A 56,012-nucleotide genomic window follows, 5' to 3' on the forward strand; every position below is an offset into this window, starting at 1 on the left:
CGTTGTGCACCGGGACCACGACACTCAGCATGATCAGCCTCGAAACACGGTCTCGACCACCCGCTGTGCGGCGTGGCCGTCGTCGAGCGTGGCGAACCTACGACGGAACTCCGCCCGGGCCTTCGTGGCCGCGTCGTTCTCGAACGCGCCCGTGCCGAGCACCTCGCACAGGTCGTCGAGCGTCTGCGCGACCGCGCCCGGCGGCTCGGCGACGATGTCGAAGTAGACGCCCCGGATCATCCGGTACGCCTCCCAGTCCGGCGCATAGATGACGATGGGCCGGTCCAGCACGGCGTAGTCGAACATCACCGAGGAGTAGTCGGTGACCAACACGTCCGCCGCCAGGTAGAGGTCCTCCACCGACGGATGGGCGGAGACGTCGCGTACGCCGGACAGGTCGACCGGATCCGGCGCGGCGCCGCGGCGGTCGTGGAAGTAGTGGCTGCGCATCAGCAGCACCGCGTCCGGCCCGGCGGCCGCCCGCACCTTCTCCGGGTCGAACGGCGGGTGATAGCCGGGCAGGTGCTCCCGGTGCGTCGCCGCGTAGAGCACGACCCGCTGGCCGGGCTCGATGCCCAGCTCGGCCCGGACCCGGGCGACCTCCTCGGGGGTCGCCAGCGCCAGCCGGTCGTTGCGCGGGTAGCCGGTCTCCAAGGTGCGGTAGCGGCACGGGTAGGCCCGCTCCCACATCTGCGTGGTGAACGCGTTCGCGGTGATGCTGTAGTCCCACCGGTCGGCCCGGCGCATCTGGCCGGCGAAGTCCGGGTCCTGCACGCCGCCCGGGTAGTCGCGCTGGTCGAGCCCCATCACCTTGAGCGGGGTGCCGTGGTGGGTCATCACGTGCGTGGTGCCCTCGCGCTTGACCACGTAGTTCGGCCAGTTGACGTTGTTGACCAGGTACGTCGCCTGGGCCAGCGCCCGGAAGTACGCCCGTGTGCCGGCGATCACGTAGGGCACGCCGGGCGGCAGGGTGCCGACCTTGTCGCGGCGGACCACCCAGACGCCGCGTACGCCGGGGACAAGCTCCTTGGCCTTCTCGTAGATCGCGGCCGGGTTGCAGGCCATGCCGCGGTACCAGTAGGCCGCGAACAGGGCCAGGTTCGGATCGCGCGGGCGGCGCAGCTCGGCGTGGTAGTAGGCGCGCAGCGCGGCCGCCCGACCGAGCCGGGCCGCCCGCTTGCCCCGCCGGCCAGCCCGCACCGCGACGGCACTGCTCGCCTTGGCGTCCTGCGCCCGGCGGAAGCCGAACCGCAGGGCCTGGAACGTGCGCTGCCGGTTGCCGGCCACCAGCCGGTGCTTGACGCCCTCCATGCCGCCCGGCACCGGGTAGCCGCCGGGTGGGAGGAAGCGGTGGTAGTGCGCGGTCATCTCGTCGAAGAACCGGCCGCGCAGCTCCTCGGGCAGCCGGTCGTCGTTGCCCCGGACGATCAGGAAGTGCCAGATCATCCGGCGGAACAGCAGCGCGCGCAGCTTGGCCGCGCCGGGGCGGCTGTCGTCGAACGTGTCGAAGACCTCGGCCCAGTTGGGGAAGATCGCGAAGTGGCCCTCGCCGACCGTCCGCGTGGCCGCGCCGATCCGCCGCTGCCGATAGTGGACCCCGACCCGGTCGAGCAGCGTGATCTTGTCGGCGGCGAGCAGGACGCGGTACGTGAACGGGACGTCCTCGTACCAACCGGTCTTGAACTCGAACCCGGTGGCCAGCAGCAGCGAGCGCCTGATGATCTTGTTCCACGGGGTGTGCAGGATTTCGATCGCCTTCGGCCACTCCCGCAGCGCGAAGACCTCCGGCGCCCCGGCGAAGCGGTTGACCGAGGCGTCGACCGTGCCGTCCCAGTGCGAGCGGACGTGGTCGACCACGACGACGTCCGGGTCGACGTGCGCGATCCGGGCGGCGACCGCGGCCACGATGCCGTCGGCCAGCCAGTCGTCGCTGTCGACGAACCAGACGTAGTCGCCGGTGGCCGCCGCCAGACCGCGGTTGCGGGCCGGACCCTGACCGCTGTTGCGCTCCATGGTCAGCAGGACCACCCGCGGGTCGCGGGCCGCGTACTCGGTCAGGATCTCGGTGCTGCCGTCCGTCGACCGGTCGTCGATCGCGATCAGCTCGATCGGGACAGACTCGTCCGCGAGGATCGATTCGAGACACTGCCGCAGATATGGCCGGACGTTGAAGACCGGAACGATGAAGCTGATCAAAGGGCTGCGGCCGCCGCCCGATTCCGCCACCAGATCACACTGCCCAACAAGAAGGTAAACATCAGGTAAGCAGCGATCGTAACCGTCGTCGCGGCAGCCTGCCCGAAAGCACAGCCGAGCGCGAGCACCAGGATGCGTCCGTCCCAGCCCAGGCCCCACCGGTGCAGCCAGCCCCCGGCCTCCCGCTTCTCCAGCCGGGCGGTCAGGTCGTAGTGCCAGAGCGCGAGCGCGAAGAGCAGCAGGAAAGTGCCCCAGGCGGGCACGTCGTAGGACACGCCCACGGCGATCACGAAGAGGTACTCGGCGGCTCTGAGGGCGGCCGGCACGAGGAAGTCCAGCGGGCGTGCGTGGGCCGCGCCGGCCGTCAGCCCGGCGACCAGGAGGATGGCGACCGCGGCGCTGAGGGTCAGGGCGCCCGCGCCGGCACCCGCGTAGGCGAAAGTCAGGAACAGCGCTGCGACGAGGGTGGCGGCAACGGCACCCGCCAGCGGGCCGCCGACGCCGGCCCGCCCGAGCAGTGTGGCGATCGGCCCGTCGTCGCGCTGCTCGCCGGCCGGGACGCCGGCGAACGCCGAGACCCGCATGCCACGCGCGCGCAGCGTGCGCAGCCCGAGCGTGTAGGCGAACGCGACCACGATGCCGGCCAGCACGCCGATCAGGGCGATCCGCGGCCCGAAGAGCGCCGCGAGCAACGCCATCACGGCCCACCGCTCACCGATCGGGAAAGCGGCCGTGCGCTTGAGCCAGTAGGCGACCGAGCCGGTGTCGGAGCGCACCCGGGCCGAGACGGCACCGAGCCGCCCGGCGACACCCCCACCGGCGGCCGGGGTCGCGGTCGCCGACCGAGCCGCGACGTCGTGCAGGGTGCCGTACCACGTGTCGGTCATGTGCCGGACGGTCTGCAGGCCGATCGCGGTGATCGCCAGCGGCCAGGCACCCTCCAGGCCGGCGGCCTCGGCGCCGACCGCGAGACCGGCATAGACCAGGTACTCCTTGCCCCGGTCGGCGATCGTGTCGAGCCAGCCGCCGAACACGCTGAAGTTGCGGGTGTATCGGGCGAGCTGGCCGTCGACGCAGTCCAGCACGAAGCCGAGGTAGAGCAGGATGCCGCCGAGCACCCAGGCGAGCCTGCCGCCACCGAACGCGAACAGCGCCGCGGCGGCCGCGACCACCACGATCGACACCGCGGTGACCTGGCTCGGGCTCAGCCGCATCCGGGCCGCCAGCCTGGTCACGCGCGGCGACCACGGGCTCACGAAGTAGGTCGTGAAGAAGTCGTCCTGCTCCTTGACCGCGAGCCGCAGCTCGGCCTGGTCGGAGTCGACCTCGGCCACTGCGGCCAGCGCGGCGGGGATCTCCGCGGGGTCGCTGACCCGGCGGGCCACCAACAGCCGCACGCGCTGCGCGGTCACGGTGGCTCCCGCCGCCAGCAGGTCCGCGACGGTGGCGCCGTTGGCCAATGCGGGCAGGTCCGCCACGCCCACGCGGACCAGCCCGCCGGAGACACCGGTGGGCTCACCCGGCACGAGCTGGCCACGCTCCTCGCGGACCGGGTCACCCGGGCCGTCGGGCAGCACGAGAGCGACGCTGCCGGCACCCGGCGCGGTGGCCACGTGCCGGATCACCGCGTCGTGGGCGACCAGGTCACCGGAGCAGATCAACACCGGCTCCGCGAGGCCGGTCGGGAGCGTGCCCCTGACCTCGCGGGCGCCGGCGGCGTGGAGTTGGGCGGTGAGCCGATCCATCAGCGCCGGGTCGGAGCCCGGCAACAGGACGGCTACCGTCACGAACGGACCGCCACGTTGTTGTAGGAGTCGAGGGCGTCCTGGACCGTGCCGTCGGTGACCAGCTTGCCCTTGTCGAAGTAGAGCCCCCGGTTGCAGAACCGGGTCAGGTCGGCCTCGTTGTGTGACACCAGCACCAGCGACCGGCCCTCGGCCAGCAGCCGCTCGATGGTGGCGTAGCACTTCTTGCGGAACTCCGCGTCGCCGACCGCCATCACCTCGTCGACCAGCAGGATCGGGTGCGACAGCCGGGCGATCACCGAGAAGCCGAGCCGCACCTTCATGCCCGACGAGTAGTGCCGGACGGGAGTGTCGATCGCCGAGCTCACCTGGTCGCCGGCGAAGTCGACGATCTCGTCGAAGTTTTTCTTGAGGAAGTTGCTGGACAGCCCGTGCAGCGAGCCGACCAGGTGCACGTTCTCCCGGCCGGTGAGGTCGTTGGAGAAGCCGGCGGACAGCTCGAGCAGCGGGGCGACCCGGCCGCGCACGGTGATCTTGCCCTCGTCGGGGATCAGCACGCCGGCGATCAACCGCAGCAGCGTGCTCTTGCCCGTGCCGTTGCGGCCGATGACGCCGAGCGCGTCACCCGCGTTGACGGTGAAGTTGACGTCGCGCAGCGGCCAGAACTCGCCCGGGTTCGGCGAGCGGTTGCTGCGGTGGATGAACATCTCGCGGATGCGCATCTGCCTGCGACGGTTGCGGACGAACCGGACGCCGAGCCCCTCGGCCTCGATGATCGGGGTGGCCACTTACAGCTCCTTGAGGACGGCGGGTTCGAGGCGGCGGAACACCCACCAGCCGCCGACGAGCAGGACGAGGCTGATGCCGACGGTGACGCCGAGCAGCTGGGCGCTCGGGAACATCTCGGGGTACCAGACCGCGTGGTAGAGCTGCATGATGCCGACCAGCGGGTTCAGCTCGTACACCGTCTTGACCCAGTCGGGCATGTCCGCGTTCTGCACCAACGCCAGCGGGTAGATGATCGGCGTGGCGTAGAAGAGGAAGCGCAGGCCGAGGCGCATGAGCTTCTCGACGTCGCGGAGCAGCACGTTGAGCGAGGAGAGCAGCAGCGCGAGACCGGTCAGGAAGACGGTCTGCAGCACGATAGCCAGCGGCAACGCGAGCAGCTGCCAGTCGAAGTGCAGCTCGCCGAAGACGATTGCGAGCACGATCAGGATCGGCACACCGGCGACGAACTCGGCGAACCGGCCGAGCACCCGGCCGATCGGGAAGACCTGGCGGGCGACCTTCATCGTCGTGATCAACCGGGCCTGGCCGGTCAGCGCGCTGGTCGCCTCACCCATCGCCGCGTTGGCCCAGGACCACGCGAAGATGCCGGTGATCAGAAACAGGGGGTACGAGTTGTTCGCGTCACCGAGGTGCCGGTCAGCGCCCGTGCCGTAGAGAACACCGAAGACGAACCAGTAGATCGCGGCGACGCCGAGCGGCTCGATCAGTGACCATAAGTAACCAAGGATGGACTGCTGGTATTTCACCGAGAGGTCCCGGCGAACCAGCAGCCCCAAGGCGTTGCGGTTTTCCCACAACGTCGTCACGCTCGATGTCACAGCCGCCTCCACCTGCGTTTCTCTTGCGACGGGCAACCCATCCGCGTCAGCTCATGGTCTGTGCGAGGGCTGCCCTGGCGGCGCTCGCGTCGCGGCGGCTGGGGGGCGCCGACGCGGCCCGCTGACGCGCCATAGGTTAGCAGTCGGTTAAACATCGAGATAAGCCCAGCGGCACCCCTTGGCGCCCAAGGTCAACATTCGATGACATTGACCGCCAACCCACCTCGCGCGGTCTCCTTGTACTTCACCTTCATATCGGCGCCGGTTTCCCGCATGGTCTTGATGACCTTGTCCAGCGAGACGTGGTGCACCCCGTCTCCGCGCAGCGCAAGCCGGGCCGCGGTGATCGCCTTGATGCTCGCCACGGCGTTGCGCTCGATGCACGGAATCTGCACCAGGCCGCCGACCGGGTCGCAGGTCAGACCCAGGTTGTGTTCCATGCCGATCTCGGCGGCGTTCTCCACCTGCTCCGGCGTGCCCCCGAGCGCCTCGGCCAGGCCGGCGGCGGCCATCGAGCAGGCCGAGCCGACCTCGCCCTGGCAGCCGACCTCGGCACCGGAGATCGAGGCATTCTCCTTGAAGAGCACGCCGATCGCGGCGGCGGCGAGCAGGAAGCGGACCACCCCGTCGGCGGTCGCCTCCGGCACGAACCGGGTGTAATAGTGCAAAACCGCCGGGATGATGCCGGCGGCGCCGTTGGTGGGCGCGGTCACCACCCGTCCGCCGGCCGCGTTCTCCTCGTTGACGGCGAGGGCGAACAGGGTCACCCAGTCCATCACCCGCAGCGGGTCGCCGGCGATCTCCGAGCGCAGCTTTCGGTTGAGCTCGGCGGCCCGGCGGCGGACCTTGAGCCCGCCGGGCAGCGTCCCGTCGCGTTCGCAGCCGCGCTCGACGCACTCGCGCATGACCCGCCAGATGTCCAGCAGGCCGGCCCGGACCTCGGCCTCGGAGCGCCAGGACAGCTCGTTGGCCAGCATCACGTCGGAGATCGAACCCTTGGCCTGCGCGGTACGCGTGAGCAGCTCGGCGCCGGTCGTGAACGGATAGCGGACCGCCGTGGTGTCGGGCTTGATCCGGTCGGCCCCGGCCGCCTCCTCGTCGACCACGAACCCGCCGCCGACGGAGTAGTAGGTGCGCTCGCGCACAGTGGCCCCGGCCCCGTCGTACGCCCCGAAGGTCATGCCGTTCGGGTGGTAGGGCAGCGACCGGCGGCGGTGCAGGACCACGTCCTCGGCCGGGTCGAAGTCGATCTCGTGCTGGCCGAGGAGCGCCAGCCGGCGGCTCTCCCTGGTGCGGGTGACCAGCTTGGGCACCTCGTCGGTGTCGACCTCCTCGGGCTTCTCGCCGGCCAGCCCGAGCACCACGGCCCGGTCGCTGCCGTGCCCGTGGCCGGTGGCGCCGAGCGAGCCGAACAGCTCGGCCCGGACGCGGGCCGTGTCGTCCAGGACGCCATCCGCTGCGAGCCCGGCGACGAAGGTGCGCGCGGCCCGCATCGGGCCGACCGTATGCGAGCTGGACGGTCCGATACCGACCGTGAAGAGGTCGAAAGCGCTGATCACCGGGGGTGCTCCATTCTGCCGGCCGCCGCGCGCGAGCATACGCGCGCAATCGGGGTACTCCCTACGGGAAGCGGGTGCCCCGAATCCATCTCGGGACCGAGGGCGGCCTGGCTGTCCGTTTCTAGCGTTGATATCAGGACCGAGTGAAGGGAAAGGGACTTACCGATGAGCACCAGACTCGTCCGCCCCCGTGACGACCGATGGATCGCGGGTGTCTGCAGCGGCCTCGCACGCCGCTTCGGGATGCGGCCCAACACGATGCGCCTGCTCTTCGTGCTCTCGTGCCTGCTGCCGGGACCGCAGGTGCTGGTGTACATCGTGCTGTGGGTCCTGATGCCCGACGAGAGCCGCTATACCGCCCGCGCCTGAGAGAAAAGGGGCCTCTGTCATCGACAGAGGCCCCTTTCGCGGAGCTACGGCGCGGTGTAGGTGATGGTGATCGTCTCGTAGCCGAGGGAGCGGAGCATGCCCTCGAGCATCGCCTTGGTGTTGGCCTGGGCGCGCTCCTGCAGCCCGCTGTCCACGGCCGCCGCCTTGATCTTCTCCTCGGCGAGCGTGTAGACCTCCTGCTGCTGGTTCGGGTCCCGTTTGATCAGGTCACCGAGCCGGTTGGCGAGGCCGCGCTCCTCCGCGAAGATGTAGCTGGCCTCGGTGTCGAGGTTGACCTCGGCGAGCTGCGGCGCGGGGAGCTTGACCTCGACCGACTTGCCGTCGGCCGACTCCACGATCGCGCCGTCGGCGAGCTTGCCGAAGTCGACGTAGGCCTCGACCGAGCCCACACCGACGAACAGGGTGCGCTCGTTGAGCAGGAACTCCGGGATGTTGTCGCGGCTGGTCTGCTTGTCGACGATGACCTGGAAGTTGCCTTCGGCCGCGACGTAGCGGCTCAGGTCCTGGATCGACTTGAGCAGCGGCGGCTGGCTGCGGTCGGTGGTCTCCTGGGCGAACGGGTTGCGCCAGCTCGGCAACAGGTCGGCCGCCTTGAGCGCGAAGCCGCCGGCCACGAGCACGACGACGATCGCGGCCAACCAGATGAGGCCGCGCCCGCGTGGTCGCGGTTGCTCCTGGTCGGTCCAGGCCGGATCGTCCGCATGCCGTTCGTCGGTACGCGGGTTCACGTCGGGATATTCGCGGGTGGGCTCGATATTGGCCATTTGTCCACCTCACCGTCCTTCTGCGAACAGTTTCCCCGATGCGCGCCACCCCTAAACGAAGGCCGACACCCCCGTGAGCTTCTGGCCGACGACCAGCTGGTGCACCTCGCTCGTGCCCTCGTAGGTCAACACGCTCTCCAGGTTGTTCGCGTGCCGCATGACCGGGTATTCCGCGCTGATCCCGTTGGCACCGAGGATCGTGCGGCACTGCCGGGCGATGGCGATCGCCTCGCGCACGTTGTTGAGCTTCCCGACGCTGACCTGCTCGGGCCGCAGTCGGCCGGAGTCGGCCAGCGCGCCCAGGTGCAGCGCGAGCAGGTAGCCCTTCTGGAGCTCGAGCGCCATGTCGGCGAGCTTGGCCTGGGTGAGCTGGAAGCCGGCGATCGGACGACCGAACTGCTCCCTGGTGCACGCGTAGTCGATCGCCGTCTCCAGGCACTCCCGGGCGGCGCCGAGCGCACCGAAGACGATGCCGAACCGCGCCTCGGTCAGGCACGACAGCGGCGCCTTGAGTCCCTCGGCGGCGGGCAGCCGAGCCGCGTCGGGCAGGCGGACATCGTCGAGGACGATCTCTCCGGTCGACGAGGCCCGCAGCGACATCTTGTGCTTGATCTCGCGGGCCGTCACGCCCGGCGTGTCCATCGGCACGGCGAACCCGCGGATGCCGTCGTCGGTGCGCGCCCAGATCACCGCGACATCGGCGACCGGCGCGTTGGTGATCCACATCTTGCCGCCGTTGAGCACCCAGTCGTCGCCGTCGCGGCGGGCGCGGGTGGCCATGCCGGCCGGGTCGGAGCCGTGGTCGGGCTCGGTCAGCCCGAAGCAGCCGATGGCCTCGCCGGCCGCCATCGGCGGGAGCCAGCGTTGCTTCTGCTCTTCCGACCCGTACCGGTGGATCGCGAACATCGCCAACGAGCCCTGGACGGAGACCAGTGAGCGCACGCCCGAGTCGCCGGCCTCCAGCTCCAGGCAGGCCAGGCCGTACGCGGTGGCGCTGGCCCCGGCGCAGCCGTAGCCGGTCAGGTGCATGCCGAGCAGGCCGAGCTTGCCGAACTCCGCCGCGAGCTCGCGGACCGGGACGCGGCCCTCCTCGTACCAGGTGGCGACGTGGGGCCGCACCCGTTCGTCGATGACCTGGCGCACCACGGCGCGCATGTCACGGTCGTCGGAAGAGAGGTTGCCGTCGAGGTCGAGCAGTTCCAGCGGGGCGACGCGGTCCATGTCGCTCACCTTATTCGGTGGGCAGCACCAGCACCCGGGCGTGGATCTGGTTGCGCTGCTGGAGCGCGGCCCGCAGGGCTCGGTGCAGGCCGTCTTCGAGGTAGAGGCCGCCCTGCCACTGCACGACGTGCGGGAACAGGTCGCCGTAGAACGTCGAGTCCTCGGCCAGCAGCTTGTCGAGGGCCAGCTCGCGCTTGGTGGTGATGAGCTGGTCGAGCCGCAGCGGCCGCGGCGGGATCTCGGACCACTGCTTGAGCGTCAAGTTGTGGTCCGGGTAGGGGCGGCCGTCACGCACCGACTTGAAGATCACGCGCCGCTCCTCTCTTGGCTAGGTGGCTCACCGCCAGCTGGCTCAGCCTATCGACTGTGACCATCGCCCGCGATGCACCACCTGATCAACTGGACGCCGGCCCCTTCTCAGTGACGGCGACAGCCGATCGGGTGCCCGATAGCCGATCGTCAAGGCCCCGATCGGGGTGAACTCCGCCGGCACCCCGAACGCCTCTCGGTAGTGGTCGACGCGCTCCCCCGGAATGCCGAAGAAGCACGCGCCCAGCCCCTCGTCGACGGCCGTGAGCAGCATCAGCAGCGACGCCATGCCGGTGTCGATGTCCCAGTACGGCACCGGCCAGCGGCCCGGGTCGCGGTCGGTCCAGCCCTTGTCGGGCTCCGCGTAGCGGTCGAGGTAGGCGGACCGGTTGGAGTGCGGCACCACGATCAGCGGCGCCCGGCGCATGCCCGCGAGCCAGCCGTTGGGCTTTTGCGCCGAGGGCGTGGCCGCCGACCAGAACGCGTCGCGGCCGGCCGCGTCGTCGAGGACCAGGAAGCCCCAGCCCTGCGAGAAACCGGCCGAGGGCGCGTGGGTGGCGTGGCGCAACAGGCGCTCCACCACCGCCGCCGGCACCGGGCGGTCGGGGTCGTAGTCGCGGACCATCCGCCGTTTGCGGACGACCTCGCCGAACTCCATCACTAGCCTCCCCCCTGGCCGGCTTCGCAACCTATCGGGCGCCTGGGCTATCCGTCCAGCGAGACCCGCACACCCCAGGTGGCTGACCAGGAGGCACCCGGCTCGATCACGATCACGTCGTGGCCCGAACGGAAGGCGTCCGGCGGGCAGGTCTGCGGCTCGATCGCCACCGCCCGGCGCTGCCGGTCGCCGTGGAGCGTGTCGGAGGTGAAGACGACCCACCACTTGAACGCCTCGCCGGCCCAGACCGAGAGCGTGCGGGTGCCGTCCGAGATGCGGACCGACGAGGTGCCGTCGGCGTCCCGGTCGACGTCGCCGAACGCGTTGTCCAGCACCTGCGCGCCGATCCGCCGGGGCACGGTGAAGTCGTGGTCGCCGCCGGCCACCTTGGCCGCGCCGATCGGCAGCAGGCGGGCGTCGAACAGCACCCGGCTGCGGGCCGGGATGGTCAGCATGAGGTCGTCGAGGGCGGTGCCGGGCAGCCGGAAGTACGGGTGGGCGGCGAGCCCGAACGGTGCCGCCTCGGCGCCGACGTTGGTCGCCTCGTGGTCGACCCGCAGCCCGTCGGCCCCCACCGTGTAACGCGTGCGCAGGGTGAGCTGCCAGGGGTAGCCGACCTGGGCAGGCAGGTCGCACTCGATCAGCACGCTCGCGTCGGTCCGCTCCACCAGCCGCCAGCGCTGCCAGGAGACCAGACCGTGGATCGCGTTGTGCTTGGCCGGCTCGGTGAGCGGGAGCTGGTGCGTCGCACCGCCGAAGGTGTAGCGGCCGTCCCGGATCCGGCTCGGCCACGGCGCCAGCACGTGGCCGGAGCTGCCGGGCGGGAGCTCGTCGGTCGCGTAGCCGTCGAGGTAGTCGACCCCGTCGACGCGGTAGGCGCGCAGCCCACCGCCGACCTCCACCACGACGGCCTCGTGGCCATCGGCGGCGATCGTCCACTGTGTTCCGGAAAGGGGCGCGACGGTGCGGTTGCTCATGGGCCGGACGATATCGGTTCCGGCGCGGCGGCGGGCCGGGGGTCCGGCTCGACCTGCGGGTCCGGGTGGCGGTAGCGGGTCAACGCCGGGAAGACGAGCGCGAGAGCGATGGCCAGGCCGGCCGCGGCGAACCCGCCCACGCTGAACGCGGCACCGGCGCCCCAGAGCGCGGCGGTGCCGCCGGCGCGCAGGTCGCCCAGGCGCGGACCACCGGCGACCACGACGGTCATCACGCCCTGGAGCCGGCCGCGCATCTGGTCCGGCGCGTAGACCAGCAGGATCGAGTGCCGGAACACGGCGCTGACCAGGTCCGCGGCGCCGGCCAGGGCGAGCACCACCACCATTAGCCAAAGGCTGTGCGCGAAGCCGGCGAGACCGACCAGCACGCCCCAGGCGACCACCGCGCCGACCAGCGCCAGCCCCTGCCGGCGTACCCGGCCGATCCACCCCGAGGTCAAGCCGCCGAGGACGGATCCGATGGCGATCGCGCTGAAGAGGAAGCCCACCGCGGCCCCGCCGCCGAACCGCTCGTCCGCCATCTCCGGGAACAGCGCCCGGGGCATGGCGATGGTCATCGCGATGATGTCGATGGCGAAAGAGAGCAGCAGCACGGGCGCGCCGGCCAGGTAGCGGAACCCCTCGACGACGCTGCGCAGCCCGGCCTTGGCGGCCTTCTCGGCCGGCGGGATCGGGGGCAGGCGCAGCGTCGACCACAGGCCGATGGTGAACAGCAGCGCATCCGCCCCGTACGCGATGGGCAGTGCGATGTGCTGGTCCCAGGTCGCGAGGATCACACCCACGGTCAGGGGGCCGAGCACGACCGCGGCCTCGCCCGTGGTGAAGGAGAGCGTGTTCGCCGCCGGCACGAGGTTGGCCGGCACCAGGCGCGGGATGATCGCGCTGCGGGTCGGGTTGGTCACCGCGAACGCGCACGACTGCACGGCGGTGAACACCAGCAGCAGCCAGGGGCTGCGCCAGTCGGCCAGCGACTGGACGAAGAAGCCGAGGGTGCCCAGCCACATCACCAGGGAGCCGATGACCAGCAGGCGGCGGCGGTCCATCGCGTCGGCCAGGGCACCACCCCAGAGCCCGAAGACCAGCAGAGGCACGAGGGCCGCGACGCCCAGCAGGCCGACCCAGAACGAGTCGCGGGTCAGCGCGAACATCTCGACCGGCACGGCCACCGCGGTGAACTGGTAGCCGTAGTTGGAGAAGGCGGTGCCGATCCACATCCGCCGGTAGCTGGGGGTGGCGAGGGGCCTTAGGTCGATGGCCCAGCGTTTCCGGCTCACGGTGCGAGGCGTTCGATGATCCACTCTCCTTGTTCGGCCCGACGGTAACGCAGCCGGTCGTGCAACCGCCCGGCGCGGCCTTGCCAGAACTCGACCGTCTCGGGCACGACCCGCAGGCCACCCCAGTGCGGCGGGGCCGGGATCGAGGACTCCGCCGGGAAGCGTCGCGCGGTCGCCGCGTAGCGCTCGTCCAGCGCGGCGCGGTCGGGCAGCACCCGGGACTGCGGGCTGGCCCAGGCCGCGATCTGCGAGGGCCGGGGCCGTTCGGCGAAGTAGGTCTCGGTCTCGACCCGGTCGACCTCCGCGACCGTGCCGCGTACGCCGACCTGCCGCATGATCGGGTGCCAGGGGAAGAGCAGCGCGGCGTGCGGGTTGGCCCGCAGCTCACCGCCCTTGCGGGACTCGTAGTTGGTGTAGAACACGAACCCGCGCTCATCGACGCCCTTCAGCAGCACGGTCCGTGAGCTGGGCCAGCCGGCGGTGTCGGCGGTCGAGAGCACCATGGCGTTCGGCTCGGGCAGGCCGGCCTCCTGGGCGTCGGCGAACCACCGGCCGAACTGTTCCGGCCAGCTTGGCGCCAGGTCGGCGACGTCCAGCCCGTGGTCTGTCGCGTAGTCCCGGCGCAGGTTGGCCAAGTCGGGTGTGTCTCCGGTCACGTCCTCATCCTCGTGCACGCGTTAAGCGGTGATATGCGATGTTTGGCGGGACTCCGACTCGCTCGCTGTGCTCGCGTATTCGGAGACCCAGCAGGCAAGATGACACGAATACGAAACCTGAGTCGTGGCTAAGGCGCCGATTGTTGCGAGGCGCATAGGCGGGAGGGCGAAATGTCCGACTTCAAACCGGGGTTGGAGGGCGTCGTCGCCTTCGAGACCACGATCGCCGAGCCCGACAAAGAAGGTGGCGCGCTGCGCTACCGCGGGGTTGACATCGAGGACCTGATCGGTCAGGTCAGCTTCGGCAACGTGTGGGCGCTGCTCGTCGACGGCCGCTTCGGCCCCGGGCTGCCGCCCGCCGAGCCTTTCCCGGTGCCGGTCCACTCCGGTGACATCCGGGTCGACGTGCAGTCGGCCGTGGCGATGCTCGCGCCGTACTGGGGTCTCTCGCAGCTGCTCGACATCAACGACGTGCAGGCCCGCGAGGACCTGGCCCGGGTCTCCGTGACCGCGCTGTCGTTCGTCGCGCAGTCGGCCCGCGGGCTCGGCCTGCCGGCCGTGCCGCAGAAAGAGATCGACAAGGCCGCGACGATCGTCGAGCGGTTCATGAAGCGCTGGCGCGGCGACCCGGACCCGCGCCACGTCAAGGCCGTCGACGCCTACTTCATCTCGGCCGCCGAGCACGGCATGAACGCCTCGACGTTCACCTGCCGCGTGGTCGCCTCCACCGGCGCCGACGCGGCGGCCTGCATCTCCTCCGGCATCGGCGCGCTCTCCGGCCCGCTGCACGGAGGCGCCCCGTCGCGGGTGCTGGGCATGATCGAAGCGGTCGAGCGCAGCGGCGACGCCGAGGGCTACGTCAAGGGCGTGCTCGACCGCGGCGAGCGGCTGATGGGCTTCGGCCACCGGGTCTACCGGGCCGAGGACCCGCGCGCCCGGGTGCTGCGCCGCACCGCCAAGGAGCTCGGCGCGCCCCGCTTCGAGGTGGCCGAGGCGCTGGAGAAGGCCGCCCTCGACGAGCTCCAGGCGCGCCGCCCCGACCGGGTGCTGGCCACCAACGTCGAGTTCTGGTCGGCCGTGGTGCTCGACTTCGCCGAGGTGCCGCCGCACATGTTCACCTCGATGTTCACCTGCGCCCGCACGGCGGGCTGGAGCGCGCACATCATGGAGCAGAAGGCGCTCCAGCGGTTGGTACGCCCGTCGGCCAACTACGTCGGCCCCGGCCCTCGCAAGCCCGCCGACGTCGAGGGTTGGCACCAGATTCCCCACGCCGAGTAGGTGTGGGTGGGCTCACGCCCCCAGTCGTGGGACCGTCCGGTCCGCGCGCTCGTTGGGATGGAAGTATGAAAGTTCGGCAGCGCTGCCGGCTTCCTTTCCCGAGCGCGACCTAAGGATCTTTCGTGGCTGACGTGACCAGCATCCGGATTCCTGACGAGATCAAGCCCGCTGACGGACGATTCGGCTGCGGGCCGTCCAAGGTTCGCCCGGAGGCGGTCTCCGCGCTCAGCCGGGTGGCGACGAGCTACCTCGGCACCTCACACCGGCAGAAGACGGTCCGCGACGAGGTCAAGCGGCTCCGCGAGGGCCTGGCCTCGTTCTTCACCCTTCCTGACGGGTACGAGGTGATCATCTCCAACGGCGGCACGACCGCGTTCTGGGAGGTCGCGACCTTCGGTCTGGTCAAGGACAAGGCCCAGTTCGCCAGCTTCGGCGAGTTCGGCGCCAAGTTCGCCTCCTCGGTCAAGGCCGCGCCGTTCCTCGCGGACCCGACCGTGCGCAAGGCCGACCCCGGCAGTGCCCCCGGCCTGGTCGCCGAGGCCGGTGTCGACGTCTACGGCACGCCGCACAACGAGACCTCGACCGGTGTCGCGGTGCCGATCAAGCGGGTGGCCGGTGCCGACCCCGACGCGCTGCTGCTGGTCGACGCGACCTCCGGTGCCGGTGGGCTCGAGGTCGACCTGCGCGAGACCGACGTCTACTACTTCGCCCCGCAGAAGGCGTTCGCCTCCGACGGCGGGCTGTGGATCGCCCTGATGTCGCCGGCAGCGCTGGCCCGCGCGGCCGAGATCAAGGCGACCGGCCGCTACATCCCGGCGTTCCTCGACCTGGTGACCGCGATCGACAACTCGCGCCTGGAGCAGACCTACAACACCCCGGCGCTGTCGACCATCTTCCTGGCCGCAGAGCAGACCGACTGGATGAACGCGCACGGCGGCCTGTCCTGGGCGGCCAAGCGCACGCAGGAGAGCGCCGGGGTCATCTACGGCTGGGCCGAGCGCTCGACCGTGGCCACCCCGTTCGTGTCCGACCCGGGCCTGCGGTCCAACGTGGTGGCGACCATCGACTTCGTCGACGAGGTCGACGCGTCCGCCATCGCCAAGGCACTGCGCGCCAACGGCATCGTCGACACCGAGCCGTACCGCAAGCTCGGTCGCAACCAGCTCCGCGTGGCCCTGTTCCCGGCGATCGAGCCCTCCGACGTCGAGGCGCTGACCGCTTCGATCGACTACGTACTCGAGCGGCTCTAGCATTTCCATCCCGACACCCCGGCGTGCCTAGCGGTGCGCCGGGGTGCTAGTGGGCTACCGTGTCGGAAGCGTCTCGACTGTGGTCGGGATCGTCGGCCACAGCGGGACGGAGGCAACGCGATGCGGCCTGTACGCTTCGTCGCCCTCTCCGAGGACGGCCAGGCAATGGTGCTCGCCGACGAGGTGGGCCGCCTCCTGGCGCTGCCACTCGACGAGCGGATCAACGGCGTCCTCCACGGCGACCCTTCCACGGCCGCGGTCAGCGGTGCCGGCCACTTCGGTGACCAGGCGCCGTCGCTGTCGCCCCGCGACATCCAGGCCCGCATCCGCAGCGGCGACTCCGCCGACGAGGTGGCCCGCATCGCCGGGGTGCCGGTCGACCGGGTGCTCCGCTACGCCGGCCCGGTGCTCCAGGAGCGGGCCATGCTTGCTCAGCACGCCCGGCGCACCCGGCTGAAGACGTCCGAGAAGGGCGCGCCGCTGGCCGAGGTGGTCGACGCCCGGCTGGCCCAGCACGGCATAGACGCCGAGAAGATCTCCTGGGACGCCTACCGCCGTGACGACGGCACCTGGCGGATCGTCGCCACGTGGCCGTCCGGCAAGGCGACCGCCCAGGCCATGTGGGACCTCGACCGGGCACGCCAGGTCGTCACGCCACACGACGACATGGCGCAATACCTGTGCACCGAGCGCCCGCAGCCGCTGCTCGGCCAGGAGCCCGTGACGCCGGAGCGCGGCGGCCACGCGCTGCCCGGCCGGTCCCGTGGCGAGCCCACCCGCGGCGGCCACGGCCTGCCCGCTGCCGCGACCACCGAGCAGCGCCCGCCGCGCGACGCGATCCGCGCCGGCCGCGACGCCCTGCTCGCCTCACTCGACCGTCCACTGACGCCGCCCGGCCGCGGCCTCGACGCAGGGCCTTCCGAGCCCCGCCGGGGTGGCGCCGCGGCGCTGCTCGGGTCGCCGGGTTCGGCCTTCGACGACGACGCCGACCTCCCCAAGGAGGTGCCGGCCGTGCCGTCGCTCGCGGTGCTCCGGCCCAGGCGCACGACCGGCGACAGCAACACGGAGCAGACCGACCCGGCCGGCAAGCCGCGCAAGCGACTGCCCAGTTGGGACGACGTGCTCTTCGGCAGCGCACCGCAGCGCGAATCGTCCTGAGTTTCGCAGCCTGCTGTTTGCTGGCAGGGTGAGGCCATGGAGTACACCAACCTGGGCCGCACCGGCCTGACCGTCAGCCGGCTCTGCCTTGGCACCATGAACTTCGGTCCGGAGACCACAGAGCCCGACAGCTTCGCCATCATGGACCGGGCGCTCGAACACGGCCTCAACTTCTTCGACACGGCCAACGTGTACGGCTGGAAGGTCGGCGAGGGCGTCACCGAGCAGATCATCGGCCGCTGGTTGGCCCAGGGCGACGGCCGTCGCGACAAGGTCGTGCTGGCCACGAAGGTGTACGGCAAGATGGGCGACGGACCCAACGAGCGCGGACTGTCGGCTCGGCACATCGTCCGCGCGTGCGAGGCCTCGCTCCGTCGTCTCCAGACGGACAACATCGACCTGTACCAGATGCACCACATCTCCCGCACGACGCCGTGGGAGGAGATCTGGCAGGCGATGGAGCTCCTGGTGGCCCAGGGCAAGGTGAGCTATGTCGGGTCGTCCAACTTCGCGGGTTGGCACCTGGCGCAGGCACAGGAGTCGGCCGCGCGCCGCAACTTCCTGGGTCTGGTCTCGGAGCAGTGCCTCTACAACCTGGTCGCCCGCGGCCCGGAGCTGGAGCTGATCCCGGCGGCGCAGCACTATGGAATCGGAATCATCCCGTGGTCGCCGCTGCACGGAGGCCTGCTCGCCGGAGTCCTGCGCAAGCTGGCGGCGGGCGAGGCGGCCCGCGGCAAGAGCGGCCGGGCGGCGGACGACCTGGCGACGTACCGCGAGTCGATCGAGGCTTACGAGAAGCTGTGCGCGGACCTGGGCCACGACCCGAGCAACGTGGCCCTGGCCTGGCTGCTCTCCCGTCCGGGCGTAACGGCCCCGATCATCGGCCCCCGCACGATGGCCCAGTTGGACGGAGCAGTCGCGGCCGTGGGCATCGAACTCGACCGAGCAACCCTGGGCCGCCTCGACGACCTGTTCCCCCCACTAGGCAAGGGCGGCGCGGCCCCGGAGGCATGGGCCTGGTAGCTCTTCGCTCTCATCTACCGGCGGTGCCGCAGGGCTAGCGGACCGCCGAGACGCGGCAGGTGCCGGATGCGGCCGGGACGTCCAGCTTCGTGCTTTCCTCAAGGTGAGCCGTGTCGCCGGGGGCCACGTCGCGCGCGGTGAGCGAGGCTCGGTCGATCCGGGCGCCGTCTTCGTCGAGGTACTCGACCTCGATGTGGGCCGACCGCTTCGTGACGCCGGTGTTCTTGACGCTCAGCCCGACCGTCACCCGGTCCCCGGCGAACTCACAGGAAGCGACGTCGACGAGCATCTCGGCGGCCCTGGCCCGACTCTGCTTGGCGCCCGCCCACACACTGACCGCGGCCATCGCGAGCACGACGACGATGGTCACCAGCCCAGGCACCGTGATCCAGAAGTTCTGCTTGGCCGGCCGTGCGGGGGGCAAAGGGGGAAAAACACTCGTCACCCCCGCAAACTACCCGGCCTTGCCGCTCCACTTCGGCAGATCAGAGAAGCCAGTTCGTCAGTCGTTCGTAGGTCGGGTCGGGGCCGAGGTTGCTCCGCATGAGGAAGAGTTCGCGGACCGGCCACACCGGTCCGGCGTAGGCGTCCAACGCCGCCCGGTCGGCGTCCAGCTCCGCTCTGGGGATGCGGTTGCCAGGTCGCGCGAGGGTCAGATGCGGCTTCCACGGCCGCTCGTCGTATTGGAAACGCGCGTGCTTCAGCTCGCGCCGCAGGGCTTTGTGGAGCCCGCGCATCGGTTCGAGGTCCCCGGAGACCCCGACCCACATCAAGGTGAAAGCCCCACGCCCGAACCGCCCGCCCCCCGCGAGCGAAAGCTCCGGCACCACCGGCCATACGCCACCGTCGGGCTTGCTTGGAGCCGCACCCACCTCTGACAACGTCCTGGACCGAGCGGCAGCAAGGTCCGCGTCCGCACCGTCGGGCACCTCCGATCCAGGCGCACGATCGGATCGCCCGCGACCGGCCGCTTCCGTCACACCTGGATCTGTCTCCTCACCAGGCGACGCGCCGAAATCCGGGGGCGGCCCGGATTCAGGATCGGGGTCCGCACCGCGCGCCTCACGGTCCCTGGACCGAGCCGCAGGTCCAGACTCGCGACCAAGGTTCGCGCCACCCAACCCACGACGCACGGACCGACCCCCAGAACCCGACTCGCCACCAGCCTCCGCGCCACCCAAGCCAGGACCTACCGACCGACCCACAGGTCCGGCTTCAAGATCCGCGTCCGCGTTGCCTGACCCAGCGGCCTCCGGCCGCGCCACAGGTCCGAACTCTGGAACTGGGTCCGCGCCGCGCCTGGACCGCGACGCAGGTCCGGATTCGAGGTCGGTCTTTGTGCGCTCGCGAGCCCGGGCCGCTCGACGGGCCAACGTTGCGGCGCGCGCTTGGTAGCGCTCGACCCCCCGCCCGACCGCTTCCTCCACCTCGGCGAGGCGTTCGTCGGGGACCTCGCCCAGGAAGGCCAGCGTCAAGTGGTAGGTCTCGGGTCGGGCGAGGCGGGTGTTGATGCCCGCGGCCGACGCGCGGCCTACGTGGAGGGACGACACGAGATCGGCCAGGTGCGCGACGGCGGAGGCTGGCGGGTAGACGGCTACGAACAGCCTCAACGCTGCTCGCGGCGTTCGGGTTCGGCTGTCGGCAACGTCATGCCCGCCGCTTGTAGCTCGCCCTCGACCCGGACTCGCTCGATCTCCAGGTCGACGCCCACCAGGTCGCTCAGGTGTTGGGTTACGCCGAGGCAAGCGCAGGCCAGGCTCAGCTGCTCGTCATAGGCGCGCAGCACCGCGGTCTGCCAGATGACCGAGCGCTGGGCGATCCCCAGTCGCTGGCGGCCCAGGCGTTGCAGGTCGGCGGCGATCTGCTCGATCGTGGGGCGTTCCCGCTCGTCGTCGACGCCGGCGAGCTCCAGCTCGAGCTCCACCGAACCGATCGAGCGGTCGAGGCGGCTGATCGCCCGCCGCTCGCGGCGCTCCAGGCGCGCCTGTCGCACCGCGCGGGTGGCACGTTCGATGAGCTCGTCCGCGCATACGATCGCGGCGACGATGGCAGGCAGACACAGAAGCGTCAGGATCGCCACCGCCAGCACGAGCGTGTGCGGGATCGCCACTCTTCGACGCTATGCGGCTCTGGCAGCGACCGCCACCGATTTGGGTTTCATTTGGTGCACCGACCGGTCAAAATCCGCGCATGGCGCATTCGTGCTGATCATTGCGTGACCGCCTCGAGCATGGCGCGCAGCCGGGAGACCGCAGTGGCATCTCCCTCCACCCGGACCGCGCTGTCGCCCACTCGCCGCCAGAGCCACAGCAGCACGTCATGCGGCGCTCCCGAGATCTGGGCCGCCGCCTGGCCCGCGGTGTCGGGCGCGATCTCGACACTGCCGTGGTCGAGCCGGACCAGCCAGCGGGCGCCGCCGGCGCTGACCAGCACCGCCCGGTTGCCGTCGGCGCGCAGCAGGTCGCCGAAGTCTTCCGGCCACTGTCGGGTGGCATAGGACAGGAACACCTCGAGCACCTCGGCGATGCCGTCGGCGGCCAGCTCGGGCGGGATCGGCGAGATCGGGCGGCCCGCGGCGAGCTCGGCGTCGACCCGGTGGATCACCGTCTCCTGTGCCATCCGGCGGACCCAGAAGCCGACGGTCTGATCCGGCTCGTACCAAGTCGGGCAGGCCTGCGAATCCGGCCGCGCTGCGAACTCGGCGACCAGCTCCGCATAGCCCCGGTCGAGCAACGCGGTCGACTTCTCCCCCGTCGGCTCCGGCGGCCACGCCGAAGGAAACTCACCGCGCCGCATCGTGGCGACCTTGTGCAGGTAGACGTGGGCCACGTGCGTGACCAGGTCGTCGACGGTCCAACCCGGACAGGACGGCACCGGCGCCGACAGGTCGACGGCCGCCGCCCGCAGGTCGGCGAAGTCGGCCTCGAGGCACCGGAGGAACACGTCGCGCGTCATGCTAGAAAGCAAACCAGATGGGTACGACACAACTCACGCGCGTTCGGCGACGACCGCGGGCACGACGCGGACCCGGGGCACCGGACGCAGGTGCATGATCAGCCGGCTGCCGCTGTGCCGGAGCTGCACGACCAGGGCCAGCCCGGTCGCGGCCAGTGCGATCACCCCACCGAGCCAGATCGCGGTGCCAGCGCCGGCGTGGTCGGCCAGCCAACCGACCAGCGGCCCGGACACCGGGTTGAGCCCCATGAAGACGAACACCCAGAGAGCCATCACGCGTCCGCGGTACGCGGCGTCGGTGCCGAGCTGGACCCGCTGGTTGGCGGCCTGAGCGAAGAAGACCATGAAGAAGCCGGTGGGTACGAGGGCGGCGACGACCAGCCAGTACACCGGCAGGATGCCGACCAGGATGCCGAACGCGCTGAACACCATCGCCGACGCGATCACCGTGTAGACCGAGGGCCGGGCTCGCCGGGTGCCCCCGACCAGCGCACCGACCAGCGCGCCCAGGCCGACGGCGGTGGTGAACAGGCCGAACGAGGCCGCGCCGGTGTTGAAGCCGGTCTTGGCCAGCGCCTGGAGCGTCACCGGGAAGTTGAAGAGCGTGAACGCGAGCACGCTCATCAGCACCATCGGCAGCATCAGGTCGGGCCGGCGGCGCACGTAGCGCAGGCCGTCGACCACCCGGGCCGGCTCACGCGCGGCGGCCGCGGGAAGCTCGGCGCGATACAGCTCGGCCGGCCGCATCCGGACCAGGCAGATCAGCGGCGCCACGGCGAGGACCGCGCTGAACACGAACACCGGGCCGACGTCGAACAGGGCGATCGCGATGCCGGCGAGCGACGGGCCGATCACCCGAGCGCTGTTGAAGGTGGCCGCGGACAGGCCCAGTGCGTTGGGCAGCAGCCGGATCTCGACCAGCTCGGAGACGAACGACTGCCGCACCGGCGTCTCGACCGCGCTGGCGACACCGAGCAGCAGGGCGAAGACATAGACGTGCCAGAGCTCCGCCGCACCGCTCACCACCAGGATGCTGAACAGCACCGACAACAGCGTCCAGGCGAAGTTCGCGACAAAAAGGATCTTGCGCTTGTCGTAGCGGTCGGCCAGCCGGCCGGACAGCAGCGTGAGCGCCAGCACGGGCGTGAACTGGAGGGCGGTGACGATGCCGAGCTGCGCGGCGGTGCCGCCCAACAGGAAGACGAGCCAGTCCTGGGTCGTGAACATCATCCAGACGCCGATCAGCTTCACGAGCTGACCGAGCGCGAAGAGCCGGTAGTTCCTCACCTGGAGGGACTGGAACGTGGTGTTGAGCCGGGCCCGCAAGGCTGTTGCGCCTCCCAAGAGATCGCCGAAGGTACGCGTCATCCACAAAGGACGAAGCGGCGCGAGCTCAGGCGCGCGCGACCTTCTGCAGGATCTCCGCCGCCCGGCGGAGCGTCTCGCGCTCCTCCGGGGTAAGCGCGGCGAGTCGAGGGGCCAGCCACTCGTCACGGGCCCTCTCGTGCTGGGCAAGGATCGCCCGACCCGCCTCCGTGGCAGCCAGGATGACCTGGCGCCCGTCGGTCGGGTGCGGGGTTCGTTGCACCAGCCCGCGCTCTTCCAGCTTGGCGACGATCTTGGTCATCGTCGGCGGCTGGACACGTTCGACATCGGCGAGTTCCCGGGGGGACAGCGCCCCGCCCAGCTGGAGGCTGGTCAGGGCGGAAAGCTGGGTAACCGTGAGATCGCCGACCGGGCGGGTCTGCCTGACCCGCCGGTTGAACCGGGTGATCGCATCGCGCAGCGACGAGGCCAGTTGCGCCACCGAGACGCGCTTCGCCGTCACCGTCCGCTCCGTCACAGTAATTAGCTTAACTAATAAGCCCGGCTAACAACCAGCGAGTATGGCCCCGGTCACGGCCTCACGAGATCAGCGTCTCGATCGGCCCACGCAGGAAGTAGACCACGAACAGGCCGGCCACGGCGTACAACAACGGGTGAACCTGGCGCGCCTTGCCGCAGGCCAGCTTGATCACCACGTACGCGATGATGCCCGCCCCGATGCCGTTGGAGATCGAGTAGGTGAACGGCATCAGCACGATGGTCAGGAACGCCGGCACGCCGATCTCGTAGTCGGTCCAGTCGATGCTCCGCACCGCGGTCATCATCAGGAAGCCGACGATCACCAGCGCCGCCGAGGCGGCCTCGAACGGCACCACCGTCACCAGCGGGGCGATGAACATCGCGAGCAGGAACAAGCCGCCGGTGACCAGGTTGGCCACGCCGGTGCGGGCTCCCTCGGCAACACCCGAGGCGCTTTCGATGTACGAGGTGTTGCTGGACACGCTGGCCGCGCCACCGGCGGCCGCGGCGACCGAGTCGACGAGCAGGATCTCGCGCGTACGCGGAGGCATGCCGTCCTCGTCGAGCAGGCCGCCCTCCTGGCCGACCGCGACCATCGTGCCCATCGTGTCGAAGAAGTCCGTGATCAACAGGGTGAAGACGAACATCAGGACGACCAGCCAGCCGGCGGTCTGCCACGAGTGGAACACGTTGAACTTGCCCAGCAGGGAGAGGTCGGGCAGGTCGACGATGGTGTCCGGCAGCTTCGGGACGTTGAGCGACCAGCCGCTCGGGTTCGGCTTGCCGTCGACGAAGGACGGGCCGATCTTGCCGACGGCCTCGACGATCAGCGCGAGCACGGTCGCCGACAGGATGCCGATCAGGATGGCCCCGCGGACCTTCCGGACGAACAGGACGATCGTCAGCAGCAGCGCGAACACGAAGACCAGCGCGGGCCAGGTGATCAGCCGGCCGTTGATGCCCAGCCCGACCGGGACGGTGGTGCCGGCGATGTCCGGGATCCGGCGCACGAAGCCGGCGTCGACGAGGCCGATGATCGTCAGGAACAGGCCGATGCCAACCCCGATCGCGGCCTTGAGCTGGGTCGGCACCGAGCGGAAGATGCTCTCACGCAGGCCGGTGAGCACCAGGATGGCGATCAGCACGCCCTCGATGACCACCAGGCCCATGGCGTCGGCCCAGGTCATCTGCGGTGCGATCTCGTACGCCACCATGGCGTTGACGCCGAGGCCGGCGGCGAGGGCCAGCGGGAACCGGGCCACCACGCCCATCAGGATGGTCATCACGCCGGCGACCAGCGCGGTGGCGGCCGCGATGGCGGCGATCGCGAGGTGGACTCCGCTCGCGTCCGTGGCGCTGCCGAGGATCAGCGGGTTGAGCACCACGATGTAGGCCATCGTGAAGAAGGTCGCGAAGCCGCCGCGGACCTCCTGGCCGATGCTGGAGCCACGGGCCGTGATGGAGAAGTAGCGGTCGAAGCCACTCACCGGACGGTCGTCGGCCGTGGGCCGCTCTGTGGTCGGTGCCTCGGTCATGGTGCCGGCTCCCAAGCGGAGATCATCGATTGACCTGCGCATATTGCCACAGCCGGTGTTACACCGAAAGATCTTCCTGGTTACCCTTTTCGAGTGGCTGAGCAGCAGCAACAACCTCGGGTGGCACCGCTCGACCCGCCCATGGTGCCGTTCGCCGTGGCCGGCATCGTCATCTGGGCCGCCGTCGGCCTCGTGGTGCTCGCCTTTTTCCGCGACGGGCGCGAAAACTGGCTGTGGACCTGCCTGGCCGGCTTCGTGCTCGGATTCCCCGGCCTAGCGGTCATGATCAGGCACGATGCGAACCGGCGCCGCCGGCTGGCCGCCGCTCAGTCGTCGACGGACTCGACTTCGCCGTCGTCGTAGACGGTCGGCAACTCTTCCGGCGCCGCGCCCTCGGCCAGTGCCTCGGAGTGCGCTCCGCAGCCGTGGTCGGAGCTGACCGCCCGGCCGTCGTCGGGCGCGAACATGTTGCCGCAGACCCCGAACGCCTGGCGCATCGCACCGGCCAGCGGCAGGTAGAACCCGCAGGTCACGCAGCGGGCGGCGGGCGGTGCGGCGGACGAGATCGCGGCGTCGGGACCGTGGTCGCCGTCGTACCAGCGCTGCGCGGTCTCCTCGCGGCCCTCTTTCGACATCACCCGGGGGCGGCCCAGGCCGAGCTCCCAGGCGACCTCGTCGACCGCCGGGTCCTCCGAGAGCGTGTAGCCCGGGACGAGCCGGTCGTCGTCGGCCGGAGTGAGCAGCAGGTCACCGACGCCCAGGTCACCGGGCTGCAGGCGGTCCTGCCAGGGCACCCAGCCGGGGGCGAGGAGCGCGTCGGGGCCGGGCAGCAGGACGGTCTCGCAGACCGTCACGTGCTTGCTCCGGGAGACCCGCGTCACTGTGACCGCCCAGCGCCAACCCCGATATCCGGGCATTTCGCAGGCAAAGTAGTGGGTGACCAGTCGCTCGCCCTCGGCAACCACGTCGAGGTGGGCGCCGACCTCAGCTGAGTCGACCTCGGTGATCGCCTCTCGCGCCAGGTCGACTGCCGCAGCACAGACCTGGTCGAGCTTCGCGGATCGCACGGCGGCACTCCTGGTCACCCTGACATTCTTCACTACGCGTGTGGGCCGCCGACACCGGGATGGGAGAGGATGGGGCGCATGCCGTTGATACGCCGCACGGGCTCGACGATCGGCCGTTTCATCGGCACGACCGTCAAGGGTGGCCGCCTGGTCAGCCGTGGAGTCCGCCGTGGTGTCGGCACCGCCCGGTCCAAGGGCGCACGGGGCGAAACGGGCATGATGCGTCTGTTCGACCTGCATGCGGCTTCGTGCGCCGGCGACACGCTGATCACCATCGGGCTGGCCGGCACGATCTTCTTCGACGTGCCGCTCGGCGAGGCCCGCAGCAAGGTCGCGCTCTACCTGTTGATCACGATGGTCCCGTTCGCCCTGCTGGCGCCCGTGGTCGGCCCCTTGCTCGACCACTTCCGGCACGGCCGGCGCTGGGCACTGGCCGCGACCTTCCTCGGCCGGGCGTTCCTGGTCTGGGCCGTGGCCGACAACACCGACTCGATCTGGCTCTACCCGGCCGCGTTCGGCGTGCTCGCCCTTTCCCGGGCGTACGGCGTGGCCAGATCGGCGGCCGTCCCCCGGCTGTTGCCCGAAGGGCTCGGGCTGTCCCAGGCCGGCGCCAGGGCGAGCATCTACGGCACCGTCGCGGGTGCCATAGCGGCCCCGATCGGGGTCGCGGCCTTCGCCATCGGCCCCGAGTGGCCGCTGCGGATCGCCGCCGTGGTGTTCCTGGTCGGCATGGTGATCTCGCTGCGGCTGCCCGGCCGGGCCGACTCCGACCCGCCGGAGACCGTGCCCCGGCCGATAGCGGCCATCTTCGGGGCGTTCGGGCGCAACGGCGACCGGCCGCTGTCCGGCCGGCTGGTGATCTCCGCACTGATCGGCAGTGCCACGCTCCGCGCGTTCTACGGCTTCCTGCTGCTCTTCCTCGCGTTCGCGGTCAAGGGCGGCCACCTTGACACGACGATCTTCGGTCGCACGCTCAGCGACGGGCTGGCGCTCAGCGTCATGGGCGCGGCCCTGGGCGTCGGCACGTTCCTCGCGACCGCCGTCGGCACCCGGCTGCGGATACACCGGCCCGTCGCGCTCCAGTCCAGCGGCCTGATCCTCACGGCCGGCATCGCGGTGTTGACCACGATCGGCTACTCGCTGGCCATGGTGGCGTTGCTCTGCCTGGTCACCGCGCTGATGAGCGGCATCGCCAAGCTCTCCAACGACGCCACGATCCAGGAACGCGTGCCGGAGCGGATGCGGGCCAGCGCGTTCGCCCACTCCGAGACCGTGCTGGTGCTGGCCTTCGTGGCCGGCGGCGGCCTCGGCCTGATCCCGGTGACCGGCCGCGTCGGCGTCGGCCTGCTCGGCGTCGTGGCGGCGCTGGCGGCGGTGCGGGCCGTGATCGTGGCCGGCCAGCTACGCAAGGAGCGGCTGCACGGCCGGTTCGACGTGGGCGACCCGCAGGCGCAGGAGCCGGCCACCGAGCCGAGTGCGGGTGCCGCCGGCGGCTCATCGCGGCCGAGTGCCGCCGCCGACACACCGCGGCCGGCTGCCCCCGCGACCGATCCACGGCGGTCTGGTGCCTCGGCCGCCGACTCACGGCGGCACGGTGCCTCCGCGGCCGGCACACCGCGCCCGGGTGCCTCCACCGCGCCGCCGCCGCGGACACCCGCGGAGGCGCCGACCACCGAGCTGCCGAAGACCACCCGCCGGTGGTGGCGCCGGCCGCGCCCCGACCAGGCGAAGACCACGCTGCCGATGCCGGCGGTCGACCCGGACGCCGGCGGCACGACCAAGCAGGACACGGTCGTCGCCCCGCCCGGCTACCACGTCTACCGGCCGAGCAACCCGGTCGACGCGCCGCCCGAGGACCCGTGGCGGGACACCGCGGGACCGCCGGCGTGAGCGGGCTGCTCCTCGTGACGGCCGTCGAGGTGGAAGCCGAGGCGGTCCGGGCCGGGCTCGACGGCGGGCTCACCGTGGCCGCCGTCGGCGTCGGTCCAGCCCAGGCCGCCGCGGGCACCGCACGGCTGCTGGCCAGGGCCGAGGCGGCGGGCCGCCCGTACACGGGCGTGGTCTGCCTGGGCATCGGCGGTGGGTTCGCTGGGCGGGTCGACCTCGGCGAGATCGCCATCGCCACCCGCGCCGTCGCCGCCGACCTGGGTGCCGAAAGCCCCGACGGTTTCCTGCCGATCGACGACCTCGGCTTCGGATCGGCCACGTTCGACGCCGACCCCGACCTGGTCGCCAGGCTGCGCGCCGCGCTGCCGGACGCGGCCGTCGGCACCGTGCTGACCGTGAGCACCGTCACGGGCACGGCCGCGTCCACGGAGACGCTCGCCACGCGCTTTCCCGACGCGGTGGCCGAGGGCATGGAGGGCTACGGGGTCGCCTGCGCGGCCGCTGGCCTCCCGTTCGCCGAGGTCAGAACGATCTCCAACGTGATCGGACCCCGCGACCGCTCGAGCTGGCGGATCTCCGCGGCCCTGGCCGCCCTCACCGAGGCGGGCAAGGCACTGGGGTTAGCGTGACTGGCATGGCGCTCAAGCTGGCTTTCTCGCCGTGCCCCAACGACACGTTCGTGTTCCACGCGCTCGCGCACGGCCTGGTGGACGGTGCGCCACCGGTCGAGGTGACGTACGCGGACGTGGACGTGACCAACACGGCCGCCGAGAAGGGCGAGTTCGACCTGGTCAAGGTCAGCTACGCGGCGCTGCCCTGGTTGATGGACGACTACGAGCTTCTGCCGTGCGGCGGCGCGCTCGGCCGAGGCTGCGGTCCCTTGGTGCTGACCCGGCAGGACGGCCCGACCAACCTCGACGGCGCCCGGGTCGCGGTGCCCGGTGACCGCACCACCGCATACCTGCTGTTCCGGCTCTGGGCACAAGGGCAGCAGCCGGCGGCGATCGACGTGGTGCCGTTCCACGAGATCATGCCCGCGGTCGCGGCCGGCCGGTACGACGCCGGCCTGGTGATCCACGAAGCCCGGTTCACCTACCCGAGGCACGGGCTGACCGCGCTGGTCGACCTCGGCGAGTGGTGGGAGGGCGACACCGGCCTGCCGATCCCGCTGGGCGCGATCCTGGCCAAGCGCGGCACGGTCGACCCGGCGGCGGCCACGGAATGGATCCGTGACTCGGTCCGTCAGGCCTGGGACGACCCGGCGGCCAGCCGCGACTACGTGCTCGCGCACGCCCAGGAGATGGAGCAGGCCGTCGTCGACCAGCACATCGGGCTCTACGTCAACGAGTTCACCGAAGACCTGGGCGCCGAGGGCCGCCAGGCGATCGAAGCCCTGCTCGGCCGCGCGGCAGAGGCGGGGCTGACTCCTCAGATCTCCAGCTCGCGCGCCACCGCGTGGAGCAGCTGAGCCACCTGGGCCGCGGTCTTCTTGTCAGGGAACCGGCCGCGGCGCAGGTCCGGCTGGACCCGGGCCTCGAGCACCTTGATCATGTCTTCGACCATGCTCTGGAGCTCGTCCGCGGGGCGGCGGCGCAGCTCGGCCATCGACGGCGGCGCGTCGAGCAGCTTGACGCCGAGCGCCTGCGCGCCCTTGCGGCTGTCGACCACGCCGAACTCGATGCGCTGGCCACCCTTCAGCTCGGTTACGCCGGCAGGCAAGGCGCCCTTGGGCAGGAACACGTCGCCACCCTCGTCACTGGTGACGAACCCGTATCCCTTGGTCGCGTCGAACCACTTCACTCGCCCGGTCGGCACTGAAACCTCACTGAACCTCGCGCCGGAATTGCTGACGTCACAAGGCTAGCCGGACCAACCCCGGAAGCGCCGCCGGGAATTCGCGGAGATCGGGCAGAACCAGCCGTGCGCCGGCCGCGCTGAGCTCTTCGGCCGAGCACGGGCCGGTCGTCACCGCGACGCCGGGCACCTCGGCGGTTCGGGCGGCCACCATGTCCGCGACGTGGTCACCGACGTAGATGCCGCAGCCGTGCGTGGTCAGCGCGGTCGCCTTGCCCTCGGCGAACAGGTCGCCGGCCACCGCGTCCACGGGCAGGCCGAGGTGTCGGAGGTGGAGCTCGGCCAGCCGGCCCAACTTGGACGTGACGACCACCACACGGCCGCCGAGGTCGTGCACGGCGTCGACGGCCTCCCGGGCGCCGGGCAGCAGGACGGTCGGCTCGATCGCGTGGTGCTCGTACAACGCGCGGTAGGTCTTGACCGCTCCCTCGACCTCCTCGGGCGGGAACCAGTAGCCCAGTTCGGTGCGCAGCGGCGGGCCGAGCCGGGTGACGGCGAGCTGTTCGTCCACATAGGTGCCGGTGACGGCGGTCAGCTCGCGGAACGCCGCCGCGATGCCGGCGCGCGTGTCGGCCAAGGTCATGTCGAAGTCGAACCCGACTGCCAGTTCCGTGATCACCTGAGCGATCGTCGCATATCGGCTGGCTGGCCCCGCCCGCGCCGGAGCCGTCGGCCGGATAGCGTGGTAAGGCGATGAACATGCTCGTCGACCAACTTCGGTCACTCCCAGACGAGGCGCTCGCGGCGTTGCTGCGCATGCGTCCGGATCTGGTCGTCCCTGTGCCGTCCGACCTGTCCGCATTGGCGCTGCGTGCGCAGACCCGTGCGTCGATCGCCCGGGTGCTCGACGGCTTCGACCGGTTCACGCTGGAGGTCCTCGACGCCGCCCGGCTGAGCCGGGGCGGGTCTGACGAGACCACCAGCCTGGAGACGATCTTCACGCTGACCAGCGGGGTCGACCGGGACACCGTCCGCGCGGCCATCGATCGGCTGCGCGCCCGGTTCGTGCTGTACGGCCCCGAGAACGCGCTGTCCATCGCCGTCGGCGTCGACGAGGTGTCGTCCCCGTACCCCGCCGGTCTCGGCCGGCCCGCCGGCCTGCTCGACGCGAGCGCCGCGGAGCTGGTCGCCGACCCGGCCAAGCTGCGCCGCACGGTGCTCGCAGCGCCGCCGCAGGCCCGCGCGGTGCTCGACCGGCTCGCCGCCGGCCCACCGGTCGGCACCCTGGCCGGGGTCAGCGACGCCGGCTCCCCGGTGCGTTGGCTGGTCGACAACGCCCTGCTGGTGCCGGTGCCCAGCGGCGGGTTCGAGCTGCCCCGCGAGGTCGGCCTGCTGCTGCGCCGGGAGACCGGCCCGCTCGGACCGCTGCACCCGGTCCCGCCGAAGATCGACGCTCCGGCCCGGGAGCAGAAGGCCGCCGACTCCGCCGGTGCCGGCCAGGCGATGGACGCCGTGCGCCACACCGAGGCCCTGCTGGTCGCGCTCGAGACCGAGCCGGCCTCCGTGCTGCGCTCCGGTGGCATCGGAGTCCGCGAGCTGCGCCGGCTGGCCCGGTCCGCCGGCCTCGACGACGCCAGCGCGGCGACCCTGCTGGAGGCCGCGTACGCCGCCGGGCTGGCCGGTGAGGCCGACGCCCACGCGGCACCGGTCGGTCGGCCCGCTCCCGAGACCCAGGTGCTGCCGACCGCCCGCTTCGACGCGTGGCGCGCCTCGTCGATCGCCCGCCGCTGGACCGACCTCGCGGGCGCCTGGCTGACCATGACCCGCCAGCCCGGCCTGGTCGGGCAGCGCGACGAACGGGACCGCCCGATCACCGTGCTGGCGCCCGAGGTCGAGCGCTCCGGCGCCCCGGCCACCCGGCGTGCGGTGCTCGGCATCCTCGCCGCCCAACCGCCCGGCACGGCTCCATCCCCCGACGAGCTGCTCAGCCTGCTCGACTGGGACGCACCGCGGCGCACGCGCGGCCGGGAGAGCGCATATCGCGAGGTGCTGACCGAGGCCGCGCTGCTCGGCGTCACCGGGCTGGGCGCGCTGACCGCGCAGGGCCGGGCGCTGCTCGCCGACGACGCGGCCGAGCGGGGGCACGACGAGCGCGCCGCCGCCGACCCGCTGGGCATGCGCCCGGAGGGTGCCCTCTCGCCGGACGACCCGCCGAGCGCGGTGAAGGTGCTCGACGCCCTGCTGCCCGCTCCCGTCGACCACTTCCTGCTCCAGGCCGACCTGAGCGTCGTCGTACCCGGACCGCCCGTTCCCGAACTGGCCGCGGAGCTCGACGTGGTCGCGGAGCCGGAGTCGGCGGGCGGCGCCAGCGTCTACCGGGTCACGCCGGAGGCGGTGCGGCACGCGCTCGACACGGGCTTCGCCGCCGACGACCTGCACGCGCTGTTCCGCCGCCGGTCGCGCACCCCGGTGCCGCAGGCACTCACGTACCTGATCGACGACGTGGCCCGCCGGCACGGTGGCCTGCGGGTCGGCGGCGCCGGCTCCTACCTGCGCAGCGACGACGAGTCGCTGGTCGCGGAGGTGCTCGCCGACCGTCGGCTGGCCGGGCTGGCGCTGCGCAAGCTCGCCCCGACCGTGCTGGTGACGCCGATGCCGAGCGCACGGCTCCTGCAGGACCTGCGCGAGGCCGGGTACGCGCCCGTGCCGGAGGACGCGAACGGCGCGACCGTCCGCGGCCGGGTCCGGGTGCGTCGCGCGCCGGCCCGCGGCACCGGGCTGGCCCGGCTGGGCGCGTCCGGCCCGGTCGACGCGGTCGCCGGCGTCCAGCTCACCCAACCGCGCCTGCTCGGCATCGTCGAGCAGATCCGGCGCGGCGACCACGCCTCCCGGACGGCCCGCCGGGCACCGGCCGCCGTTCGTCCGGGCAACGGCTCGGGACCGGTCGCGGTGCAGACCCACAGCCAGGCACTGGCGGTGCTCCAGCAGGCGATCCGCGACAAGGCGCTGGTCTGGGTGGGCTACGTCGACGCGCACGGCTCGACCACCTCCCGGCTGGTCCGTCCGGTCTCGATCGGCGCGGGCTACCTGCGGGCGGAGGACGAACGCACCGAGATGCTGCACACGTTCGCCCTCCACCGCATCAGCGCAGCCGTCCTGGACTGATCACTCGCGGGCCGCGACCAGGCGGATCGGTGGGGTGCGAGTGGCCGAGAGCGTGGTGAGCACGCTGGACACGGCCACCACCACGAGGGCGATGGCGACCACGGCACCGAACATCGACCACGGCAGGCTGGTCACGTTGAGGCCGACCATGTCGCGGACCGCCGAGGCCATACCGATGATCGTGCCGACGGCCGCGAGTACCCCGAGCAGCACGCCGATCGCCACCACCGCCACCGACTCCGCCAGCGCGGTGCCGACCACCTGACCGCGGGTCAGTCCGGTGACCCGGGCCGCGGCGAACTCGGCCCGCCGATCGGACGCCGCGATCACGACCGCGTTGACCATCGCGATCAGCGTGTAGAGCATCGCCATCCCCATCAGCGCGACCATCACGTTGGTGTTGGTCCGTTGCTGCCGGTCGTTGTACTCGTCGACCCACGCCGCGGTGGTCATGACCTGCCCCAGTGCGGCGAGCCCCGGGGTCGCCGCGGCGGCATCGGTCGCTCGCACGACGTACTGTCGCGGGCCGTCCGGCATGAGGTCCGGCGAGAGCAGCACCGCCGGGCCGGACAGCGTCTCCGGGAGCAGCGCGACGACGCGTAGCTGCTCCGGCCCGCCGGCCAGGTGCACCGGCATCAGGTCGCCGACCCGCCAACGGCCGGCGCTGGGCGTTACCGCCACCGTCGCGCCGCTCAGGTCGGCCAGATTGCCGGACGTCACGGCGGCGCGATGGGTCTCCGCATAGGACGCCGGCGAGATCGCCAGGCCGTCGACCGACTCCCACTCCATCCCGTCCTCGCCCGCGTCGGTGCCGACGTCGAAGCTGACCGGCGCTTCCTCGGAGACCGCGGTAACGCCCGGTGCCGCCGCCACCCGATCGCCGACCGGGCCGTCGGTGGTGAGCACCAGGTCGCCGCGCAGCTCACGGGTGATCTCCTGCCGCGACGCCTCGGTCAGCGTGCCGGTCGTGCCGGCCATGCCGACGACGAACGCGACCAGCACCATGATCGGTGCCGCGGTCGACGCGCTGCGCCGCACACCGGTGCGCAGGTTGGCCTGGGCCAACAGACCGAGCTTGCCGCGGAAGACCAGCCCGAACGGAGCGGCCACCAGCGGCACGACCAGCGGTGCGAGCAAGGCGAACGCGGTGACCAGGGTGAAGGTCGCGTTGATCGACAATGGCAGCGCCGCCTCGCCGCCGACCGCCGACACCAAGATCAACAGCGCCACGCTGCCGGCGAGGAAGAACAGGCCGAACACCCAGCGGGAGGCCGTCATCACCCGCGCGGCGGCACCGAGGTCACGCAGCGCTTCAAGCGGCCGGACCCGGGCGGCCCGGCGGGATGCGGCTAGCACCCCGAGCACCGCGACGCCGATGCCGGTGCCGGCCGAGACCGCGATGATCCAGTCGCGCCACTGCGCGGTGAACCCCGACGGGGCGAACTCGAACGAGGTCAGCATCGCCGTCTGCACCCGCATCACCGGCAGACCGACCAGCATGCCGAGGGCCGAGCCGATGACACCGAGCAGCAGTGCCTCGCCGACCAGCAGCGTGCGCACCTGGCGGCGGCCCGCGCCGGTCAGGCGCAGCAGGGCCAAGTCGCGGCGTCGCTGCGCGACGGTGAAGGCGAAGGTCGAGCTCACGACGAAGATCGCGACGAAGAAGGCCAGGCCCAGCGTCATGCCCAGCAACGAGATCGCCCCGACGTAGCCGTCCCGGATCGCCCGCTCCTCCACCGCGGACAGCCCTGGCGGCACCTTCGCGGTGGCCGCCGACACCAGCGTCAACAAGGACGACTGCACCAGCGCGACGCCGAGGCAGACACTGACGATCGCGCCGAGGAAGACCGGCCAGCGGTCCCGGAACGTGCTCCACGACATCCGCAGCACGGCCTACTCCTCCCAGCGCGCGAGTCGGTCCGCGACCTCGCGGGTGGTCGGCCGCTCCAGCGAGTCGACCAGCCGCCCGTCGCCGAGGAAGACCACCCGGTCGGCGGCGGCCGCGGCGGCCGGGTCGTGGGTGACCATGACGATCGTCTGTCCGCTCGTGTCGACCATCGCGCGCAGCATGCTCAGCACCGTGCGGGCCGTGCGGGTGTCCAGTGCCCCCGTCGGCTCGTCGGCGAAGAGCACCGCGGGCCGGGTCACCATCGCACGGGCGATCGCCACGCGCTGCTGCTGGCCGCCCGAGAGCTCGGCCGGCCGGTGCCCGGCACGATCGGCCAGGCCGACGGACGCGAGCACCTCACGAACCTCGCGGCGCTTGGGCCGGCGGCCGGCCAGCCGCAGCGGCATCGCCACGTTCTGCTCGGCGGACAGCGAGCCGATCAGGTTGAAACTCTGGAAGACGAAGCCCACGACGGTACGGCGCAGCCGAGTGAGCTCGGCGTCCGAGGCGTCGGTGATGTCCTGGCCGGCGATCCGCACCCGGCCTGCGCTGACCCGTTCGAGCCCGGCGGCGCAGTGCAGCAGCGTCGACTTGCCGGATCCGGAGGGACCCATCACGGCCGTCCAGGAGCCGGCGCGAAAGGCGATGTCCACATCGTCCAACGCGCGGACCTCGGCGGTCCGCGCGCCGTACACCCGGGTGACGGCCTGGAGTTCGACCGCCGGTGCGGTCGTGACCGGCGGCTCCGCCGGCAGCTGCCTCGTCTGCGTGTCCATGCTGTCAATTGCACCGGCGGCGGGGCCGCGAAGCAGTCACGGCAACGGGCCTCTTGGGGGTAGGGCTGCCCTAACCGCGGGCGCGCCGCACGCTCCCGACGATCGAGATGAGCAGCAGAACCGCGAATCCGGTGCCGGCCGTCTCACCGATCGAGTTGATCAAACCCTGGCGCTGGACCAGCCAACCGTATAGAAACCAGGCGATCAGACCCAGGCCCATCAACGTGTACGACGCGACGGTCAGCCGGGACACGGTCTCGACCACCGCCGGGTCCCGTTCATCGACGGCCATGCACCAAGAGTGACATCGATCGACCGAAATCGACACCCCGCGGCGGGCCGGCATGATCCACGGGACAACGCCCTACGTGCCGGGGCGCCGTCCGTACACGTGGACCGGGGTGCCGACCTTGCCCAGGCTCCACAGCTTGCGTGCGTCGGCGGGCAGCAGGTTGACGCAGCCGTGGGAACCGATCGCGCCGTTGTGGATGTAGGTGGTCGTCTCGTGGAAGCCCATCCCGTTGACGAAGTGCTGCCAGTAGGGCAACCACACCTCGTACGGGTCGGACCACTCCTTGATGTTCCGGAAGTTGACTTTGTAGTTGCCGGCCGGCGTCTGGAAGCCGCCCGACATGCCGGTGCGGGTGACCGTCGGCCCGAGGATGACCTTGCCGTCGCGGATCGCCAGCACCGTCTGGTTGGTCAGGTCGACGCAGAAGGTCAGGCCCTTGCCGGCCTTGCATTTGCGCGGGTCGGTGGCCGCCAGCCGCTTGGCCACGCCGGCAGTGGTCGGCCCCGCGCGGCCCTCGGCCGGCGAGATCCCGAACCGCCGCTGGAACCGCTTGATCGCCTGGCAGTCCTGCTCCGACTGCTTCCCGTCGATGGTGATCGTGCCGAACGAGCCGAGGTCGGACAGCGCCGTCTCGACGTCGCGCTGACGCTCACCCGTCGGGCACCCGACCGGCTTGGGTTTCGGCTTGACCTTCGGCTTTTGCGGGGTTTTGTCGGGCTTTGGGGCGGCCGTGGACGGGGTGGCAGTCGGGTCCGGCGGGCCGCTCGCCCCCGTTCCGACCGTCGCGCTCACCGGCACCGGACCCCCGCCCTTAGCCGACGACTGCGACGGCGCGAACGTGCACGCGCCGGCACCGACCACCGTGACGACAGCAACAGCAACGAGACGCATGGTCGATCCGCGCACACCGTGCATCGAGGCCCTCCCCAGGACTGTCGTCGTTTCATAGACGTCCCGGAACCTCCACAGGTTGCGGATCCCCCGGCGATTTCTTTCGTGCAACACTGGAGGGTCGCCTTCCAGACCTTTCGGGGAGTGCCCGCGTGAACGACGGCCCGTTGATCGTCCAGTCCGACAAAACCCTGTTGCTCGAGGTCGACCACCCTGATGCGGTCGCCTGCCGGATGGCCATCGCGCCCTTCGCCGAGCTCGAACGCTCACCGGAACACGTACACACCTATCGCCTGACCCCGCTCGGACTCTGGAACGCCCGTGCCGCCGGCCACGACGCCGAGGGCGTGGTCGACGCGCTGATCAAGTTCTCGCGCTACCCGGTGCCGCACTCGCTGCTCGTCGACGTCGCCGAGACGATGGACCGCTACGGCCGACTCCAGCTCGTCAACCACCCGACGCACGGCCTGGTGTTGCAGGCCACCGACCGGGTGGTGCTGGTCGAGGTGGCCAAGAGCAAGAAGCTGGCCGGGATGCTCGGCAACAAGGTCGACGACGACACGATCGTCGTGCACCCGTCCGAGCGCGGCCGGCTCAAGCAGGCGCTGCTCAAGCTGGGCTGGCCGGCCGAAGACCTGGCGGGCTACGTCGACGGTGAGGCGCACGAGATCGACCTCGCGCAGGACGGCTGGCAGCTTCGGTCATATCAGCAGGAAGCGGTCCAGTCGTTCTGGGCGGGCGGCTCCGGCGTGGTGGTGCTCCCCTGCGGCGCCGGCAAGACGCTGGTCGGCGCCGCGGCGATGGCCGAGGCCAAGGCGACCACCCTGATCCTGGTCACCAACACGGTCGCCGGGCGGCAGTGGAAGCGGGAGCTGATCGCCCGCACGTCGCTGACCGAGGAGGAGATCGGCGAGTACTCGGGCGAGCGCAAGGAGATCCGCCCGGTCACCATCGCGACCTACCAGGTGCTGACGACGCGCCGCAACGGTCAGTTCGCCCACCTCGACCTGTTCGGCGCGCGCGACTGGGGCCTGGTGATCTACGACGAGGTGCACCTGCTGCCGGCGCCGATCTTCCGGTTCACCGCCGACCTCCAGGCCCGCCGCCGGCTCGGGTTGACCGCGACCCTGGTCCGCGAAGACGGCCGTGAGGGCGACGTGTTCTCGCTGATCGGCCCGAAGCGCTACGACGCGCCGTGGAAGGACATCGAGTCGCAGGGCTGGATCGCGCCGGCCGAGTGCACCGAGGTGCGGGTCACCCTCACCGACGAGGAGCGCATGGCGTACGCGACGGCGGAGACCGACGAGCGCTACCGCGCGGCGGCGACGGCGCGCACCAAGCTGCCCGTGGTCCGCGCGTTGGTCGACAAGCACAAGGGCGACCAGATCCTGGTGATCGGCGCGTACATCGAGCAGCTGCACCAGATCGGCGACTACCTCGACGCGCCGATCGTGCAGGGTGCCACCACCAACAAGGAGCGCGAGCGGCTCTTCGACGCGTTCCGGTCAGGTGAGATCCCGACACTGGTCATCTCCAAGGTCGGCAACTTCTCGATCGACCTGCCCGAGGCGGCGGTGGCGATCCAGGTGTCCGGCACGTTCGGCTCGCGCCAGGAGGAGGCGCAGCGGCTGGGCCGGGTGCTGCGGCCGAAGTCCGACGGGCGGCAGGCGCACTTCTACACCGTGGTGTCCCGGGACACGATCGACACCGAGTACGCGGCACATCGGCAGCGGTTCCTGGCCGAGCAGGGCTACGCGTACACCATCGTCGACGCCGACGACGTGCTCGCCTAACGGACGCGACCGGCCGACGGGCGTTCGGGGACCCGTGGGCCGGTCGCGGGTGGGCTGTTGGGCACCCGCGGTCCCTTCTCCAGCAGCGGGGCCAGCAGGTCGCCGAGCTCGTCGACGCGTTCGAGCACCTCGACGGCCGTGAACTGGCGGACCGCACCGTCCTCGACCTCGTCCCAGGTCAGCGGGGTCGAGACGGTCGGCGTGGGCTGGGCACGCAGCGAGTAGGGCGCGACCGTGGTCTTGGCCGCGTTGTTCTGGCTCCAGTCGATGAACACCTTGCCCGGCCGCAGGTTCTTCGCCATCTTCGAGGTGATCTGGCGCGAGTGCGCCTTCTCCAGCTCCTCGGCCACCACCTTGGCGTACCCGGTGACGATCTCGGCGTTCTGCGTGCCGGCGATCGGGCAGCAGAGCTGCATGCCCTTCTTTCCTGAGGTCTTCGGGTAGCTGTCGATGCCGTCCTGCGCCAGCCGTTCGCGCAGCAGCACCGCGACGGCCGCGCATTCGGCGAGCCCGGCCGGGGCGCCGGGGTCGAGGTCGACGACGAGCAGGTCGGGCTTGGGCTCCTTGCTCCGACCGATGCGCCACTGTGGAGTGTGCAGCTCCAGCCCCGCCATGTTGGCCACCCACACCAGGGTCGGCAGGTCGTCGCAGACCACGAAGTCGATGGTCTCCCGCCCCTGGCTCGATCCCGGCGTCGGGAGGTTCTTCAGGCGCACCCACTTGGGCGTGCCGGCGGGCGCGTTCTTCTCGAAGAACGACGGGCCGTCGACGCCGTTGGGAAAACGGATTCGGGTCAACGCCCGGTCGCGCAGGTGCGGCAGCAGGATCGGGCCGACCTGGGTGTAGTAGTGGATGACCTCGCCCTTGGTGAACCCGGCGGCGGGGTAGAGCACCTTGTCCAGGTTGGACAGCTCCACCTCCTGCCCTTCGACGTCGACCCGGATGCGGGCCGGCTGCTTAGCCATCGGTCACGTCCTCCGCCGTCAGGTCTGGGCGCAGCCGGAGGTACCGCGGAAACCGGAGGCGTCCGTCGGGGGTCCGCTGGCCATATCGCACTTCTAGCACGATGTCAGGCTTTACCCAGATTGCGCCGCGAGCATCCTCCCGGGGCACGGACTGGTCGCCGGTGACGAACGGGCTGGTCTTCGTGACCAGCGGTTCGAGGACCTTGAGCAGGGCGCGCTCGGCGGCTCCGCTGATCCCGCCACCGACCCGGCCGCGGAAGGCCAACCCACGGTCGGTGGGCGTGCCGACCAGCAGGCCGCCGATCTTGCGGACCCCGGGGCGCCAGCCGCCGATCACGAACTCGGCGGTGCTCTCCAACTTGACCTTGACCCAGTCGGGGGTACGCGCGCCCGCGCGGTAGATCGACCCGTCCCGCTTGGCGACGACGCCCTCGAGCTGGTATTCCTCGGCGGCGGCCAGGGTCGCCTCGCCGTCGGTGAAGGTGGGTGGCACCGCCCAGCGGGGTGCTCCCAGCCCGAGGCCGTCGAGCGCGGCCCGCCGCTCGGCCAGGGGTCGGCCGGTCAGGTCGACACCGTCGAGCCGCAGCAGGTCGAAGATCATGTAGGTGACCGGGAGGCTGGCCGCGAGCCGGGCAGCACGGATCTTGTCGCGTACGTGCATGCGCTCGGCGAGCTGAGTGAACGACGGCACACCGTGCGCGTCGAAGACGACGACCTCGCCGTCGAACAACGCGTCGTCGGTGGCTTCGGCGAGCCCTTCCAGCTCCGGATAAGCGGCCGTGATCTCCGCACCGGAACGGGCCCAAATCCGGCGTCGCCCCTGGGATATATCGGCGATGGCGCGCACGCCGTCCCATTTGAACTCGTAAATCCAGCCGTCACCGGACGGCAGGTCACCCGTGGTGGCCAGCATCGGTTTGATCGGCGCGCCCGGCACGTTCTTTACCTTAGGCGCTGTTTCATGGCTGGGTCGGCCTGTGGGTGCGCGGCAGCTATGTCCGGATACCGGCATGTATCCGGATGAAGCTGCCGTGCGGCCACCCGGCACCCGGGCCCGCCGCTGTCGTGAAACAGCGCCTTAAGCGCCCGCCATGCTGGTCAGAAGGACCGCGACGGTGCGAGCATGGTCGGTGACTGGGCTGCTGACCGGCGGCGGGGGTTTCCGGCGAGCACGATGGGAGCGTCATGCGGGCGATCTGGAAGGGCGCCGTTTCGTTCGGCTTGGTGTCGATCGCGGTTCGGCTCTATTCGGCGACCGAAGAAAAGGACATCCGGTTCCACCAGGTGCACCGGGAAGACGGCGGCCGGATCCGCTACAAGCGCACCTGCTCGGTCTGCGGCGAAGAGGTCACCTACGACGACATCGCCAAGGGCTACGACATCGGCGGCGGCGAGATGGTCGTGCTGAGCGACGAGGACTTCGCTGACCTGCCGCTCTCGACGTCCCGGTCCATCGACGTGCTGGAGTTCGTGCCGGCCGACCAGGTCGACCCGATCCTCTACAACAAGGCCTACTTCATGGAGCCGGAGGGCACGGCGACCAAGCCTTACGTGCTGCTCCGCGACGCCCTGTCCGACTCGGAGCGGGTCGCGATCGTCAAGGTCGCCCTGCGCCAGCGCGAACAGCTGGCGACGCTGCGGGTCCGCGACGGCGTGCTGGTGCTCAACACCATGTTGTGGCCGGACGAGATCCGCAAGGCCGACTTCGGCTTCCTCGACGAGGACATCTCAGTGCGCCCGCCCGAGCTCGCGATGGCCAGCTCCCTGGTCGACTCGATGGCCGGCGACTTCGTCCCGGACGCGTTCACCGACGACTACCGGGCCGCGCTCCAGGAGGTCATCGACGCCAAGGTCGAGGGCCGCGAGATCGTCCAGCCCGAGGAGCAGGAAGAGGCCCCGTCGGCGGCGGTCGACCTGATGGCGGCGCTGAAGGCGTCGGTCGAGCGGGCACGCGCGGCCCGCGGCGAGGCTCGGGCCGAGACCGACGACGGCGAGGCCCGCCCCGCCACCCCGATCACGGCAGCGAAGAAGGCGACGAGGAAGTCGGCGCCTGCGGCGGCCAAGAAGGCAGCCCCGGCGAAGAAGACAGCAGCCAAGAAGGCCGAGCCAGCCACGAAGAAGGCCGCGGCGAAGAAGACGACCCGCAAGTCGGCCTAGCCGATCAGCTCGGCGCAATCACCGGTAACCCTCGAGCCTGCGCTGCGTCGCCAAGTCGTTTGTCGTAGGTGACGAACCAGGTCAGGCCTGGGCGCAGGCTCTCAGCGGTTGCCAAATGCAACGCGTCCAGCGAACGCAACCCGGCGCCCGGCAACGAAGCCGCCCCGTCGAGGAGGTCGTCGGTGAGCGGTCGTTGGTGGATCGTGGCCAATACCGACCGCAACACCGGGATCGCCTGGACACTCATGCGCAGCAACGCTCGATGAGATTCGGTCCGCGCCAAGGCCGATGAGACCAACGCGTGCGGGTTTGCTCCGAGCCAGGCCCGCAGCGCGTCTGTCTCGGCTTCTCGGTGGGCCAGTTTCACAATCGCGGAACTGTCGAGGTAGATCACAGCCGCTCCTCGCGCAGGTCCGAAACGGCCTGGCCGGCATCCCCCTCACCCTCGACCGGTGTCACTGCTAGCAGCGCCGCGACGCCGCCCGGGTTGCTGGCGGGGGTCAACACACCAGCACGGATCAACTCATCGACGGCAGGATCGCCGGTCGAGGGCAAAGGCACGAGCATCGCGATCGGTCGGTCATGCTCAGTGATCACCACCGTCTCGCCGGCCGCGGCTCGGTGAATCACCTTGGAGGTGTTCCGGGTGACCTCGCGGATGCCCATAATTGTCATGCCAAAATGTTATCACCGAGCACACGGCCGAGCGGTCATCAGTCGAGGGTGTGGACCTCCAGGGCGCCGTCGGCGTAGTCGGCTCGTACGCGCTTCTTGTCGAACTTGCCCACCGAGGTCTTGGGGACCTCCTGGATGAAGCTCCACCGCTCCGGGAGCTGCCACTTCGGCACGCGGTCGGCCAGGAAGGCGCGCAGCTCGTCCGGCGTCACCGTCGAGCCCTCGCGGATCACCACCGTGGCCAGGGGGCGTTCGTCCCAGCGCTCGTCCGGCACCCCGACCACGCACGCTTCGAGGACGGCCGGGTGGGCCATCAGGACGTTCTCCAGCTCGACCGACGAGATCCACTCGCCGCCGGATTTGATCACGTCTTTCGCCCGGTCCGTCAGGACCAGGTAGCCGTCCGCCGACAGCGTGCCGACGTCGCCCGTGCGGAGCCAGCCGTCGCGGAACTTCTCCGGGTCCGGCTCGTCTTCGCCCAGGTAGTGGGCCGTGACCCAGGGGCCGCGGACCTCCAGCTCGCCGACCGACTCACCGTCGGCCGGGACCTGTTCGCCCAGCGGGCCGATGATCCTCGCCTCGACCCCGGCCGGGAAGCGGCCCTGGCTGTCGCGGTATGCCAGCAACGCGTCGCCCGTCGCGCCCGCCGGTGGGCGGGATACCGAGCCCAGGGGCGACATCTCCGTCATGCCCCAGGCGTGCACGATCTGAATGCCGAAGCGCTCGGCGTACGCGTCCATCAGAGCCGGCGGGCAGGCGGAGCCGCCCACGATCGCCTCGCGCAACGACGAGCCGGCGGCCAGATGGCCGAGCACGTCGTTCCAGATGGTCGGCACCGCGCCGGCCTTGGTCGGCTGGAGTGCCGCGATCATCTCGGCGATCGGCGCGCCCTGCAGGAAGCGGTCCGGCATGATCAGCGACGCGCCGGACATGAACGCGGCGAACGGGATGCCCCACGACATCGCGTGGAACATCGGCACGATGGCCAGCTCGCGGTCGGTGGAGGCGAGGCCGAACGCCTCCGGCATGCACACCTCCATCGAGTGCAGCCAGATCGAGCGGTGCGAGTACGCGACGCCCTTGGGGTTGCCCGTCGTGCCGGACGTGTAGCAGAGGGCGGCCGCGTCGCGCTCGTCGACCTCGGGCCAGTCGAAGGTCGTCGGCTTGCCGGCCAGCAACTCGTCCCAGTGGTGGATGGTGACGTTGCCTGCCAGCGGCGCCGGATCGCCACCGCCGACCACCACCACGTGCTCGACCGTCGTCATCTGCGGCAGCACCTTGGCCAGCAACGGGATCAGCGCCGAGTCGACGATGACCACGCTGTCCTGCGCGTGGTTGGCGATGTAGGACACCTGGTCGGGGAACAGCCGGATGTTGAGGGTGTGCAGCACCGCACCCATGCTCGGCACCGCGAAGTAGGCGACGAGGTGCTCGTTGTTGTTGAACTGGAAGGTGGCGACCCGCTGGTCGCCGGTCACGCCGAGGTCGTCGCGGAGGGCGTGGGCCAGTTGGGCCGCCGCCGCGCCGACCTCGGCGTAGCTCATCCGCCTCGGCTCGGCACCCGTCCAGGTCACCACCTCGGAGGCGCCGTGCACGGTCGCACCGTGCCGCAGGATCCGGGAGACGAGGAGGGGGGCATCCATCATCGTGCTGCGCATACCAACAACTTAGTGGCGCAGCTCACAACCCACTACGGGTCAGATGAGGGTTTCGGCGCGCGCTTCCATCTCGGCCGGCGTGGGCGGCTGGTTGGCGGCCGGGCCACCGCGCAACTCCTTGTCCGGCACCAGCAGCGTGACGACCACCGCGATGATCGCGACCAGGCCGGCCACCAGGAAGACCGTGTGCAGCGAGTCGACGAACGACACCTGGATCGCGTTGCGTACGACGTCGGGCAGCGCCAGGATCTTCGACGGCTCGTTGATCGAGATGCTGCCGGTGCCGAGCGACGACTGGACGCCCGCCGCCTGCTCGGGGGTGAGCTGGCTGATCGCACCGGGGACCCGGGAGGCGGTCTCCGTGGCCAGCCGGCTGCTCAGGATCGAGCCAAGGATCGCCACGCCGAACGAGCCGCCGAGCGAGCGGAAGAACGTCGCCGCGCTCGTACCCGCGCCCAGGTCCCGCATCTCGACCGAGTTCTGCACCGCCATCACCAGCGACTGCATCGACAGGCCGAGGCCGACGCCGATCACGATCATGAAGCAGAACGCGACGCCGAGCGGCGAGTCGACCTGGAGCTGGGTGAACAGCAGGATGCCGATGCCCAGCAGCACCGAACCGGCGACCGGGAACCACTTGTAGCGGCCGATCCGGCTCATCGCACGGCCGGCCAGCACCGAGGTCACGATGATGCCGGCCATCATCGGCAGCATCAGCAGGCCGCTCTTGGTCGGCGACGCGCCCTTGACGATCTGCAGGTACAGCGGGATGAAGATGATCGACCCGAACATCACCAGGCCGAGGATGAAGCCCGCACCGTTGGCCAGCGCGAACGTCGGCCGGCGGAACAGGTGCAGTGGCAGGATCGGCTCGGCCGCCCGGCCTTCCTGCACCAGGAACAGCACCGCGAACACCGCGCCGACCGCGAACAGGCCGAGGATCGTGGCCGAGCCCCACGCGTACTCGGAGCCGCCCCAGCTCAGTGCGAGCAGCAGGGAGCTGACGCCGACCACGAGCAGGCCGGCGCCCAGCCAGTCGATCTTGTGCTCGCGCTTCGTGAAGGGGATCAACCGCATCACCTTGTACGCGACGACGATCGCGACGAGCGCCAGCGGGACGTTGATGTAGAAGATCCAGCGCCAGTTGGTCTCGGCGAAGTAGCCACCGACCAGCGGGCCGGCGACCGAGGCGAGACCGAACGTGGCACCGAAGAGGCCCTGGTAGCGGCCGCGCTCCCGAGGCGAGACCACGTCGCCGATGATCGTGAACGCCAGCGTCATCAGACCACCGGCACCGATCCCCTGGATACCGCGGGTGATGATCAGCTCGATCATGTTCTGCGACAGGCCGGCCAGCAGCGAGCCGACCAGGAACGTGCCGATCGAGAACAGGAACACCGGACGGCGGCCGATCAGGTCGGAGATCTTGCCGTACAGCGGTGTCGACGCCGTAGAGGCCAGGAGGTACGCGGTGACCACCCACGAGTAGTGGTTGATGCCACCGAGCTCGCCGACGATCGTCGGGAGCGCGGTGCCCACGATCGTCTGGTCGAGCGCCGCCAGCAACATGCCGAGCATCAGGCCGGACAGGAGAAGGAGGATCTGCTTGTGGCTCAGCTGGGGGCGGGCGGGGGCTTCGGTGCTCATTGCGCAAGTCTGTTCCGGCGTTACCTGCATCTGCCATCAAATGTGCAGCGGACCACTGCGCAGCCCCCTGACCGCGACGGGTCAGGGGGCTGGTGGGACGGTTGGTGCGGGTCAGCCGGCGAAGCGCTCCACGATCGTCTTGTTGAAGGCGGGGATGTCGTCCGGGTTCCGGCTGGAGATCAGGTTGCCGTCGACGTGCACCTCCTCGTCGACCCAGGTGGCACCCGCGTTGACCAGGTCGGTGCGGACGCTCGGGAACGAGGTGAGGGTCCGGCCCCGCACGACGTCGGCCTCGACCAGCGTCCACGGGCCGTGACAGATCACGGCGATCGGCTTGCCCGCCTCGGCGAACGCCTTGACGAACGCGACCGCGCCGTCGTCCATGCGGAGTTTGTCGGGGTTCTGCACGCCGCCGGGCAGCACCAGGGCGTCGTACTGTCCTGGGTCCGCCTCGGCCACCGTGCGGTCGACCGGGTAGGTCTTCGATTTCTCCGTGTGGTCCATCGACTGGATCGAGCCCGTCTTGATCGAGACAAGCTCCGCGGTGCCGCCGGCATTCTCGACCGCGTCCCGGGGCTCGACGTACTCGGCCTCCTCGACGCCATCGGTGGCCAGGAAGGCTATTCGCTTGCCATCTAGTCGCATGCTCGCGGTCCTCCTCAGGTGGGATCAGGGCTGTGCATCTCCCGAGCGGCGTCCGGGTCGTCGGGCGACGGCGGCCGGCCCGTGAGCGCTCCGCCGGCGCCGAGGGTGATCGTGCGGCGACCCGCGCGGACCACCCGGGGCAGGGTGACCGTCAACAGGCCGTGGTCCATCGTCGCGTCCACGCGATCGGGGTCGACGTCCGCCGGCAACGCGACGCGGTACTCGAAGGCCTTGCTCATCCGACCTTCCGGCGTGGTGCGCGCCCGCACGACGATCTCCCGGACGTCGACGTCGAGCGCGACCTCCTCCGGCGCGACACCCGGCAGCCGGGCCGTGACGGTGAACGCCTCGTCGGTCTGGTCGAGGTCGACGTCGTGCAGCGCACCGCGGCCGAAGCCGGAGCCCACGAGCCGACCGAGCTCAGCCCGCAGCGACTGAAGTTCGGCGAATGGATCCCAGCGACGTTCCGGACTGTTCATACGAATGCCGCTACCCGGAGCCGGGAGGGCGAAACCTGAGGTGGAGCCGCCTGACGGAATCGAACCGTCGACCTACGCATTACGAGTGCGTCGCTCTGGCCAACTGAGCTAAGGCGGCGTGCCGTCATGCGGCCCGCCAAGCATACGGCACGGTCACAGGTGTCACGCCACCGGCCAGACTCCCGATCGACGGCTGTCCGTGGCGGTCGCGTCGCCGCTAGGCTCCGCACGTGACGGATGATGCCACCGTGTCGCCCCCCGCCCGGCGCATCCCGCAGGCCGAGGCCATGGCCACCCGGCGCCCCCGCCCGCGGACCATGAATCCGATCGAGCTCGGCTTCAAGCCCCGCCCTCCCGTGCCGTGGCTCGCGCCGCTGCTGTTGCTCAGCACCGGAGTGCGCGCGCTGCTGGCCATCCTGTTCGGCGCCTACCTCGATAAACGCGAGCTGCAGAACTCGCTGCCGGGCGACGTCATCCAGGAGCCCGGCACCGACGGCGAGCTGTGGCTCGACTACGTCGCCGACCTGGGCGACGGGTTCAACTCCACCTACTCGATCGCCTACCTGCTCGCTCAGCCCGAGCTCGAGCTGGACGGCCAGAGCCTGCCCCGCGGCCAGGTGCTGGTGATGGGCGGCGACCAGGTCTACCCGACGGCGAGCGCGCCGGACTACGAAGACCGGTGCAAAGGCCCGTACACGGCGGCCATGCCCTGCCCGCCTTCAGCGGCGCCGCAGCCGACGCTCTACGCGGTGCCCGGCAACCACGACTGGTACGACGGCCTGACCGCGTTCCTGCGGCTGTTCGCCCGGCAGCGGGACGCCTCGCTCGGCGGCTGGCGCACCAAGCAGTCCCGGTCTTACTTCGCGGTGAAACTGCCGGCCGGCTGGTGGCTGCTGGCGCTCGACGAGCAGTTCGGCGCGTACGTCGACGACCCGCAGCTCAACTATTTCGAGGCGGCGGCCCGCGAGTTCGACCCGGAGGACAAGATCATTTTGGCGGTGCCCGAGCCGTCGTGGGTCAAGGCCGCACTCGAGAAGAGCCCCGAGGCGTACGACGCGGTCGACTACTTCATCCGCACGATCATCGCGCCGACCGGCGCGCGGGTGCGGCTGATGCTCTCCGGCGACCTGCACCACTACGCCCGCTACAGCGGTGTCGACCGCGAGCTCGTGACGTGCGGCGGCGGCGGCGCCTACCTCTACCCGACCCACGAGCTGCCCAGCGAGGTCGTCGTGCCGCCGCCGGACACGCTGTCACGCCGGTCGAGCCAGTCCCGGCCGTACCAGCTCGCCGCGACGTACCCGGACAAACCAACGTCGCGCCGGCTCGCCTGGGGCGTGTTCGGCCGGCTGCCGACCCGCAACGCGGGATTCGCGACGCTGATCGGCGGGCTCCAGACGCTGCTTATGCTGTCGATGGCGGGCATCGCGACGCAGCAACGCAACGAGACCGGCTTGCGGCTGTTCAGCATCCCGCTGGTCACGATGCTGGTGCTCACCCTCCTCGGCGCGGCGTTCTTCGCCAAGCCACCGACCGCGGTCGGCAAGCGCTCGCTACGGCACTGGTTCCTGGGCACCGGCAACGGACTGGCGCAGATCGCCCTGGCCGCCCTCGGCACCTGGCTCTGGCTGATGACCCCGTTCCCGGACTGGCCGTGGCCGTTCTCGCTCCTGATCGCGATCGCCGTCTACGGCCCGCTGGCCGGCCTGGCCGGATCCCAACTGGTCGCGCTCTATCTGCTGATCGCGGGCCGCTTCGGGGTCAACATCAACGAGTTGTACGCGGGCCAGGGCATCGACGACGTGAAGAGCTTCCTGCGGCTCCACATCTCGTCCGACGGAGCCCTCACGGTCTATCCGGTAGCGGTCGACCGCATCTGCCGCGAGTGGCGCCCGAACCCGTCAGCCCCCGACGAACGCCCATGGCTGGAGCCGGCCCAGTCACTCGTCTACCGCGCGGCGGACGCCCCCTTCACGCTGCGCTGACCGCGTTTCAGTTGCTCGGGGCGTACGCCTCGTCGTGTGCCTTGCGCGGCCCGCAGACGCTGGCTCGGCTGCATGAGCAGCGGGAGCCGTCGGCGTCGAGGCGGACCACGACCGAGTCGCGCGGGACGCTGTGGGCCACCACCCGGCCGTCGCCCTCCGGGGTCGTCACGCGCGAGCCGACGGCGGGCGCGCTCGACTGGAAGCTCTGGTACAGCGGGTGCTCGTATTTCAGGCAGCACATGAGACGTCCGCACGCGCCTGAGATGCGTAGTGGGTTCAGCGGCAGGTCCTGGTCCTTGGCCATCCGGATCGTCACCGGCTCGAAGTCGGTGAGGAACGTGGCGCAGCACAGGTCTCGGCCGCACGAGCCGATGCCGCCCTGCACCCGCGCCGAGTCGCGGGCCGACAGCTGGCGCAGCTCGACCCGGCAGTGCAGCGTCGCGCCGAGGTCGCGGACCAGCGAGCGGAAGTCGACCCGGTGCGGCGCGGTGAAGTAGATCGTCGTGCGGGCGCTGGCGCCGGACGCGTCGAGCACGTGGTCGACCGCGACGACCTTCATCGGCAGGCTGTGTTCGCGGATCAGCTTCTTCGCCGCCGCCTTCGCCTCGGCCTTGCGTTTGCGCTGGGTCTCGTCGCGCGCGAGGTCGGCGTCGGTGGCCATGCCGGCCAGCTTCGGGAAGCCCGACGTGTCGTCGTCGACCCACTGCGCGGCCCAGACGCACTCCGCCACCTCAGGCCCGTCCTCGGTCGGCACGAGCACCCGGTCGCCGACCACCGGAGTGAGGTCGACCGGGTCGAGGTAGTACAGGCGGCCGTAACGGTTGAAACTGACCGCGCACAACATGCCCATAGCCGTCACCATACGTCGGCCGGTGTGGCGTACACGACCATGCGACTTTTGGACGAATCGCATTGACCGTACGAATGGGACATCCGGTGTTGCCGCAACCCCACCGAAGGGCCGTCGTTGGCTCGGGTGCGATCAGGCTTCGGGGGTCGGCACACTCGGGTCGTGCCGGCCCCCGATTCGTATCGATGTCGGTCACCAGACGGTTGAAACCGTCGCCGATCGCGGGACAAGCTCGACCGGTTGGCGTTGAGTGAACGCACCAAGCCTGCGGGGGGTGCAGGAAAAGGCCACGGCGTCGCAGCCGGAGCGGATGCTCCCGAGCGCGACGCCGTCGCCATTTCCGAGGATTGCTCACCCGGGGCACAATGCATCGATGACCGACGCTCCAGCGCGCTCCCACGTGCGGTCCTGGCTCCGCTTCCCGATCGACAACTGGCCGAGCCGGATCTACCTGCTGCTGGTCGCCATCGCGGTGGCCGTCTACCTGATCGACCGGTCGGTCACCCGCCCGGACGCCTCGTTCGCCGCGATCTACATGCTGATCCTCACGGCGCCCGTGTCACTGCTGGCCACGGTCCCGTTCATCGGGGTCGCCGTCGGCACCCTGGTCAACGCCACCATCATCGGCGCGCTCGCGCACCTGGGCCGCGCGCGGCGTGCGTAGCTCCACGCAGCACTGCCCGGGCGCGGGCGCCAGCACCGCCTCGATGCCGTTGGTCTCCAGGCCGGCGAGGAAGCCGCACAGGTACGCGTGGTTGATCCCGCACACCAGCTCGGTCGAGCGCTCGACCAGCTGATGAAAGGGGCAGTTGAGCAGCCGCAACCCAATAATCGGCGCGGTGCGGTCCGGCTCGAAGCCCGTGCGCTCCAGCATCGCCTCGCTCAGCGTCAGCGATCGTTCGGGGCCGAGCCGGCCGGGACGGGTGCGGGCGCGTTCGGCGACGCCGAGCGACTCACCGCGCTCGCGTGCGACGCGCACAGCCGCGGCTCGGGAATCTTCGCCGGGTCGCTGCGTGAGCACGGCGTCGAGCAGGATCTCGGCGATCAGGTCAGGCCGGCGCTCCGGGATGTTGACCCGGATGTCGACCTCGGTCAGCTCGTAGACCTTCGGTCTGCGGCCGACCTTCCGCACGCCGCCGGGGCTCTCGTGGCTCGCCCGCAACAGGCCGGCCGCGACGAGCTTGTCGAGGTGGAAGGCCGCCAGCTTGGTCGAGATGCCGGCGTCGGCGGCGGCCTCCTCGCGCGTGACGGGCCGGCGCACGCGGCGGATGAAGGCGAACATCGTCCGGCGCTGCTCGTCGGCGAGCACCGCGAGGTCCTCGATGGGCGTCACCCCTCCACCATAACGCAAAAATCGACTGGTAGAACTTGTTCACTTGACCTGCTTCGGGAATTACGCCAATACTTATTGGTGAAACCCGAGGGAGGAATACCGTGTCGATCGAACCGCAGCGGCTGGACGAGCGCGCTGCCCGCCGGAACGGACGAACCCCGACCCCGCTGCGCGTCGTGCACGAGTCCGAGGGCATCGACCTCGAAGCCGCCGAAGCGGCCGCCGGCCATTTCCTGCGCGCTCTCGGGGTGCGCACCGACACCGAGAGCATGCGGAACACACCCAGGCGGATGGCCCACGCGTACGCCGAGCTGTTCAGCCCTCGGCCCTTCGACCTGACCACGTTCCCCAACGACGAGGGCTACGACGAGCTCGTCCTGGCCCGCGCCATCCCGGTGCGGTCGGTCTGCGAGCACCACCTGCTGCCGTTCGTCGGCACAGCGCACGTCGGCTACCTGCCCGGCCAGCGGATCCTCGGACTGTCCAAACTGGCCCGGGTGGTCGAGCACTTCGCCTACCGGCCGCAGGTGCAGGAACGCCTGACCAAGCAGATCGCCGACTGGCTCCAGACCCAGCTCGCCCCCAAGGGCGTCGGCGTGGTTATCGAGGCCGAGCACACCTGCATGACCCTGCGCGGCGTACGCGCCGACGGCTCGTCGACCATCACCTCCACTCTGCTCGGCGTGCTTCGCGACGACCCCCGCACCCGGGCCGAGTTCTTCGCTCTCACCGGAAGGCAGTGACCATGAACGCGCACGTGATCGTCGGAGCCGGGCTAGGCGGCGCGAAGGCCGCGGAGACCTTGCGCGAGGAGGGCTTCACCGGCCCGGTCGTCCTGATCGGTGACGAGCGCGAGCGGCCCTACGAACGGCCGCCGCTGTCCAAGGGCTATCTGCTGGGCAAGGACGAGCGCGAGAAGATCTACGTCCACACCCCGCAGTGGTACGCCGAGCACGACGTCGACCTGCGACTCGGCACCCGGGTCACCGCCGTCGACCCCGCCGCGCACCGGGTGACCATGGCCGACGGGAGCCGGCTCGACTACGCGAAGCTGCTGCTGACCACCGGGTCCGCGCCGCGCACGCTCGAGGTGCCCGGCGCCGACCTGGCCGGCGTGCACTACCTGCGGCAGGCCCACGAGAGCGACCGGCTCAAGGACGCCTTCCGGCCGGGCGCGCGGGTGGTGGTGATCGGTGCGGGCTGGATCGGCCTGGAGACGGCTGCCGCCGCCGTGGCCGCCGGGGCGCACGTCACCGTGCTGGAGGCCGCGGACCTGCCGCTGCTGCGGGTGCTCGGCCGCGAGGTCGCCCAGGTGTTCGCCGACCTGCATCGCCGGCACGGCGTCGACCTGCGGCCGAACGTGCGGATCGCCGAGCTCACCGGCAACGCGGGCACGGTCGACGGAGTGCTCCTCGCCGACGGAAGCCGCATCCCGGCCGACGCGGTCATCGTCGGTGTCGGCGTCGCGCCCAACACCGACCTGGCCACCGCGGCGGGGCTGACCGTCGACAACGGCGTCGTCACCGACGAGCACCTGAGCACGTCGGCTGCTGACGTCTACGCGGCGGGTGACGTCGCCAACGCGTACCACCCGTTCCTCGGTCGCCGCATCCGCGTCGAGCACTGGGCCAACGCGCTCAACCAGCCGCAGACGGCCGCCCGCGCGATGCTCGGCCAGGAGGTGTCCTACGACCGGCTGCCGTACTTCTACACCGACCAGTACGAGCTGGGCATGGAGTACACCGGCTACGTCGAACCGGACGGCTATGACCAGGTCGTCTTCCGCGGCGACCCGGCCTCGGGCGAGTTCATCGCCTTCTGGCTGGCCGGCGGCCGGGTTCTGGCCGGCATGAACGTCAACGTCTGGGACGTCACGAGGCCGATCCAGGAGCTGATCCGCTCCCGCGCCGTCGTCGACCAGGCCCGCCTGGCCGACCCGCTGGCTCCGCTGGAGTCGCTCAGCAGCTCAGCCGGGTGATGCGCTCGTAGCTCGCCGGCGGCGACCCCTCGACCGCCGAGCGGTGGCCGTCGAGCGGATGTGAGATCGTCTCCGCGTCGGCGCCGGCCGCATCGAGCGCGGTCAGCACCCGCGTGGCGATCGTGACCGCGGCGCGGGAGGCATCGCTGGTGCCGAGGACGACCGCGACCGCCTCGCCCGAGGTGAGCACGTCGGCCAGCACCGCGGCCAGGCTCGCCCGCGTGCGCGCCACCCAGTCGGCGACCTCGTCGGCCAGCCGGGCCGTCGCACCCAGCGCATCGGTGGCGGCGGTCAGGTCGGCGGCCAGCCGCGCCGCGTGCGCACTGAACGCGTCTCCGGCCGGTCCCTCCCAGGCCACCGGGGCGCTCACCGCCACCCGAGCCTCGTCATAGGTCGTCGTGCGGGCGCGCACGGCCGCGCCGGCCTCCGCGATCGGCTCCGCCCGGAGCGTCGACACCAGAGCGGCCACGGCCTCACCCGGCAACGCCCGCACGCGCCGCAGCAGCGGCCAGACGGGGTCGTCGTCGGCCGCACCGAACCGGGTCAACAGGTCGTCGACCCGCGCCAAGAGGTGACCGGCCGGCCGAGTGAGGTGATCGAGGGCATCGCTCATGGCTCGCCCGCCTGGGTGGTGCGGCGGGCCGCGTCGCCTTCGGTGTCGGCGTAGCCGCCCCTCGCGGTGCGCAGGGTGGCCGCCGTGTCGGTGAGGCGGGCGGCGAGCGTGGCGGCCGTGTCGCCCCGGTCGGACAGCGCCGCCGACCAGCGGCCGTGGAGCTCGCGACCGAGCTCGCCCAGCCGGCCCGGCAGATCGCCGCCGAAGGCCCCCGGGCCGGGGTCCGCTGCCGTGGACCACCCGCCAAGGTGGACGGCCAGGTCGTCGAGGCGCGCCGCGGCGGGGCCGAGGGGTGACGTCACAGCTCCCCCATCGCCGGGTAGTCGCCGAAGGTCTCGGCGCGCAGTTTGTCGCGCGCCCATCTGGCCGCATCGGCCGCCGCCGCGATCGTGCTGGTCAGCGACACCGAGATGTCGCGGTTGCCGCGGCCTTGCAGGCTGCCCACCACGCGCACCGACGTCACCTCCCCTGCCGCGGTCACCACCACCTCGACCAGGCCGTCGGGCGAGCGGACCGTCACCTCTGTCGCGCGCACCGCCCGGTCGAACTCGGCACGCAGTGACTCGATGCGGCGGTAGCGTGCGATCGCCTCTTCGACCCAGGCTTCGTCGATCTCTCGCGGCATTCGGCTCCCTCACCGACGGTGTCGCGACCACCACCACACGTCGTCCAGGCATCGAACCGTACCGCTGTAAGAACCACGGCGAAACCCCGCCTGTGGATAACTCGGTAACTAACGCCAGAGGGAGAGCATCATCGCCTCGACGGCGATGCGGGGCTTGACGTTGGCCTCGATCGCCGTGCGGCATTCGAGCACCGCCTCCAGGCGACGCAGCGCGTCGTCGGGCGACCACTTGCGTGCCGCGGCCTCGGCCAGCGGCGTCGCGTCGGTGTGCACCGGAGCTACCGCCGCCGAGAGAGTGCGGACCAGCACGTCGCGATAGAAACCGGCCAGGTCGACCAGGGCCCGGTCGAGCGCGTCGCGCTGCGCCCGGGTGGCCCGCGACTTCTGCCGCTTCTCCAGGTCCTTGAGCTGGCCGGCGGCGCCGCGGATCGCGCCGGTCGCGCCGCGGCCCGTGCCGCCTGCGCCGAGCGCGGTCTCCAGCGCGCTGCGTTCGCTGCTGTCCATCTCGGACACCGCGGCCTCCGCCTCGGCCTCGGCCGCCTCGATCAGCGCCGACGCGGCGTCGAAGCACGCACCGACGCCGGTCAGCCGGCGCGGCACGGCCAGCACCGCCTCGCGGCGGCGGCGGGCATCGGCGTCGCGGGCCAGCCGGCGGGCGCGGCCGACGTGGCCCTGCGCGGCCGCGGCGGCCCAGGCGGCGGTGTCGGGCTCCACGCCGTCGCGGAAGGTCAGCACCGAGGCGACCGCCGCGGCCGGCGGCTGGCGCAGGGCGACCACCCGGCACCGGGACCGGATCGTCACGGAGATGTCGTCGGGGTGCGTCGAGGGTGCGCAGAGCAGGAAGACCGTACGCGGCGGCGGCTCTTCGATCGCCTTGAGCAGCGCGTTGCCGGCCTGCTCGGTGAGCCGGTCGGCATCCTCGATGACCACGACCTGCCAGCGCCCACCGGTCGGCGTGCTGGCCGCCCGCAGCACCAGCGCCCGCATCTCGTTGACGCCGATGGACAGCCCGTCCGGGGTGACCATCCGCACGTCGGCGTTGGTGCCGGTGAGCGTGGTGTGGCAGCCGGTGCACCGGCCGCAGCCGACCCCGGTGGCGCACTGCAGCGCCGCGGCCAACGCCCGGGCGGCGACCGACCGGCCGGAGCCGGGCGGGCCGGTGAAGATCCACGCGTGCGTCATCGCCGATCCGGCGCCCGAGCCGTCGAGGATGGCCACCGCACCCGCCGCCGCGCGGCGCAGGGTGTCGACGGCCTCCTCCTGGCCCACCAGGTCGGCGAAGACGTCAGCCACGTGGTTCCAACTCCCGATCCGGCGGCGGTACGGAGCGCTGGGCGCCCAGCGCGGACGCGGACGGCTTGTCGTCGTCCGGGCCGGTGTCGGATTCGGGGGAGTCGTCCCCGGTCGGCTCGCCCCGGTTCGCCGCGTCGACTATCGAGGCTATCTCCTGCTCGGAGAGCTCCGGCTCGGTCGTGGTGTCGGGCTGCTTCGCCGGGCCTGGGTGGTCGGGGCCAGGGTCGCCGAGCATCGGCGTCACCCGGTCGAACACCGCGATCGCGATGTCCTCCGCCGGCCGGGTCGCGTCGAGCACCAGGTAGCGGCGCGGGTCGGCGGCGGCCAGGTCGAGGAACGCGTAGCGGACCCGCTCGTGGAACGACAGAGCCTCGGTCTCCAGGCGGTCGTGGGCGCCGCGCGCCGCCGCCCGGGACAGGCCGATCGTGGGGTCGATGTCGAGCAGGACCACCAGGTCGGGCTTGAGACCACCCGTCGCCCAGGACGAGAGCCAGGACACCTCTTCGACCGGCAGCGTGCGTCCAGCGCCCTGGTAGGCCAGCGACGAGTCGACGTAGCGGTCGCTGACCACCACGGCACCGCGGGCCAGTGCCGGCCGCACGACGGTGGCCACGTGGTTGGCGCGGTCGGCGGCGTACAGCAATGCCTCGGACCGGGGTGAAAGCTCGCTCTCACCCTCGAGCACCATCTCGCGGATCCGCCGCCCGACCTCGGTCGCGCCGGGCTCGCGGGTGACCACGACGTCGCGGCCCTCCGCCCGCAACGCGTCGGCCAGCGCGGCGACCTGGGTCGACTTGCCGCTGCCCTCGCCACCCTCGAAGACCACGAACACACCGCGCCAGGCGGACGGCTCGGCGGGCGAGAGCGGGCGGCCGCGCATCGAGCCCCAGAGGTCGGCGAGCACGCCGACGCCCGGCTTGTCGTCCATCTGCTTGAAGGCGCTGATCCCGGACAGGATGCCGGCGACGCCGGCGATCAGCAGCAGCAGCCGAGTCGACGAGATGGAGACGCCCAACGAGGCCATCTCCAGCTTGCGCGAGCCGCCGACGCCGACCAGCAGGCTGCTCAGCGCGATGGCGATCATCAGGACGACCCGGGTGCCGGTCTGCACGACCGCGAAGACCCGGCCGCGCACCTC

General features: G+C 71.1%; 58 protein-coding genes, 1 tRNA gene and 1 pseudogene (2 of these 60 only partly in view). 16 read left to right on the top strand and 44 right to left on the bottom strand.

The window, feature by feature from the left end:
* From AB0J88_RS14105 to AB0J88_RS14130, 6 genes are all read right to left on the bottom strand, one after another.
* Positions 1–31, bottom strand: the start of a protein-coding gene (locus tag AB0J88_RS14105) for a glycosyltransferase (protein WP_364345035.1). Its footprint begins 1,688 nt before the window's first position; the window shows 31 of its 1,719 coding nt (coding positions 1–31); it begins with the start codon at positions 29–31; its stop codon lies beyond the left edge, outside the window.
* 2 nt (positions 32–33) lie between these two features.
* Positions 34–2,226 (bottom strand): CDP-glycerol glycerophosphotransferase family protein, encoded by a 2,193-nt coding sequence (locus tag AB0J88_RS14110; protein ID WP_364345033.1) that lies wholly within the window; start codon positions 2,224–2,226, stop codon positions 34–36.
* Complete coding sequence (locus AB0J88_RS14115; RefSeq protein ID WP_364345031.1) at positions 2,193–3,983, bottom strand: DUF5941 domain-containing protein; 1,791 nt, start codon at positions 3,981–3,983, stop codon at positions 2,193–2,195. The genes AB0J88_RS14110 and AB0J88_RS14115 overlap by 34 nt, the downstream gene beginning before the upstream one ends.
* Entirely contained in the window at positions 3,980–4,729 is a 750-nt protein-coding gene (locus AB0J88_RS14120) for an ABC transporter ATP-binding protein (RefSeq protein ID WP_364345029.1), read from the bottom strand. The genes AB0J88_RS14115 and AB0J88_RS14120 overlap by 4 nt, the downstream gene beginning before the upstream one ends.
* The gene (locus AB0J88_RS14125; protein ID WP_364345027.1) at positions 4,730–5,548 is read right to left on the bottom strand and encodes an ABC transporter permease; all 819 of its coding nucleotides are present in this window, start codon (positions 5,546–5,548) and stop codon (positions 4,730–4,732) included.
* Between the two features lie 191 nt (positions 5,549–5,739).
* A complete protein-coding gene (locus AB0J88_RS14130) occupies positions 5,740–7,107 on the bottom strand; it encodes an L-serine ammonia-lyase (RefSeq protein WP_364345025.1) in 1,368 nt (455 codons plus the stop codon).
* A gap of 165 nt (positions 7,108–7,272) precedes the next feature.
* Here AB0J88_RS14130 and AB0J88_RS14135 point away from each other — a divergent pair, with 165 nt between their 5' ends.
* On the top strand, positions 7,273–7,476 hold the full coding sequence (locus AB0J88_RS14135) for a PspC domain-containing protein (protein WP_364345023.1): 204 nt from the start codon (positions 7,273–7,275) through the stop codon (positions 7,474–7,476).
* 44 nt (positions 7,477–7,520) lie between these two features.
* Here the strand turns inward: AB0J88_RS14135 and AB0J88_RS14140 are convergent, their stop codons facing one another.
* Genes AB0J88_RS14140 through pdxH form a run of 7 tightly spaced genes read right to left on the bottom strand, consistent with a single transcriptional unit; the run spans position 7,521 to position 13,374 of the window.
* Positions 7,521–8,261, bottom strand: a complete 741-nt coding sequence (locus AB0J88_RS14140) for a DUF4230 domain-containing protein (protein ID WP_364345021.1) — start codon at positions 8,259–8,261, stop codon at positions 7,521–7,523.
* A 51-nt stretch (positions 8,262–8,312) separates the two neighbouring features.
* Positions 8,313–9,482: an acyl-CoA dehydrogenase family protein gene (locus AB0J88_RS14145; RefSeq protein ID WP_364345019.1), complete on the bottom strand. Its 1,170-nt coding sequence runs from the start codon at positions 9,480–9,482 to the stop codon at positions 8,313–8,315.
* Between the two features lie 10 nt (positions 9,483–9,492).
* Positions 9,493–9,792 carry a type II toxin-antitoxin system VapB family antitoxin gene (locus tag AB0J88_RS14150; protein WP_089252621.1) on the bottom strand — a complete coding sequence of 100 codons (300 nt, stop codon included), beginning with the start codon at positions 9,790–9,792 and terminating at the stop codon, positions 9,493–9,495.
* Between the two features lie 42 nt (positions 9,793–9,834).
* Positions 9,835–10,449, bottom strand: a complete 615-nt coding sequence (locus AB0J88_RS14155) for a nitroreductase family protein (protein WP_364345017.1) — start codon at positions 10,447–10,449, stop codon at positions 9,835–9,837.
* 47 nt (positions 10,450–10,496) lie between these two features.
* Positions 10,497–11,426 (bottom strand): aldose 1-epimerase family protein, encoded by a 930-nt coding sequence (locus tag AB0J88_RS14160; RefSeq protein ID WP_364345015.1) that lies wholly within the window; start codon positions 11,424–11,426, stop codon positions 10,497–10,499.
* Positions 11,423–12,718, bottom strand: coding sequence for an MFS transporter (locus AB0J88_RS14165; RefSeq protein ID WP_364345013.1), 1,296 nt, complete (start codon positions 12,716–12,718; stop codon positions 11,423–11,425). The genes AB0J88_RS14160 and AB0J88_RS14165 overlap by 4 nt, the downstream gene beginning before the upstream one ends.
* The gene (gene pdxH / locus AB0J88_RS14170; RefSeq protein ID WP_364345011.1) at positions 12,715–13,374 is read right to left on the bottom strand and encodes a pyridoxamine 5'-phosphate oxidase; all 660 of its coding nucleotides are present in this window, start codon (positions 13,372–13,374) and stop codon (positions 12,715–12,717) included. The genes AB0J88_RS14165 and pdxH overlap by 4 nt, the downstream gene beginning before the upstream one ends.
* A 171-nt stretch (positions 13,375–13,545) precedes the next feature.
* On the opposite strand from pdxH, the gene AB0J88_RS14175 reads away from it, so the two are divergent.
* From AB0J88_RS14175 to AB0J88_RS14190, 4 genes are all read left to right on the top strand, one after another.
* A complete protein-coding gene (locus tag AB0J88_RS14175; RefSeq protein ID WP_364345009.1) occupies positions 13,546–14,652 on the top strand; it encodes a citrate synthase 2 in 1,107 nt (368 codons plus the stop codon).
* Between the two features lie 122 nt (positions 14,653–14,774).
* The gene (serC, locus tag AB0J88_RS14180) at positions 14,775–15,902 is read left to right on the top strand and encodes a phosphoserine transaminase (RefSeq protein WP_364345007.1); all 1,128 of its coding nucleotides are present in this window, start codon (positions 14,775–14,777) and stop codon (positions 15,900–15,902) included.
* A 120-nt stretch (positions 15,903–16,022) separates the two neighbouring features.
* Positions 16,023–17,060 carry a septation protein SepH gene (sepH, locus tag AB0J88_RS14185; RefSeq protein ID WP_364345005.1) on the top strand — a complete coding sequence of 346 codons (1,038 nt, stop codon included), beginning with the start codon at positions 16,023–16,025 and terminating at the stop codon, positions 17,058–17,060.
* A gap of 36 nt (positions 17,061–17,096) precedes the next feature.
* Positions 17,097–18,083 (top strand): aldo/keto reductase, encoded by a 987-nt coding sequence (locus AB0J88_RS14190; RefSeq protein WP_364345003.1) that lies wholly within the window; start codon positions 17,097–17,099, stop codon positions 18,081–18,083.
* A gap of 34 nt (positions 18,084–18,117) precedes the next feature.
* Here the strand turns inward: AB0J88_RS14190 and AB0J88_RS14195 are convergent, their stop codons facing one another.
* The 8 genes and pseudogenes from AB0J88_RS14195 to AB0J88_RS14230 form a co-directional block, all read right to left on the bottom strand.
* A complete protein-coding gene (locus AB0J88_RS14195) occupies positions 18,118–18,453 on the bottom strand; it encodes an FxLYD domain-containing protein (RefSeq protein ID WP_364345001.1) in 336 nt (111 codons plus the stop codon).
* Positions 18,454–18,568: 115 nt separating this feature from the next.
* Positions 18,569–18,955: a 2'-5' RNA ligase family protein gene (locus tag AB0J88_RS14200; RefSeq protein ID WP_364346104.1), complete on the bottom strand. Its 387-nt coding sequence runs from the start codon at positions 18,953–18,955 to the stop codon at positions 18,569–18,571.
* A gap of 546 nt (positions 18,956–19,501) precedes the next feature.
* Positions 19,502–19,633: pseudogene (locus tag AB0J88_RS14205) on the bottom strand (2'-5' RNA ligase family protein); the annotation flags it as partial.
* A 56-nt stretch (positions 19,634–19,689) separates the two neighbouring features.
* Positions 19,690–20,187, bottom strand: a complete 498-nt coding sequence (locus tag AB0J88_RS14210; RefSeq protein ID WP_364346102.1) for a hypothetical protein — start codon at positions 20,185–20,187, stop codon at positions 19,690–19,692.
* 104 nt (positions 20,188–20,291) lie between these two features.
* Complete coding sequence (locus tag AB0J88_RS14215) at positions 20,292–21,038, bottom strand: maleylpyruvate isomerase family mycothiol-dependent enzyme (RefSeq protein WP_364344999.1); 747 nt, start codon at positions 21,036–21,038, stop codon at positions 20,292–20,294.
* Between the two features lie 33 nt (positions 21,039–21,071).
* Complete coding sequence (locus AB0J88_RS14220; RefSeq protein ID WP_364344997.1) at positions 21,072–22,364, bottom strand: MFS transporter; 1,293 nt, start codon at positions 22,362–22,364, stop codon at positions 21,072–21,074.
* Positions 22,365–22,431: 67 nt separating this feature from the next.
* Positions 22,432–22,881, bottom strand: a complete 450-nt coding sequence (locus AB0J88_RS14225) for a MarR family transcriptional regulator (RefSeq protein WP_179266342.1) — start codon at positions 22,879–22,881, stop codon at positions 22,432–22,434.
* A 61-nt stretch (positions 22,882–22,942) separates the two neighbouring features.
* Positions 22,943–24,418: an NCS2 family permease gene (locus AB0J88_RS14230; RefSeq protein ID WP_364344995.1), complete on the bottom strand. Its 1,476-nt coding sequence runs from the start codon at positions 24,416–24,418 to the stop codon at positions 22,943–22,945.
* Positions 24,419–24,559: 141 nt separating this feature from the next.
* On the opposite strand from AB0J88_RS14230, the gene AB0J88_RS14235 reads away from it, so the two are divergent.
* Positions 24,560–24,781 carry a DUF2530 domain-containing protein gene (locus AB0J88_RS14235; protein ID WP_364346100.1) on the top strand — a complete coding sequence of 74 codons (222 nt, stop codon included), beginning with the start codon at positions 24,560–24,562 and terminating at the stop codon, positions 24,779–24,781.
* Here the strand turns inward: AB0J88_RS14235 and AB0J88_RS14240 are convergent.
* Positions 24,745–25,503, bottom strand: a complete 759-nt coding sequence (locus AB0J88_RS14240) for a DUF3027 domain-containing protein (protein ID WP_364737893.1) — start codon at positions 25,501–25,503, stop codon at positions 24,745–24,747. The genes AB0J88_RS14235 and AB0J88_RS14240 overlap by 37 nt on opposite strands.
* A gap of 60 nt (positions 25,504–25,563) precedes the next feature.
* Here AB0J88_RS14240 and AB0J88_RS14245 point away from each other — a divergent pair, with 60 nt between their 5' ends.
* The 3 genes from AB0J88_RS14245 to AB0J88_RS14255 are packed head-to-tail and all read left to right on the top strand — an operon-like array spanning position 25,564 to position 28,840.
* A complete protein-coding gene (locus AB0J88_RS14245; RefSeq protein ID WP_364344991.1) occupies positions 25,564–27,375 on the top strand; it encodes an MFS transporter in 1,812 nt (603 codons plus the stop codon).
* Positions 27,372–28,001, top strand: coding sequence for a futalosine hydrolase (locus AB0J88_RS14250; protein WP_364344989.1), 630 nt, complete (start codon positions 27,372–27,374; stop codon positions 27,999–28,001). Before AB0J88_RS14245 ends, AB0J88_RS14250 begins: the two co-directional genes overlap by 4 nt.
* A 5-nt stretch (positions 28,002–28,006) precedes the next feature.
* A complete protein-coding gene (locus AB0J88_RS14255) occupies positions 28,007–28,840 on the top strand; it encodes a 1,4-dihydroxy-6-naphthoate synthase (protein ID WP_364344987.1) in 834 nt (277 codons plus the stop codon).
* Here AB0J88_RS14255 and AB0J88_RS14260 read toward each other — a convergent pair.
* Positions 28,801–29,187 (bottom strand): cold-shock protein, encoded by a 387-nt coding sequence (locus tag AB0J88_RS14260; RefSeq protein ID WP_090787164.1) that lies wholly within the window; start codon positions 29,185–29,187, stop codon positions 28,801–28,803. The two genes, AB0J88_RS14255 and AB0J88_RS14260, sit on opposite strands and share 40 nt — an antisense overlap.
* Before the next feature lie 37 nt (positions 29,188–29,224).
* The gene (locus AB0J88_RS14265) at positions 29,225–29,842 is read right to left on the bottom strand and encodes an HAD hydrolase-like protein (protein WP_364346098.1); all 618 of its coding nucleotides are present in this window, start codon (positions 29,840–29,842) and stop codon (positions 29,225–29,227) included.
* 77 nt (positions 29,843–29,919) lie between these two features.
* On the opposite strand from AB0J88_RS14265, the gene AB0J88_RS14270 reads away from it, so the two are divergent.
* A complete protein-coding gene (locus tag AB0J88_RS14270; protein ID WP_364344985.1) occupies positions 29,920–32,331 on the top strand; it encodes a helicase-associated domain-containing protein in 2,412 nt (803 codons plus the stop codon).
* On the opposite strand, the gene AB0J88_RS14275 is transcribed toward AB0J88_RS14270, so the two are convergent.
* From AB0J88_RS14275 to AB0J88_RS14290, 4 genes are all read right to left on the bottom strand, one after another.
* Positions 32,332–34,212 (bottom strand): ABC transporter permease, encoded by a 1,881-nt coding sequence (locus tag AB0J88_RS14275; RefSeq protein ID WP_364346096.1) that lies wholly within the window; start codon positions 34,210–34,212, stop codon positions 32,332–32,334.
* 12 nt (positions 34,213–34,224) lie between these two features.
* Positions 34,225–34,995: an ABC transporter ATP-binding protein gene (locus tag AB0J88_RS14280; RefSeq protein WP_364344983.1), complete on the bottom strand. Its 771-nt coding sequence runs from the start codon at positions 34,993–34,995 to the stop codon at positions 34,225–34,227.
* A 70-nt stretch (positions 34,996–35,065) separates the two neighbouring features.
* Entirely contained in the window at positions 35,066–35,287 is a 222-nt protein-coding gene (locus tag AB0J88_RS14285; protein WP_364344981.1) for a hypothetical protein, read from the bottom strand.
* 72 nt (positions 35,288–35,359) lie between these two features.
* On the bottom strand, positions 35,360–36,178 hold the full coding sequence (locus AB0J88_RS14290; protein ID WP_364344979.1) for a L,D-transpeptidase family protein: 819 nt from the start codon (positions 36,176–36,178) through the stop codon (positions 35,360–35,362).
* A gap of 152 nt (positions 36,179–36,330) precedes the next feature.
* On the opposite strand from AB0J88_RS14290, the gene AB0J88_RS14295 reads away from it, so the two are divergent.
* Entirely contained in the window at positions 36,331–37,971 is a 1,641-nt protein-coding gene (locus AB0J88_RS14295; protein WP_364344977.1) for a DNA repair helicase XPB, read from the top strand.
* Here the strand turns inward: AB0J88_RS14295 and ligD (AB0J88_RS14300) are convergent.
* On the bottom strand, positions 37,968–38,936 hold the full coding sequence (ligD, locus tag AB0J88_RS14300; protein ID WP_364344975.1) for a non-homologous end-joining DNA ligase: 969 nt from the start codon (positions 38,934–38,936) through the stop codon (positions 37,968–37,970). The two genes, AB0J88_RS14295 and ligD (AB0J88_RS14300), sit on opposite strands and share 4 nt — an antisense overlap.
* On the bottom strand, positions 38,929–39,873 hold the full coding sequence (gene ligD, locus AB0J88_RS14305; protein ID WP_364344972.1) for a non-homologous end-joining DNA ligase: 945 nt from the start codon (positions 39,871–39,873) through the stop codon (positions 38,929–38,931). Before ligD (AB0J88_RS14305) ends, ligD (AB0J88_RS14300) begins: the two co-directional genes overlap by 8 nt.
* A gap of 248 nt (positions 39,874–40,121) precedes the next feature.
* Here ligD (AB0J88_RS14305) and AB0J88_RS14310 point away from each other — a divergent pair, with 248 nt between their 5' ends.
* Positions 40,122–41,093 carry a Ku protein gene (locus tag AB0J88_RS14310; protein ID WP_364344969.1) on the top strand — a complete coding sequence of 324 codons (972 nt, stop codon included), beginning with the start codon at positions 40,122–40,124 and terminating at the stop codon, positions 41,091–41,093.
* Between the two features lie 4 nt (positions 41,094–41,097).
* Here AB0J88_RS14310 and AB0J88_RS14315 read toward each other — a convergent pair whose 3' ends face one another.
* The 7 genes from AB0J88_RS14315 to AB0J88_RS14345 all read right to left on the bottom strand — a co-directional run bounded on the left by AB0J88_RS14315 (position 41,098) and on the right by AB0J88_RS14345 (position 46,315).
* A complete protein-coding gene (locus AB0J88_RS14315) occupies positions 41,098–41,487 on the bottom strand; it encodes a type II toxin-antitoxin system VapC family toxin (RefSeq protein WP_364344966.1) in 390 nt (129 codons plus the stop codon).
* Positions 41,484–41,768 (bottom strand): type II toxin-antitoxin system prevent-host-death family antitoxin, encoded by a 285-nt coding sequence (locus AB0J88_RS14320; protein ID WP_364344963.1) that lies wholly within the window; start codon positions 41,766–41,768, stop codon positions 41,484–41,486. Before AB0J88_RS14320 ends, AB0J88_RS14315 begins: the two co-directional genes overlap by 4 nt.
* A gap of 38 nt (positions 41,769–41,806) precedes the next feature.
* The gene (locus tag AB0J88_RS14325; protein ID WP_364344960.1) at positions 41,807–43,426 is read right to left on the bottom strand and encodes a fatty acid--CoA ligase; all 1,620 of its coding nucleotides are present in this window, start codon (positions 43,424–43,426) and stop codon (positions 41,807–41,809) included.
* A 39-nt stretch (positions 43,427–43,465) separates the two neighbouring features.
* On the bottom strand, positions 43,466–45,073 hold the full coding sequence (locus AB0J88_RS14330) for an MDR family MFS transporter (protein WP_364344957.1): 1,608 nt from the start codon (positions 45,071–45,073) through the stop codon (positions 43,466–43,468).
* Positions 45,074–45,184: 111 nt separating this feature from the next.
* Positions 45,185–45,718, bottom strand: a complete 534-nt coding sequence (locus tag AB0J88_RS14335) for a type 1 glutamine amidotransferase domain-containing protein (protein WP_364344954.1) — start codon at positions 45,716–45,718, stop codon at positions 45,185–45,187.
* A gap of 14 nt (positions 45,719–45,732) precedes the next feature.
* On the bottom strand, positions 45,733–46,197 hold the full coding sequence (locus AB0J88_RS14340) for an Hsp20/alpha crystallin family protein (RefSeq protein ID WP_364344951.1): 465 nt from the start codon (positions 46,195–46,197) through the stop codon (positions 45,733–45,735).
* A gap of 41 nt (positions 46,198–46,238) precedes the next feature.
* A tRNA-Thr gene (locus tag AB0J88_RS14345) sits at positions 46,239–46,315 on the bottom strand.
* A 169-nt stretch (positions 46,316–46,484) separates the two neighbouring features.
* Here AB0J88_RS14345 and AB0J88_RS14350 point away from each other — a divergent pair.
* Entirely contained in the window at positions 46,485–48,182 is a 1,698-nt protein-coding gene (locus tag AB0J88_RS14350) for a metallophosphoesterase (protein ID WP_364346094.1), read from the top strand.
* A 7-nt stretch (positions 48,183–48,189) separates the two neighbouring features.
* Here the strand turns inward: AB0J88_RS14350 and ricT are convergent, their stop codons facing one another.
* Positions 48,190–49,032 carry a regulatory iron-sulfur-containing complex subunit RicT gene (gene ricT, locus AB0J88_RS14355; RefSeq protein ID WP_364344948.1) on the bottom strand — a complete coding sequence of 281 codons (843 nt, stop codon included), beginning with the start codon at positions 49,030–49,032 and terminating at the stop codon, positions 48,190–48,192.
* Between the two features lie 373 nt (positions 49,033–49,405).
* Here ricT and AB0J88_RS14360 point away from each other — a divergent pair, with 373 nt between their 5' ends.
* On the top strand, positions 49,406–49,696 hold the full coding sequence (locus tag AB0J88_RS14360; protein WP_364344945.1) for a hypothetical protein: 291 nt from the start codon (positions 49,406–49,408) through the stop codon (positions 49,694–49,696).
* On the opposite strand, the gene AB0J88_RS14365 is transcribed toward AB0J88_RS14360, so the two are convergent.
* Positions 49,592–50,365: a hypothetical protein gene (locus AB0J88_RS14365; RefSeq protein WP_364344942.1), complete on the bottom strand. Its 774-nt coding sequence runs from the start codon at positions 50,363–50,365 to the stop codon at positions 49,592–49,594. The genes AB0J88_RS14360 and AB0J88_RS14365 overlap by 105 nt on opposite strands.
* A gap of 167 nt (positions 50,366–50,532) precedes the next feature.
* Here AB0J88_RS14365 and folE point away from each other — a divergent pair, with 167 nt between their 5' ends.
* Together folE and AB0J88_RS14375 are read left to right on the top strand one after the other, a co-directional pair.
* Entirely contained in the window at positions 50,533–51,108 is a 576-nt protein-coding gene (gene folE, locus AB0J88_RS14370) for a GTP cyclohydrolase I FolE (protein ID WP_364346092.1), read from the top strand.
* A gap of 2 nt (positions 51,109–51,110) precedes the next feature.
* Positions 51,111–52,343, top strand: a complete 1,233-nt coding sequence (locus AB0J88_RS14375; protein WP_364344939.1) for an FAD-dependent oxidoreductase — start codon at positions 51,111–51,113, stop codon at positions 52,341–52,343.
* Here AB0J88_RS14375 and AB0J88_RS14380 read toward each other — a convergent pair.
* From AB0J88_RS14380 to tmk, 5 genes are all read right to left on the bottom strand, one after another.
* Positions 52,324–52,956: a hypothetical protein gene (locus AB0J88_RS14380; RefSeq protein WP_364344936.1), complete on the bottom strand. Its 633-nt coding sequence runs from the start codon at positions 52,954–52,956 to the stop codon at positions 52,324–52,326. The two genes, AB0J88_RS14375 and AB0J88_RS14380, sit on opposite strands and share 20 nt — an antisense overlap.
* Positions 52,953–53,258, bottom strand: coding sequence for a hypothetical protein (locus AB0J88_RS14385; protein WP_364344933.1), 306 nt, complete (start codon positions 53,256–53,258; stop codon positions 52,953–52,955). Before AB0J88_RS14385 ends, AB0J88_RS14380 begins: the two co-directional genes overlap by 4 nt.
* Positions 53,255–53,581: a YbaB/EbfC family nucleoid-associated protein gene (locus tag AB0J88_RS14390; RefSeq protein WP_364344930.1), complete on the bottom strand. Its 327-nt coding sequence runs from the start codon at positions 53,579–53,581 to the stop codon at positions 53,255–53,257. The genes AB0J88_RS14385 and AB0J88_RS14390 overlap by 4 nt, the downstream gene beginning before the upstream one ends.
* Before the next feature lie 108 nt (positions 53,582–53,689).
* Positions 53,690–54,874, bottom strand: a complete 1,185-nt coding sequence (locus tag AB0J88_RS14395; protein WP_364344927.1) for a DNA polymerase III subunit delta' — start codon at positions 54,872–54,874, stop codon at positions 53,690–53,692.
* Positions 54,867–56,012: the 3' portion of a dTMP kinase gene (tmk, locus tag AB0J88_RS14400; protein WP_364346090.1), read on the bottom strand. It continues 1,071 nt past the right edge of the window; 1,146 of the gene's 2,217 nt are visible here — the last part of the coding sequence; its start codon lies off the right edge, out of view; its stop codon occupies positions 54,867–54,869. The genes AB0J88_RS14395 and tmk overlap by 8 nt, the downstream gene beginning before the upstream one ends.

The organism is Asanoa sp. NPDC049475 (assembly GCF_040676915.1).
Lineage (GTDB): Bacteria > Actinomycetota > Actinomycetes > Mycobacteriales > Micromonosporaceae > Asanoa.

Excerpts from the sequence above, each read along its gene's own strand:
- AB0J88_RS14280 (WP_364344983.1), bottom strand. The coding sequence starts at position 34,995 with ATGGACACGCAGACGAGGCAGCTGCCGGCGGAGCCGCCGGTCACGACC.
- AB0J88_RS14275 (WP_364346096.1), bottom strand. The coding sequence starts at position 34,212 with ATGTCGTGGAGCACGTTCCGGGACCGCTGGCCGGTCTTCCTCGGCGCG.
- AB0J88_RS14350 (WP_364346094.1), top strand. The coding sequence starts at position 46,485 with ATGGCCACCCGGCGCCCCCGCCCGCGGACCATGAATCCGATCGAGCTC.
- AB0J88_RS14335 (WP_364344954.1), bottom strand. The coding sequence starts at position 45,718 with ATGCGACTAGATGGCAAGCGAATAGCCTTCCTGGCCACCGATGGCGTC.
- AB0J88_RS14325 (WP_364344960.1), bottom strand. The coding sequence starts at position 43,426 with ATGCGCAGCACGATGATGGATGCCCCCCTCCTCGTCTCCCGGATCCTG.
- AB0J88_RS14160 (WP_364345015.1), bottom strand. The coding sequence starts at position 11,426 with ATGAGCAACCGCACCGTCGCGCCCCTTTCCGGAACACAGTGGACGATC.
- AB0J88_RS14290 (WP_364344979.1), bottom strand. The coding sequence starts at position 36,178 with ATGCGTCTCGTTGCTGTTGCTGTCGTCACGGTGGTCGGTGCCGGCGCG.
- AB0J88_RS14360 (WP_364344945.1), top strand. The coding sequence starts at position 49,406 with ATGACCGACGCTCCAGCGCGCTCCCACGTGCGGTCCTGGCTCCGCTTC.
- ricT (WP_364344948.1), bottom strand. The coding sequence starts at position 49,032 with ATGGGCATGTTGTGCGCGGTCAGTTTCAACCGTTACGGCCGCCTGTAC.
- AB0J88_RS14155 (WP_364345017.1), bottom strand. The coding sequence starts at position 10,449 with ATGGAGTTCGGCGAGGTCGTCCGCAAACGGCGGATGGTCCGCGACTAC.
- AB0J88_RS14235 (WP_364346100.1), top strand. The coding sequence starts at position 24,560 with ATGGTGCCGTTCGCCGTGGCCGGCATCGTCATCTGGGCCGCCGTCGGC.
- AB0J88_RS14255 (WP_364344987.1), top strand. The coding sequence starts at position 28,007 with ATGGCGCTCAAGCTGGCTTTCTCGCCGTGCCCCAACGACACGTTCGTG.
- AB0J88_RS14145 (WP_364345019.1), bottom strand. The coding sequence starts at position 9,482 with ATGGACCGCGTCGCCCCGCTGGAACTGCTCGACCTCGACGGCAACCTC.
- AB0J88_RS14190 (WP_364345003.1), top strand. The coding sequence starts at position 17,097 with ATGGAGTACACCAACCTGGGCCGCACCGGCCTGACCGTCAGCCGGCTC.
- AB0J88_RS14340 (WP_364344951.1), bottom strand. The coding sequence starts at position 46,197 with ATGAACAGTCCGGAACGTCGCTGGGATCCATTCGCCGAACTTCAGTCG.
- AB0J88_RS14320 (WP_364344963.1), bottom strand. The coding sequence starts at position 41,768 with ATGACAATTATGGGCATCCGCGAGGTCACCCGGAACACCTCCAAGGTG.
- AB0J88_RS14390 (WP_364344930.1), bottom strand. The coding sequence starts at position 53,581 with ATGCCGCGAGAGATCGACGAAGCCTGGGTCGAAGAGGCGATCGCACGC.
- sepH (WP_364345005.1), top strand. The coding sequence starts at position 16,023 with ATGCGGCCTGTACGCTTCGTCGCCCTCTCCGAGGACGGCCAGGCAATG.
- AB0J88_RS14375 (WP_364344939.1), top strand. The coding sequence starts at position 51,111 with ATGAACGCGCACGTGATCGTCGGAGCCGGGCTAGGCGGCGCGAAGGCC.
- AB0J88_RS14380 (WP_364344936.1), bottom strand. The coding sequence starts at position 52,956 with ATGAGCGATGCCCTCGATCACCTCACTCGGCCGGCCGGTCACCTCTTG.
- AB0J88_RS14215 (WP_364344999.1), bottom strand. The coding sequence starts at position 21,038 with ATGACGCGCGACGTGTTCCTCCGGTGCCTCGAGGCCGACTTCGCCGAC.
- AB0J88_RS14330 (WP_364344957.1), bottom strand. The coding sequence starts at position 45,073 with ATGAGCACCGAAGCCCCCGCCCGCCCCCAGCTGAGCCACAAGCAGATC.
- AB0J88_RS14310 (WP_364344969.1), top strand. The coding sequence starts at position 40,122 with ATGCGGGCGATCTGGAAGGGCGCCGTTTCGTTCGGCTTGGTGTCGATC.
- AB0J88_RS14270 (WP_364344985.1), top strand. The coding sequence starts at position 29,920 with ATGAACATGCTCGTCGACCAACTTCGGTCACTCCCAGACGAGGCGCTC.
- AB0J88_RS14285 (WP_364344981.1), bottom strand. The coding sequence starts at position 35,287 with ATGGCCGTCGATGAACGGGACCCGGCGGTGGTCGAGACCGTGTCCCGG.
- AB0J88_RS14230 (WP_364344995.1), bottom strand. The coding sequence starts at position 24,418 with ATGACCGAGGCACCGACCACAGAGCGGCCCACGGCCGACGACCGTCCG.
- AB0J88_RS14140 (WP_364345021.1), bottom strand. The coding sequence starts at position 8,261 with ATGGCCAATATCGAGCCCACCCGCGAATATCCCGACGTGAACCCGCGT.
- AB0J88_RS14175 (WP_364345009.1), top strand. The coding sequence starts at position 13,546 with ATGTCCGACTTCAAACCGGGGTTGGAGGGCGTCGTCGCCTTCGAGACC.
- AB0J88_RS14135 (WP_364345023.1), top strand. The coding sequence starts at position 7,273 with ATGAGCACCAGACTCGTCCGCCCCCGTGACGACCGATGGATCGCGGGT.
- AB0J88_RS14245 (WP_364344991.1), top strand. The coding sequence starts at position 25,564 with ATGCCGTTGATACGCCGCACGGGCTCGACGATCGGCCGTTTCATCGGC.
- ligD (WP_364344975.1), bottom strand. The coding sequence starts at position 38,936 with ATGGCTAAGCAGCCGGCCCGCATCCGGGTCGACGTCGAAGGGCAGGAG.